Source organism: Botrimarina colliarenosi (assembly GCF_007859955.1).
GTDB lineage: Bacteria > Planctomycetota > Planctomycetia > Pirellulales > Lacipirellulaceae > Botrimarina > Botrimarina colliarenosi.
The window spans coordinates 1-57,671 of record NZ_SJPR01000001.1; the positions used below are offsets into that span (position 1 = coordinate 1).

At 66.2% G+C, this 57,671-nt stretch carries 47 protein-coding genes and 1 tRNA gene (1 of these 48 running past the window's edge); 18 read left to right on the forward strand and 30 right to left on the reverse strand.

Annotation, left to right across the window (positions count from 1 at the left end):
- Nucleotides 1-164: 164 nt before the first annotated feature.
- Both Pla108_RS00005 and Pla108_RS00010 read right to left on the reverse strand, forming a co-directional pair.
- On the reverse strand, nucleotides 165-740 hold the full coding sequence (locus tag Pla108_RS00005; RefSeq protein ID WP_146441220.1) for a hypothetical protein: 576 nt from the start codon (nucleotides 738-740) through the stop codon (nucleotides 165-167).
- 95 nt (nucleotides 741-835) lie between these two features.
- Nucleotides 836-909 (reverse strand) — tRNA-Pro (locus Pla108_RS00010).
- Between the two features lie 218 nt (nucleotides 910-1,127).
- Here Pla108_RS00010 and Pla108_RS00015 point away from each other — a divergent pair.
- Nucleotides 1,128-3,011: a sigma 54-interacting transcriptional regulator gene (locus Pla108_RS00015; RefSeq protein WP_261342513.1), complete on the forward strand. Its 1,884-nt coding sequence runs from the start codon at nucleotides 1,128-1,130 to the stop codon at nucleotides 3,009-3,011.
- 8 nt (nucleotides 3,012-3,019) lie between these two features.
- Here the strand turns inward: Pla108_RS00015 and Pla108_RS00020 are convergent, their stop codons facing one another.
- Nucleotides 3,020-4,213, reverse strand: a complete 1,194-nt coding sequence (locus Pla108_RS00020) for a dockerin type I repeat-containing protein (RefSeq protein ID WP_146441225.1) — start codon at nucleotides 4,211-4,213, stop codon at nucleotides 3,020-3,022.
- Between the two features lie 293 nt (nucleotides 4,214-4,506).
- Between Pla108_RS00020 and Pla108_RS00025 the strand changes: the two genes are divergently transcribed.
- Complete coding sequence (locus tag Pla108_RS00025; RefSeq protein ID WP_146441227.1) at nucleotides 4,507-5,793, forward strand: phenylacetate--CoA ligase family protein; 1,287 nt, start codon at nucleotides 4,507-4,509, stop codon at nucleotides 5,791-5,793.
- A 67-nt stretch (nucleotides 5,794-5,860) separates the two neighbouring features.
- Nucleotides 5,861-6,190, forward strand: coding sequence for a DUF971 domain-containing protein (locus Pla108_RS00030; RefSeq protein WP_146441229.1), 330 nt, complete (start codon nucleotides 5,861-5,863; stop codon nucleotides 6,188-6,190).
- A 7-nt stretch (nucleotides 6,191-6,197) separates the two neighbouring features.
- Here the strand turns inward: Pla108_RS00030 and Pla108_RS00035 are convergent, their stop codons facing one another.
- The 4 genes from Pla108_RS00035 to nadB form a co-directional block, all read right to left on the reverse strand.
- Complete coding sequence (locus tag Pla108_RS00035; RefSeq protein WP_146441232.1) at nucleotides 6,198-7,976, reverse strand: DUF4340 domain-containing protein; 1,779 nt, start codon at nucleotides 7,974-7,976, stop codon at nucleotides 6,198-6,200.
- A 111-nt stretch (nucleotides 7,977-8,087) separates the two neighbouring features.
- Nucleotides 8,088-10,910 carry a Gldg family protein gene (locus Pla108_RS00040; RefSeq protein WP_146441234.1) on the reverse strand — a complete coding sequence of 941 codons (2,823 nt, stop codon included), beginning with the start codon at nucleotides 10,908-10,910 and terminating at the stop codon, nucleotides 8,088-8,090.
- Nucleotides 10,911-11,131: 221 nt separating this feature from the next.
- A complete protein-coding gene (locus Pla108_RS00045; RefSeq protein ID WP_231934209.1) occupies nucleotides 11,132-11,896 on the reverse strand; it encodes an ABC transporter ATP-binding protein in 765 nt (254 codons plus the stop codon).
- A 274-nt stretch (nucleotides 11,897-12,170) separates the two neighbouring features.
- Nucleotides 12,171-13,868 (reverse strand): L-aspartate oxidase, encoded by a 1,698-nt coding sequence (gene nadB / locus Pla108_RS00050; RefSeq protein ID WP_146441237.1) that lies wholly within the window; start codon nucleotides 13,866-13,868, stop codon nucleotides 12,171-12,173.
- 423 nt (nucleotides 13,869-14,291) lie between these two features.
- Between nadB and Pla108_RS00055 the strand changes: the two genes are divergently transcribed.
- The gene (locus Pla108_RS00055) at nucleotides 14,292-15,107 is read left to right on the forward strand and encodes a hypothetical protein (protein ID WP_146441239.1); all 816 of its coding nucleotides are present in this window, start codon (nucleotides 14,292-14,294) and stop codon (nucleotides 15,105-15,107) included.
- Here Pla108_RS00055 and Pla108_RS00060 read toward each other — a convergent pair.
- Complete coding sequence (locus Pla108_RS00060) at nucleotides 15,066-18,614, reverse strand: hypothetical protein (protein WP_146441242.1); 3,549 nt, start codon at nucleotides 18,612-18,614, stop codon at nucleotides 15,066-15,068. The two genes, Pla108_RS00055 and Pla108_RS00060, sit on opposite strands and share 42 nt — an antisense overlap.
- Nucleotides 18,615-18,783: 169 nt before the next feature.
- Between Pla108_RS00060 and lpxK the strand changes: the two genes are divergently transcribed.
- Nucleotides 18,784-19,920, forward strand: a complete 1,137-nt coding sequence (gene lpxK, locus Pla108_RS00065) for a tetraacyldisaccharide 4'-kinase (RefSeq protein ID WP_146441244.1) — start codon at nucleotides 18,784-18,786, stop codon at nucleotides 19,918-19,920.
- On the opposite strand, the gene Pla108_RS00070 is transcribed toward lpxK, so the two are convergent.
- The 4 genes from Pla108_RS00070 to glgP form a co-directional block, all read right to left on the reverse strand.
- Complete coding sequence (locus Pla108_RS00070; protein WP_146441246.1) at nucleotides 19,917-20,210, reverse strand: BON domain-containing protein; 294 nt, start codon at nucleotides 20,208-20,210, stop codon at nucleotides 19,917-19,919. The genes lpxK and Pla108_RS00070 overlap by 4 nt on opposite strands.
- Nucleotides 20,211-20,513: 303 nt before the next feature.
- Entirely contained in the window at nucleotides 20,514-21,182 is a 669-nt protein-coding gene (gene cysC, locus Pla108_RS00075) for an adenylyl-sulfate kinase (RefSeq protein ID WP_146441249.1), read from the reverse strand.
- Between the two features lie 93 nt (nucleotides 21,183-21,275).
- On the reverse strand, nucleotides 21,276-22,367 hold the full coding sequence (locus tag Pla108_RS00080) for an acyl-CoA dehydrogenase family protein (protein WP_146441252.1): 1,092 nt from the start codon (nucleotides 22,365-22,367) through the stop codon (nucleotides 21,276-21,278).
- Between the two features lie 161 nt (nucleotides 22,368-22,528).
- Complete coding sequence (gene glgP / locus Pla108_RS00085; protein ID WP_146441254.1) at nucleotides 22,529-24,730, reverse strand: alpha-glucan family phosphorylase; 2,202 nt, start codon at nucleotides 24,728-24,730, stop codon at nucleotides 22,529-22,531.
- Between the two features lie 393 nt (nucleotides 24,731-25,123).
- Between glgP and Pla108_RS00090 the strand changes: the two genes are divergently transcribed.
- The 6 genes from Pla108_RS00090 to Pla108_RS00110 all read left to right on the forward strand — a co-directional run bounded on the left by Pla108_RS00090 (nucleotide 25,124) and on the right by Pla108_RS00110 (nucleotide 31,125).
- Nucleotides 25,124-26,062 carry an aminotransferase class IV gene (locus Pla108_RS00090; RefSeq protein ID WP_197526098.1) on the forward strand — a complete coding sequence of 313 codons (939 nt, stop codon included), beginning with the start codon at nucleotides 25,124-25,126 and terminating at the stop codon, nucleotides 26,060-26,062.
- 232 nt (nucleotides 26,063-26,294) lie between these two features.
- Nucleotides 26,295-27,167, forward strand: coding sequence for a methylenetetrahydrofolate reductase [NAD(P)H] (gene metF, locus Pla108_RS00095; protein WP_146441259.1), 873 nt, complete (start codon nucleotides 26,295-26,297; stop codon nucleotides 27,165-27,167).
- A gap of 247 nt (nucleotides 27,168-27,414) precedes the next feature.
- Nucleotides 27,415-28,929, forward strand: coding sequence for a serine/threonine-protein kinase (locus tag Pla108_RS00100; RefSeq protein ID WP_146441261.1), 1,515 nt, complete (start codon nucleotides 27,415-27,417; stop codon nucleotides 28,927-28,929).
- Nucleotides 28,930-29,052: 123 nt separating this feature from the next.
- Entirely contained in the window at nucleotides 29,053-29,181 is a 129-nt protein-coding gene (locus tag Pla108_RS21420) for a hypothetical protein (protein ID WP_261342502.1), read from the forward strand.
- A gap of 58 nt (nucleotides 29,182-29,239) precedes the next feature.
- Entirely contained in the window at nucleotides 29,240-29,518 is a 279-nt protein-coding gene (locus Pla108_RS00105) for a hypothetical protein (protein ID WP_197526099.1), read from the forward strand.
- A 320-nt stretch (nucleotides 29,519-29,838) separates the two neighbouring features.
- Nucleotides 29,839-31,125 carry a citrate synthase gene (locus tag Pla108_RS00110; RefSeq protein ID WP_146441266.1) on the forward strand — a complete coding sequence of 429 codons (1,287 nt, stop codon included), beginning with the start codon at nucleotides 29,839-29,841 and terminating at the stop codon, nucleotides 31,123-31,125.
- 130 nt (nucleotides 31,126-31,255) lie between these two features.
- On the opposite strand, the gene Pla108_RS00115 is transcribed toward Pla108_RS00110, so the two are convergent.
- Complete coding sequence (locus Pla108_RS00115) at nucleotides 31,256-31,831, reverse strand: c-type heme family protein (protein ID WP_146441268.1); 576 nt, start codon at nucleotides 31,829-31,831, stop codon at nucleotides 31,256-31,258.
- Between the two features lie 13 nt (nucleotides 31,832-31,844).
- Nucleotides 31,845-32,279 (reverse strand): RrF2 family transcriptional regulator, encoded by a 435-nt coding sequence (locus Pla108_RS00120; protein WP_146441271.1) that lies wholly within the window; start codon nucleotides 32,277-32,279, stop codon nucleotides 31,845-31,847.
- Nucleotides 32,280-32,414: 135 nt separating this feature from the next.
- Between Pla108_RS00120 and Pla108_RS00125 the strand changes: the two genes are divergently transcribed.
- The gene (locus Pla108_RS00125) at nucleotides 32,415-34,205 is read left to right on the forward strand and encodes a DUF885 domain-containing protein (protein ID WP_197526100.1); all 1,791 of its coding nucleotides are present in this window, start codon (nucleotides 32,415-32,417) and stop codon (nucleotides 34,203-34,205) included.
- Nucleotides 34,206-34,328: 123 nt separating this feature from the next.
- On the opposite strand, the gene Pla108_RS00130 is transcribed toward Pla108_RS00125, so the two are convergent.
- On the reverse strand, nucleotides 34,329-35,060 hold the full coding sequence (locus Pla108_RS00130) for a hypothetical protein (protein ID WP_146441273.1): 732 nt from the start codon (nucleotides 35,058-35,060) through the stop codon (nucleotides 34,329-34,331).
- Between the two features lie 134 nt (nucleotides 35,061-35,194).
- Between Pla108_RS00130 and Pla108_RS00135 the strand changes: the two genes are divergently transcribed.
- Entirely contained in the window at nucleotides 35,195-36,526 is a 1,332-nt protein-coding gene (locus Pla108_RS00135; RefSeq protein ID WP_146441275.1) for a glycosyltransferase, read from the forward strand.
- On the opposite strand, the gene Pla108_RS00140 is transcribed toward Pla108_RS00135, so the two are convergent.
- Entirely contained in the window at nucleotides 36,520-37,254 is a 735-nt protein-coding gene (locus Pla108_RS00140; protein ID WP_146441278.1) for a tetratricopeptide repeat protein, read from the reverse strand. The two genes, Pla108_RS00135 and Pla108_RS00140, sit on opposite strands and share 7 nt — an antisense overlap.
- 311 nt (nucleotides 37,255-37,565) lie before the next feature.
- On the opposite strand from Pla108_RS00140, the gene Pla108_RS21160 reads away from it, so the two are divergent.
- The gene (locus tag Pla108_RS21160) at nucleotides 37,566-38,153 is read left to right on the forward strand and encodes a hypothetical protein (RefSeq protein WP_231934210.1); all 588 of its coding nucleotides are present in this window, start codon (nucleotides 37,566-37,568) and stop codon (nucleotides 38,151-38,153) included.
- Between the two features lie 58 nt (nucleotides 38,154-38,211).
- On the opposite strand, the gene Pla108_RS00155 is transcribed toward Pla108_RS21160, so the two are convergent.
- The 14 genes from Pla108_RS00155 to Pla108_RS00220 all read right to left on the reverse strand — a co-directional run bounded on the left by Pla108_RS00155 (nucleotide 38,212) and on the right by Pla108_RS00220 (nucleotide 51,523).
- Nucleotides 38,212-38,469 carry a hypothetical protein gene (locus Pla108_RS00155; RefSeq protein WP_146441280.1) on the reverse strand — a complete coding sequence of 86 codons (258 nt, stop codon included), beginning with the start codon at nucleotides 38,467-38,469 and terminating at the stop codon, nucleotides 38,212-38,214.
- A gap of 59 nt (nucleotides 38,470-38,528) precedes the next feature.
- Nucleotides 38,529-39,233: an FHA domain-containing protein gene (locus Pla108_RS00160; RefSeq protein ID WP_146441283.1), complete on the reverse strand. Its 705-nt coding sequence runs from the start codon at nucleotides 39,231-39,233 to the stop codon at nucleotides 38,529-38,531.
- Nucleotides 39,234-39,628: 395 nt separating this feature from the next.
- Nucleotides 39,629-40,453 carry a lipoate--protein ligase family protein gene (locus Pla108_RS00165; RefSeq protein WP_146441285.1) on the reverse strand — a complete coding sequence of 275 codons (825 nt, stop codon included), beginning with the start codon at nucleotides 40,451-40,453 and terminating at the stop codon, nucleotides 39,629-39,631.
- Nucleotides 40,454-40,889: 436 nt separating this feature from the next.
- A complete protein-coding gene (gene gcvPB / locus Pla108_RS00170; RefSeq protein ID WP_146441287.1) occupies nucleotides 40,890-42,398 on the reverse strand; it encodes an aminomethyl-transferring glycine dehydrogenase subunit GcvPB in 1,509 nt (502 codons plus the stop codon).
- A 29-nt stretch (nucleotides 42,399-42,427) separates the two neighbouring features.
- Complete coding sequence (locus Pla108_RS00175; RefSeq protein ID WP_231934211.1) at nucleotides 42,428-43,033, reverse strand: DUF1877 family protein; 606 nt, start codon at nucleotides 43,031-43,033, stop codon at nucleotides 42,428-42,430.
- A gap of 159 nt (nucleotides 43,034-43,192) precedes the next feature.
- Entirely contained in the window at nucleotides 43,193-44,602 is a 1,410-nt protein-coding gene (gene gcvPA, locus Pla108_RS00180; protein WP_146441293.1) for an aminomethyl-transferring glycine dehydrogenase subunit GcvPA, read from the reverse strand.
- Nucleotides 44,603-44,688: 86 nt separating this feature from the next.
- Nucleotides 44,689-45,084, reverse strand: a complete 396-nt coding sequence (gene gcvH, locus Pla108_RS00185) for a glycine cleavage system protein GcvH (RefSeq protein WP_146441295.1) — start codon at nucleotides 45,082-45,084, stop codon at nucleotides 44,689-44,691.
- An 81-nt stretch (nucleotides 45,085-45,165) separates the two neighbouring features.
- Nucleotides 45,166-46,287 carry a glycine cleavage system aminomethyltransferase GcvT gene (gcvT, locus tag Pla108_RS00190; protein WP_146441298.1) on the reverse strand — a complete coding sequence of 374 codons (1,122 nt, stop codon included), beginning with the start codon at nucleotides 46,285-46,287 and terminating at the stop codon, nucleotides 45,166-45,168.
- Nucleotides 46,288-46,416: 129 nt separating this feature from the next.
- Complete coding sequence (rnr, locus tag Pla108_RS00195) at nucleotides 46,417-49,020, reverse strand: ribonuclease R (protein WP_231934212.1); 2,604 nt, start codon at nucleotides 49,018-49,020, stop codon at nucleotides 46,417-46,419.
- Between the two features lie 92 nt (nucleotides 49,021-49,112).
- Nucleotides 49,113-49,412: an outer membrane protein assembly factor BamE gene (locus Pla108_RS00200; protein WP_146441302.1), complete on the reverse strand. Its 300-nt coding sequence runs from the start codon at nucleotides 49,410-49,412 to the stop codon at nucleotides 49,113-49,115.
- A 59-nt stretch (nucleotides 49,413-49,471) separates the two neighbouring features.
- Nucleotides 49,472-49,663 carry a hypothetical protein gene (locus Pla108_RS00205; protein WP_146441304.1) on the reverse strand — a complete coding sequence of 64 codons (192 nt, stop codon included), beginning with the start codon at nucleotides 49,661-49,663 and terminating at the stop codon, nucleotides 49,472-49,474.
- Between the two features lie 47 nt (nucleotides 49,664-49,710).
- A complete protein-coding gene (locus Pla108_RS00210; RefSeq protein ID WP_146441306.1) occupies nucleotides 49,711-49,965 on the reverse strand; it encodes a hypothetical protein in 255 nt (84 codons plus the stop codon).
- Between the two features lie 188 nt (nucleotides 49,966-50,153).
- On the reverse strand, nucleotides 50,154-50,465 hold the full coding sequence (locus tag Pla108_RS00215) for a hypothetical protein (protein ID WP_231934214.1): 312 nt from the start codon (nucleotides 50,463-50,465) through the stop codon (nucleotides 50,154-50,156).
- A gap of 86 nt (nucleotides 50,466-50,551) precedes the next feature.
- Nucleotides 50,552-51,523 carry a 3'-5' exoribonuclease YhaM family protein gene (locus Pla108_RS00220; protein ID WP_146441311.1) on the reverse strand — a complete coding sequence of 324 codons (972 nt, stop codon included), beginning with the start codon at nucleotides 51,521-51,523 and terminating at the stop codon, nucleotides 50,552-50,554.
- 185 nt (nucleotides 51,524-51,708) lie between these two features.
- Here Pla108_RS00220 and proS point away from each other — a divergent pair, with 185 nt between their 5' ends.
- The 4 genes from proS to Pla108_RS00240 all read left to right on the forward strand — a co-directional run.
- Entirely contained in the window at nucleotides 51,709-53,211 is a 1,503-nt protein-coding gene (gene proS, locus Pla108_RS00225) for a proline--tRNA ligase (RefSeq protein ID WP_146441313.1), read from the forward strand.
- A 499-nt stretch (nucleotides 53,212-53,710) separates the two neighbouring features.
- A complete protein-coding gene (locus Pla108_RS00230) occupies nucleotides 53,711-54,952 on the forward strand; it encodes a DUF1573 domain-containing protein (RefSeq protein WP_146441316.1) in 1,242 nt (413 codons plus the stop codon).
- 153 nt (nucleotides 54,953-55,105) lie between these two features.
- Nucleotides 55,106-56,848, forward strand: a complete 1,743-nt coding sequence (locus Pla108_RS00235) for a multiheme c-type cytochrome (protein ID WP_146441318.1) — start codon at nucleotides 55,106-55,108, stop codon at nucleotides 56,846-56,848.
- Between the two features lie 374 nt (nucleotides 56,849-57,222).
- Nucleotides 57,223-57,671, forward strand: partial view of a hypothetical protein gene (locus Pla108_RS00240; RefSeq protein WP_146441320.1) — the 5' portion only. It continues 514 nt past the right edge of the window; 449 of the gene's 963 nt are visible here — the first part of the coding sequence; it begins with the start codon at nucleotides 57,223-57,225; the stop codon falls past the right edge of the window.

Genomic DNA, 57,671 nt, shown 5'->3' on the forward strand with positions numbered 1-57,671 from the left:
GGTAGAACGCGTGCCCCGGGCTCGCCGCCAGCTCGCCCGACGGCACGAACAGCTCCCCCTGCGACTCCCGCCGCCGCTTCCCCATCCCCATCGCGATCCCTCCGTCGCGTCAACCTAGACGCTCATAGACTAGCGCTATCTCGCCGCGATCGGGAGTGAGAAAATCAACGGGCTGCTAGGGGGCGGCAGCCAGTTAGGTAAAGAAAGTCCAGCAGCATGCCAAATGGTTCTTGAGCGTGCTGGCGGATTTGGGCCCACTGACTGGGCGTATAGAAGACATCCCGTCGCTTCCGTTTGGGCTTCACCATGCCGCTGATGGGGTTGGTCGAGAGATACTTTTGCTCCACTGCCCAATTGAGCATCCTCTGGACGATGGCCACCGCGTCATTCTGTGCCGTAGAGCCGATCCCGAGCCCTTCGTGCCAGTCGGCGACCTGCCTCGCTTCTAGGCGTGACGGGCGTAGCTGCCTACCGACCTTGGCGATAAAGAGTTTCAGGTAGTAGCGGTGGCGATTGTAGGTGGCCGGTTTTCGCTTCTTCTGGCACCAATCTAGATAGACCTGAGAGAGGTCGTAGAGCGTCGTCAGCTCGCTTTTGACCCGGCTGGGGTCCGCCATCAGAGCGTAGAACTTCTCGAACGCGGCCTCGCGGTCCTTGCCCAGAGAAATCTGGCGACCCGCGATGGAGCAGTACCAGCTGCTGGTCTGCTTACGGAGAAAGGGTTTGGATTCCCGTGACACGTTTTGGCTCCCATTCGTGCATTGATTCGTGCATCCGACGAATCAATGCTTGGAGCCGGCGGGGGAAAGTCCAGCGTTTCCCCGTGAAAAGATAGTCGGGCTGAGAGGATTTGAACCTCCGGCCTCTGCGTCCCGAACGCAGCGCTCTACCAAGCTGAGCTACAGCCCGCTAAGCCCCACAGCGTAGCAGGCCGCCCGGGGTCGGCCAAGGTGGTCTTTGGGGCCGTTTGGGGCGAATTATTGGACCCCTTTGCCGGAGCCTTGGGCCAGAATCCCGCCACCTCGTCCGGCGATGCGGCTGACGCTGGCGTCCCGGTCGGCTAGGCTGGAGGGCTACGGAACAATGAAGGGGCCTTCAATCGGACACCGCCGGCCTTGCACGCCTATTTGACCGTCCTGACCGGGCCCCGCACGGGGGCGCGATTTCCCTTGCCGCCCCGTGGTGAGACGCTGCTCGGCCGTGGGGGGGCGTGCCAGGTGGCGCTGCCTGACCCCATCTGCTCGCGGGTCCACGCCCGTATCGTGGCGGAAGGCGAGCACTGGGTTGTCGCCGACCGGGAGAGCCGCAACGGCACGTACGTCAACGGTCAGAAAGTCAGCGAGGCGGCGCTCGGCGATGGGCATGTGATCCGCATCGGGACCACCGAGTTGGAGTTCCACGAGTCGGAGGAGCCCCCCACCGCCGAGGATCAGACCTACGACGGATTCGCGCCTCCCTCGACCCAAACGATCGTCGATGAGCGTCCCGTTGGCAGCGGCGGCGTCGACGAGACGTCGCTCGACGGCCTGCCGAACGCCGAGCAGGTGAAGGAGCTGATGCTCCTCTACCAGCTCTGTATCAAACTGCTGGGGTCGAGCAGTTCCGACGAGTTGGTGCAGACCGCCCTCGACCTGCTCAAGGCGCGGACCGGGGCGTCGGTCGTTGGTTTTCTTTGGCCCAGCGACGAGGGCGAACTGCGTGCGAAGCAGACCTTGCCGTCCGACGCGGCGTCGCTGCTGGCGCTCAGTCCGTCGCTGTCCGAATTGGTGTTCCGTGCGGGCAACGCCGTCTGGGTCGCCAACCAAGAGGCGCCAAGCGTCGATCCGTCAGGCACGATAAAGATCGGCGCCTTTGCGGACGCGATCTGCGCCCCGCTGCTGCCGCGTCACGGCCGCGAACGACGCGACGAGGCGAAGCCGCTCGGTGCGCTGCACGCCTACCTCGAAGACGGCCGCTTCCGCCAATCCGATTTCGACTTCGTCATCTCCGTGGCGAACCTGCTCGCCGTGTCGCTCGCTAGGGCGATGGAATGGAACTCGCTGCGGCAGAACTTCGACCGTTTGGTCGCCGCCGCGCCGGGCTACGACGGGCTGATCGGCGAGAGCGAGCCGATGCTCGAGTTGAAATCGAAGATCGCCCGGGTCGCGACGGCGCGGGGGTCGGTGCTCATCCGCGGAGAGAGTGGCGCCGGCAAGGAGTTGGTCGCCCGCGCCATCCACCGCGCGAGCCCTCGCTCGGAACGACCGATGGTCTCGGTTAACTGCGCGGCGATCCCGGCCGAGTTGATGGAGAGTCAGCTCTTCGGGCACAAGACGGGGGCGTTCACCGGGGCCGACCGCGACCACATCGGCTACTTCCAGCAGGCCGACATGGGAACGCTGTTCCTCGACGAGGTAGGCGAGATGACACCGGCGGGGCAGGCGAAGCTGCTGCGCGTGCTCGAGGGGCACCCCTTCTTGCCAGTCGGGGCGACCGAGCCGATCACGGTCGACGTCCGGGTGCTCGCCGCCACGAACCAGGACCTGCAGAACTACGTCCGCGACGGGAAGTTCCGCGAGGACCTCTACTACCGGCTCAGTGTTTTTGAACTGCGGCTACCGGCGCTCCGCGAGCGGGGCAGCGACATCGCCCTGCTGGTCGATTTCTTCTTCGACCACTTCAAGAGCGAGCACGGCCGGCCGGGGCTACGGCTGAGCGCCGAGGCACGCGAGCGGCTGTTGGGGTACCACTGGCCCGGCAACGTGCGGCAACTCCGCAACGTGATCGACAGCGCCGTCGTGATGGCGGTCGGCCAGGAGATCGAGCCGGACGACCTCGCCCTCCGCGACGCGGGCGCCGCCGCTAAACCGTCGGAACGGATCGAGAGCCTCCGCATCGACGACTGGGAACGCAAACTCATCCTTGAGGCGCTCTCACGCACCAAGGGCGCGGTTCCCGAAGCGGCGAAGCTCTTGGGCATCGGCCGCGCGACCCTCTACCGCAAGGTCGAACAGTACGGCATCGACCGTTGAGGCCGCTCTCAACGGCGGCGCCGGCAGGCGGTTAGCACCGCGATCGTGGCCAGGAAAGTCGCCGAGGGTTCTGGCGCCGTCGTGGCCGCCGGGGATCGTTCTCCGTAGCGGTTGGCCCAGACCTGCCAGTCGGCGGTGGTGAGGGCGCCATCACCATTGCCATCCGAACGCAAGTCGCCGTTGGCGACGTGGTCTCGGAAGGCGGTGTAGTCGGCGGCGTTCACCACGCCGTCGGCGTTGTAGTCGCCGCTGAAGGTCTCGGGCTGTTGGAAGGTTCGGCCGAAGTTGCTCGACCAGGTGTCGTAGCCGGCCGTCATTTGGGCGGAGTCGGCGGCGCGAGCGGCGGACGACGTGGCGTCTCGCCAGACGGTGTAGTCGGCGGCATTGACGACGCCATCGTCATTGAGATCGCCGGCAAACTCGGCGGGCGCCAACTCGAACTCACACTGACTAAAACCGTTGATCTGGCAGACCGCCAACAGATCGGTTTGCGTGATCTCCCGCCGCTGGCCCCAGAACCGCCACTTCGACAGCATTGAATCGGGCAGATCGAGGTGCGTCGAATGAATCGGGATGTCGGTCCCCGCGAAAGGGGCGAGCGTCACGTCGATTTTGCCGTCGCTCGCTTCTTGATTGTAGAAATCCCAACTCGTGAGACCCAGGGCGTGACCAATCTCGTGCAGGGCCGTCGTGTAGAGATCGATGCTGCTCCGAGACGCCTCGGTGGTCCCGACATACTGTCGCGACACCTCGATCGGCCCCGCGCCCAGGTCGAGGAACGTGCGGTGGTCGTAGCGGAACTCCTCGTTCACGGTCGGCGTGGGGTCGACGAACATCTTCAGGTCATTCGCCAGGTTGCTGTTGAAGGCGACGCTGCCCGAAAGGGTCCTGGTCGGCCAGCCGCCGGCTGCGCCCGGGACGTGGTACGCCGCATTGCTCACTAGCGTTGTGTCGTACCATCCGAACGACAGCGTGAAATCGTGCTTGTCGGGGATCAACGCCTCCCACGCGTCGGCAGCGGCGCGGACGATCGATTCGAGGTCGCCCCCGCCGAGAACCGCGGTTGGCGCGGCGGTCGCCAGCCCAATCGAGGGAATTCTTTCCCCGTCGGAGGCGAAATTCGTGGTGATCGTCAGAGCGTGCGAAGCGCCCGCGGCCGCAAGGACCACCAGGGCGACCCCGCGTCGAATCCAATCTGTCACTAGTGGCCTTCTCTTCCCTGTGCCTGGCTGTCGTCTCGATGAGGGTTCGCCCGAATCAACCTTGGCGATTGCCAGCGCGCTGGCGAATCCGCAACGGGTTCCGGTCCACTGCGGTTAGCGTCCGGTTTACTGGAGATCGGGGTGGCTGGGAATGAGGATCGCCGAAGATTGCCGGTTACGCAAACTGCGGGGGCGTTATTTAGGCCTCTTTCCGGGACAATTTGGCCGGTGAGGGCGCGAAGCGGAAAAGGAGGAATTAGCCGGCAACCCGCCGATCGGGCTATGATTCGAGGATGCTCGCCAACGCTTCGTCGCCGTACGACCCCTCCTGGGGATGGGATCGTCCTACGCTAGAAACCTTCCAGATCGGACGGCTCAACGAGTTGCTGGCGGCGGTGACGCCGGCGAGCACGCTCTATCGGCGGAAGCTGGGTGCCGAGGCGCCACGCCTGACTTCTCTCGAAGAGCTCGACTCGCTGCCGATGACCAGCAAGGACGAGCTCGTCGCCGCCGCGTCGGCGGGCGAGTGGCTCACGCGGCCGGGGACCGAGTACGTTCGCTTCCACCAGACCAGCGGCACTCGGGGGGCGCCGATGGCGGTCCCCGACACGGCCGCCGACTGGCGGTGGTGGATGCAGGCGTGGCGGCACCCGCTCGATGCCGCGGGGATCGTGCCGGGCGACCGAGCGATGCTCGCGTTCTCGTTTGGCCCGTTTGTGGGCTTCTGGAGCGCGTTCGACGCCCTGGTCCAGCGAGGCGTGCAGGCGATCCCCGGTGGCGGGCTCAGTTCGCTAGGTCGACTCGACCTCATCGAGCGTGCGAACGCCAACCGGTTGTTTTGCACGCCGAGCTATGCGTTGCACCTCGCCGATGAGGGCGCGAAGCGGGGCGTCGACGTCGCCTCTTTGCCGATCGAGACGGTCGTCGTGGCCGGCGAGCCGGGCGGCAGCCTGCCGGCGACACGCGAACGGATCGCCGCGGCGTGGGGGGCACGGGTCGTCGATCACGCGGGCGCGACCGAGGTCGGTCCGTGGGGCTTTGGCGACGACCTTTGGAACGACCCGCCGGGACTGCGCGTCGTCGAGTCGGAGTTCTTGGCCGAGTTCGTGTCGGTCGAGACGGGCCGCCCCGCCGCGTTGGGCGAGCTGGCCCACTTAGTGCTCACCAACTTGGGCCGCTACGGCGCCCCGGTCCTTCGCTATCGCACGGGCGACCTCGTGCGGCCCGAGTGGCCCACCGACGGACCGTGCCGCTTTGTCCGGTTGCCCGGCGGCGTCCTCGGTCGGGCGGATGACATGCTCGTGGTCCGCGGCGTCAATGTCTTCCCGTCGTCGATCGAAGAAGTGCTGCGTCGCGTCGAAGGGATCGGCGAGTGGCGCCTCCTTGCCGAGCGACGCGGCGCGATGGACGAGCTCGTCGTCGAGGTCGAAGAGGCGACGGGCGATGTCGGTCGCGTCGCCGACGCGTTACAGACGGGCCTCGGCCTGCGGGTCGAGGTGCGAGCCCTTGTGGCGGGGAGTTTGCCGAGGACCGAGCACAAGTCGCGGCGCTTCGTCGATCGGCGTGATCCGAACGCCTAGGGCCGCCCCATCACACTCAGCGAACCGGGTTGCGTCAGCCCCCGGAGTGAACTACCAACGCGTCACCATGTCAGCACCGACCCCGACCGCGATCCACCGCCTCGCCGACGACCGTATCCAGATCGATTGGTCGGACGGGGTGCAGCACGTCTTCACCGCCCGGGGGTTGCGCGAAGCGTGCCCCTGCGCGACGTGCCGAGAGAAGCGTTCGGCGCCGCCGCCCAACCCGATGCAGCTGACGGTCTTGTCATCCGCGGAAGCCCGCCCCCTCACGATCGCCGGGATGCGGCCCGTGGGCGCCTACGCGTACAACATCGCTTTCAGCGACGGGCACGACTCGGGGCTGTTCACCATGGAACGGCTCCGCGAACTCGGTGCGGCCATAGCGGCGTCTTGAAGCGACGCTATTCGGCTTCGACGGCCGGCGTCGTGGCTTCTTCGACCGTGTCAGCCGCTTCGGCCTCAGGAGCGTCGGCTGCCCCGTCGCCGGTTGCCCCGTCGCCGGTTGCCCCCTCGTCGGCGCCCTCTTCCATCGGGGCGGCTTCGCTGGCGTCGGTCTCCGCCGCCGCCTCGTCATCGTCGGAGGCGTTCGAGAAGCCGGACAGGTTGGGCAGTCCCGGGATGCCAGCAGGAGCAGCGGTTGCCGGCTCGTCGTCGTCCCCCTCGGCAGGCTCCTTGGTCTTGATCAACTCTTCGCGGTCGATGGCGACCTTGTTGTAGACCTCGTCGGAGATGACGTAGTACCAATCGCCGAAGCGGTTGTTGAGCTCTTCGACGCGTTGCTTCGCCGCGGCGACTTTGTCGTCGTAGGCGTCCTGGTTGCGCTGATTGCGTTGGACGATCGCTTCTCGCTCTCGGGCGGCCGCTTCGGCCTTGGTTTCTTCGCCGTCGGCTTCTTCCGCGGAAGCTTCTTCCTCGGCGTCCTCTTCCGATGCGTCTTCGGTGACCTCTTCGGAAGGGACTTCCTCCAGTTCGGGCGTCTCGATCATGCCGTCGTTGAAGCGCGCCATGACAAAGAGGTAGCGATTGACGCCGGGATTGCCGGCTTCGTCATCGGCAGCTTCGTCGGCGGTCTTGACTGGCTGGTCGCCTTCGGACGACAGCTGCAGCTTGCCGAAGCGGAGGACGTACTCGACGCCATCCTTCTGGGTGACGATCACTTCGCCCTCGGAAGAGAGCACCTCGGTGTCGCCAGCTTCGGTCTTCGTAGGGGCGAAGCCGCGTTCCATGAGGCTCTGGATGCTGGAGCGGTCCTTGAAGAAGTCGTCTCCCGCCTTCAAGTCGCCCGAGAGGCCGGTTGGCTTCCGCTCGACGTCGACGATCGTGAGGTTGTCGACGGCGGTCTTGAGCTCGCGGAGGGTCTCCTCATTGAGCTCTTCGTCTTCGCCGAGCGTGAACTCGACATACTGTTCGGTATCACGGTCGTAGGTCTTCAGTTCGTGGGGCGACCACTTCGACTCTTGGTCGTCGTAATCGACCGTCAGGTCGGCGCGCGGGTCGAGGGCCAGGGCGGGGCGGAAACCCTGCATGACGAGCTCGGCCGAGTAGTCTTTCACTTCAACGCGGGCGATGTCGAAGGCGCTGATCTTCAACAGGTCGTCCTCGATCCAATCCTCGAACTTCGTCGAGAACTTCGACGGATCGATAGCGACGACGTAGACCACGTCCTGCGTCGGTTTGCGGACGAAGCGTTGATTCTCCGTGTCTTTGACTTCCTTGCCGACAATCACGTCGACCAGCGTTTCGCCCCCGCCCGACTCGAGCGTTACGCGGGCGCCGACGCCCGTCTGCCCGACCTCCAGCGAGGACGACGGCTCGACAACGCCAAACTCGGCGTGGTCGGCTGCCGACTGCGAAGCGATCGCCAGGATCTCGAGGTCCACCACACCGGTCGAAGCCTCGGCCATTTGCCGCTCGGCGTCGGCCGGGTAGCCCCCCTTGCTCGGGATGCTCCAGACGCCGTTCTCTTCGGCGACTTCAAACTCTCGGAGCGTGGCGGTCTCTTCGTCGAAGCGGACAATCCGCATCAACTTGGCTTCCTCGCTCTCAAAGGAGGCGAAGAGCGGCTGGCCGATCAGGTCATCGACTTGGTAGGTCACGTCGGTAGGACGCGACCAGCTCGCGGCCATCACCGAGCCGATGGCGGCGGCGAGGAACAGGAGCGTTTGGGTGCTTTCCTTCATGGTCGCTTCGACTTGTGGAAGGCTTTTCCGTGTGATGGGTTTGGTGAGCTAGGTTCTTCATCTCCCCTCAGGGGGGAGGGAGTCGTCTCTGCTTACGCGCTGATCGCGGGCTCAATTCTTGTCGTCTTTTTTCCGCATCGATGCGGCGACGTCGGCCCGGCGTTCGGCCGGGGTCTTGCCGCCGAAGCGGAGACGCGTCTTCGACACGCCCTCGCGCTCGCTCTCGCGGCGATGGAAGTAAACGAGGAAGGCCAGCATGATCGGCAGGATCGGCGGCAGGAGCACGGCGCAGAGCTTGTAGAAGTCTTGCACGCCGCGGACCTGAGCCGCGAGGTCGCGCTCCGTCTGCCGGATCTGCCGGTCACGCTCCGCTTCGAGCTTGGCGATGCGGACGTCACGGCTGCGGCCGAAGAGGATGCTCGCTTGCTCCATCCGTTGACGCTTTTCAACGGCGGACAAGTCGGGGTTCGACTCGATCTCGCTGATCTTCGCGGTGAACTCTTCTTGCACGCCGGCGATCTGCGCCTTGGCGTCGTTGATGAATTGCTCGCGTTGCTCGCCGGCGATCTCGCGGTACTCTTCGGTCTGGGCCTCGACCCCCTCGAGGATGCGGTGGCGTCGAGTCCGCTTGCGGACTTCGAGAAAACGCTCGTCGCCGGCAAGCGAGTCGAGCGTGTTCAGCACGAAAGCGACGTTCTGGAAGTTCCACTGCACGATCGCGTCTTCTTCTTCGCCCATCTCGCGGATGACGAAGAACGCGTCGCTAAGGCAGTCGATGTCAGAGATGACGACGGCGTTTAGCGTGACGTCTTCCTTCTTCTCGGCGGCGTCGGCCTCGTCCGTCTCGTCGTCGGCCTGCTTATCGAGCTCGTCGAGCGACAGCTGCTCGCGGTCGTCGGCCACGCCGCTGACACGGGCGGCCATGATGTAGCTGTCGCCGGTCGGCACCTGGCGGAGGCCGATCGCCTGCTGGGCCTGGCGGAGATCGCTCTGCGGGACGTAGCCGGTGAGAGCGCCGGTCACCGCTAGCGGCGTGAACTCGAGTTTCGAGCCGTCGCTCTGCTCGACGGAGCCGGGGTAGAAGAATAAGAGCTGCTGCAAGCCTGAGACGATATTGTCATCGGGATTGAAAGGCTGTGTGGCGCCCGGCTCACCGGCGTCAACAAATACCCAGAGGTCGTCGATCGCACCGGGTCCAGTGCCTGCACGTGGGTAGGGATTGAACTGCTGATAAACGACCTCGTCGCCGGGCACTTTAACGCCCAACAGCTTCCAGAGCTGGGTGATGTCCCCCTTGGGGGCGCCGGGCTGACCGCCGCCGAACATGCCCATCATGCCGCCCCCTTGCGGCGGGTTGGGCTCGGACGTGCCGACCACGTCTTGCCAGAGCCGCGGCGCGGGGTCTTCGAAGACCGCCGTCGGTTGGCCGCCACGGACACAGTCCACAAAGTTATCGAGCTCCGCCGGTCCGAGCGAAGAAGGCTGTACCGCCAGGAGGACGTCGAACTTCTCGGTGATCGGGCTGGCCGGATTGACCTCCACCACGTCGTACTGCTTCTCAAGCTCTTCGATGATCCGCGCCTTGGGGATCGGCCCTTGCATCGTGAAGCCGCCGTTGAGGTTGGCGGCCGTCTTCAACACCCCGAGCCGCTGACGCTTCTTCTGCGCGACGGTTGTGATCGAGCGGACCACCTCGTACTCGGCGGGGACGCCCTTGTCGATAAAGGGGATCACCACCTTGTCGAGCCCGCACGTGAACGCGGCGCCGAGGAAGATCTCTTGCTGGGTGCGCGCGCCCCGGTCCTTGGTGGCGACGCTGCGGGCCTCGATGCCGAACCGTTTCTCGGCGAGCGTGGCGTCTTCGCTGAAGTTTTCGATCTCGTGCTTCGTGACGCGGATCTTGCCGCCGGACAGCGAGCTCAGCTCGCTCAGCGTCGAGACGAGGTCACGCTTTTGAGCGGCGTACTCGGCCGGCACCTGGGGGCTGATGTAAGCGTCGACCTGGATCTGCGGGACGTCGTCGTCGGCCGCTAGGTCGCGGACCAGTTCGCGGGTCTTCTGCGACAGCGAGTTGAGACTCTCGCTCGTCATGTCGAGCCGGGCGTCGTTGTTCGAGAGGAAGACGTTGAGCGCCCCGACGACCACCAACAGGCAGATCGTCCTGAGAAGGTAGTGGCCCCCCTTCGATTCGCCGTCCTCGCGGCCCGCCCAGTGGCGCTTGCTGATGAGCACCATGCAGACGTAGAGCATCACCGCGGCGATGCTGAGGAAGTAGACAACGCTCGACAGGCTGACGACGCCCCGTTCGAAGTCGGCGAACTGCTCTGAGACGCTCCACTGACGGACCGTCTGGGCGAGGGCCTGGTTCTTGACGATCAGGTCGGCGGCCCCAAACAACGCCAGCGGGGCGTTGAGCAGGGCGCCGAGGATGAAGCCGACCGTTAGGTTGCTGGTGAAGAACGACGCGACCATGCCGACGGCCAGCATCGCCACGCCGACAAACCAGTACCCGAGGTACGAGCCGAGGAAGAGGCCCATGTCGGGGTAGCCGAGGCCCCAGCGGAACACGAGGAACACGCTGAAGAGCGAGAACAACAGCGCCACGGTGAAGATCGCGACGCCCGCCTTGAACTTGCCTATGACGACGTCAAAGTCGGTCGCCGGCATCGTGAGCAGCAGCTCGTCGGTCCCCTGGCGCCGTTCCTCGGCCCAGACGCTCATCGTGATGGCGGGGATGAACGCCAGCAGGATGAAGGGCATCCACCGCGACAGCTGGTCGAGGTTCGCCAGGTTGTTGCTAAAGAACTCCGGCGGCCAAAAGGCGGCGAGGCTCGTCAGCATCACGAAGACGCAGATGAAGACGTAACCCGTGGGGTTCGAGAAGTAGCTGACGAAGTCGCGACGGAAGATCGCGTGCAGGACGGTCCAGTTCATGGGGGATCGTTCTTGCCGATGCGTTAAGGAAGGGAGATGTGGGGAGGGGGGGAGATAAGGGGATGGCTATTCGAGGGACGCGGTCAATCGGTCGTCGTCAAAACATCCACTTCAAAGTTATGGTGGGGAATTCGGAGTCATGCTGGAGGGCATTCGCAGTCGCTTGCGATCCCCTTTTCTCCGATTCATCCCCCTCATCTCCCTTCAAAGCGTTTCTGTCCTCAAGCACTCTCCACCGCCCCGGTGAGTTCGTGGAACTTCGCGTCGAGCGCCGCGGGGTCGCTGCCGAGTTCGGCTGGTAGGCCGTCGAAGACGACGCGGCCTTCATTGATGAAGACGACGCGGTTACACATCGCCTCCACCTCTTGCAGGATGTGCGTGCTGAGGAGGACGGTCTTCGTTTCGCCCAGCTCGCGGATCAGCTTGCGGACTTCGCGGATCTGATTGGGGTCGAGGCCGGCGGTCGGCTCGTCGAGGATGAGCACGTCGGGCTCGTGGAGCAGCACCTGCGCCATGCCAACACGTTGGCGATAACCCTTCGAGAGCTTTCCGATTGGCTTGCCGATGACCGTTTCGAGCCGGCATTGGTCGATGACATCCTCCATGCGGTTCTTGAGGCGGCTGGCGGCCATGCCGCGCGCCTGGCCGAAGAACTTCAACAGCGTCCGCGGCGTCATGTCGGGGTAGAGCGGGCCGTTTTCAGGCAGGTATCCCAGCCGCTTCGAGGCCTCGATCCGGTCGGTCGACGTGTTGTAGCCGGCGATCTTCGCCACGCCTGACGACGGGGAGAGGTACCCCGTCAGGAGCTTCATCGTCGTGCTCTTGCCGGCGCCGTTGGGGCCCAGGAAGGCGGCGACCTCTCCTTGGCGGATGGCGAAGGTCACGTCGCGTGTGGCCGCGAAGTCGCCGTAGAACTTCGAGAGGCCTTCCGCTTCAATCATCGGCGCCGCTACGGGGGCGTCGCCAGCGGGCTGGGGCATGCTCATGGGGAGGTTCTTGACCGTTTCTAGTCGCGTCAGAAAGCGTGTAATAAGTTCCTAAGGCTAAACCGCTACGCCGTGCGCTGTCTATCCCGTGGCCGCGGTGTCGGCGGATTCATCACCTCTTGCGCCGCCTACGCTGGCGCGTCGGCGACAGTTCGCCCCGCGGACGGTTTTTCGCAAATTGTCACTAGCGGGCTGCGCTTTACGCAGGGATCCGGCTTTACGCAGGGACCCGCCGATGACATGCCCCACGACGCTCCCCTAAGCCGCGGGCACCCTAAGCCGCGGGCGCCGGTGGAGCGTCGAGCAGGGGGGTCAGCTCGATCTGTGGCCCGGTAGCGGCGCGGCGCACCGTGACCCGCCGCCGCCATTCGGCGTCCTTCGGCTGGGGGAAATCGTTTCGCAGGTGGACGCCGCGTGATTCCTCCCGCTTGGTCGCCGAGCGGATCATGAGTTCCGCGACTTGCAAGAGATTCTGTAGCTCCCAGCCGTCCGGCGTCGTGAGTTGCCGCGTCAGCACGTACCGCCGCCACGACTGAATGCTCTCGGCCGCCTCGGCCAGGCCATCCGCCTCACGCCACACGCCAGCCCGCAACCACATCAGGCTTTTCAGCGAGTTGCGGATATCGGCCAGGTCGAGACGCTCTTTGCTCTTCGGCGCCGCTTCATTGACAAGCGGGATTGCGCGGAACGTATCGGCCTCCTCCAAGGCGGCCGCGGCAGCGCCCTGGCCGGCCCGGTGGCCGTAGACGAGTCCCTCCAGCAAGCTGTTCGACGCCAATCGGTTGGCGCCGTGGAGGCCGCTCGAGGTCGCCTCGCCGGCGGCCCACAAGCGGGGCAGGGTGGTCGCCGCGTGTTCATCGACTCGGACGCCGCCAATCAAGTAATGCGCGCCGGGACGCACGGGGATCGGGTCGGTGGCGATATCGATGCCGAACTCCAGGCAGCTCTTCGCGATCCCGGGGAACCGCGCGCGGACGTGTTCGGCGTCGAGGTGTCGCAGGTCGAGAAAGACGCTCGGCCGCCGGGTCTTCTCCATCTGATGGACGATCGCCCGGCTGACGATGTCCCGCGGCGCCAGCTCGGCGCGCTCGTCGTACTCCGGCATGAAGCGATGGCCGTCGGCGTCGATGAGCCACGCCCCCTCGCCGCGCATCGCCTCGGTGATCAGGCTGCGGCTCGATCCGGCGATGTAGAGCACGGTCGGGTGGAACTGCATGAACTCCATGTCGGCCAACTCGGCGCCGGCCCGGTAGGCGATGGCGTGGCCGTCGCCGGTCGCCACGGCGGGGTTGGTCGTCTCGCGAAACACCTGTCCGGCGCCGCCGGTGGCGAGGATCGTCTGTTTGGCCCAGACGAACGTCTTGCCGTGCGTGGGGCTCCAGACCAGCGCGCCGCGGCACTCGGACTCGCCGGTCAATTCGGACGGGGTTGTCAGCAAGTCGATCGTGAAGGTGTTTTCCCACACCTGAGCGCGGAGCGTCTCGCGGGCGTGCACCCACATCGCCCGCATGATCTCGCGGCCGGTGGCGTCCCCCAGGGCGTGAGCGATGCGGTTGTGGCTGTGGCCCCCTTCGCGTCCGAGGAGGAGCTCGCCGTCGTCGCTGAGGTCGAACTGGGCGCCCCAAGCCATCAGCTCGCGGATGTGGGCCGGGGCCTCGCGCACGACCAGATCGACCACGTCCGGGTCGCAAAGGTTGGCGCCCGCCACCAGCGTGTCGCGGACGTGGTTCGCGAAGTTGTCCTCGGGGTCGAGGACCCCTGCGATCCCGCCTTGGGCGTAGGTGCTGTTCGATTCGCGGCGGTGGTCCTTGGTGACGATCAGGACACTGAGCCGCGGGTCGCACGCCATCGCAGCCCGCAGCCCGGCGATCCCTCCGCCAACGATCAGCACGTCGACAAAATGGTGCGGGATCCGTTTCGGATGAAACGGGGCCAGGTAGCGGGGATTAGCCGATTCGGCGGGGTCGGGCATTGGGAGAAGTATTTGATTGACGTCGCTGGGCAAGAAAACTGCAAATACAGCCCCAGAACCGATTCTATTGACCATTTGACCTCGCCAACTACAGTAAGCGGAGGTATTTCTGCCGTATTAGTCAAGCGAAGGTCGAGGATGTCGCGAGCTAGTGCACCGAGTTCATCTGCTTGGCTGGTGGGGGTAGTCTCCTTTCTCGTGCTTCACTGCATAAGCCCTGCCGCGGCGGACACTCTGCGGGTTTACCGGATCGGCAACAGTTTTACATGGGACAGCCATCCCCCTACGATCGACTCGTCTTCTCTTGAGACGCCCGTCAACGTCCACAGTGGCTATCACCTACGATGGGGGGTGACCCTTGGCTCGATTGCCGCAGTCTCAAGCGCCGATCTAGCATCGTCGGAAGGGGTTTGGAGCGACGCTTTGAGTAACGAGCAGTGGGACGTCGTAATCGCACAGCCTTTTCGTTCTGGTTCATCCAACTTAGCGTCCGACGTTACTGCGGTTCAGGCTTTTAGCGCAGCCCTCGACACGAACCCACTAAACTCGTCCACGCGTTGGGCGTTGTACCAATCGTGGCCATTTAAAAAGGCTACCTACACCGTCGATGACGAGTGGGATGCTTGGTTTGATCCCACCGATGGATTGACACGGCACCGGCAGGCTTACTACAAGGCGTTGCAAGGGGAGTTAGCCCAGGTCGGCGTTGCAGCGGATATTATCCCGAACGCCGACGTGCTTCATTACGTCATAGATAACCCCGATAAATTTGACGCCTTCAGCCAACTCGGCGATCTTTATCGCGATGATATACATATGTCGAAACTCGGCAGTTTCATTGTTGGCTCAACCCTCCTTACGTATTTGAATAACGCGGACTTAACGGGAATCAACGTAAGGGACTATGGGGCCGGGTTGGACCAGCATGAAAAAGACCAATTTCTAAGCGCAATTTGGCGGATCGTTGCGACGTCACAACGGCTAGGCGACTTGAATGGTGATGGTTTCGTCTCCTCCGCTGACCACCTTGCTTGGTCAGCGGCCTACGGAACAAAGGAAGCGGGCGTCGACGCCAATCTCGACGGCGTGGTCAACGCCGCCGACTACACGATCTGGCGCGACGCCGCCGCTCGGACGGCCTCGCTCTCGGTTCCGGAACCGACCGGGTTCTTGATCGGTCTGGCGCCGGTTGGCGGGCTATTTTTCCGCCGCGTCGCCCGCCGCGTTCACGCTGCGTAGGTACCACTCGACCGGGTCGCGGAGCCGGGGCGGCGTCTTGACGCGCGCCGCGTCGCGGAGGTCGCGAAGCGAGTCGTCCGGCGTCTCTTGCGCGGCGGTCGGGCCCGCGGGGTTGAGGCCGAGGCTCCGCAGCGCTCGGTCGAGCTCGGCTTCGCCCGTGGCGCCGCGGTCGGTCGCCTTCTGCTGTCGCGATTGCCAGCGGTTGACGAACCGGCGCAGGTCGTCCTCGGTCCAGCCCAGCTTGTCGAGCAGGCGGCGATCGACTTCCTTCTTACGCAGTTGCTCCTCGAGCCGCTGCAGCACCAACTCGGTCTGCTCCCGGGCGTAGTCGAGGTTCGCGGCGTCACCGCCCGACTCGGCGCCTTCGCCGGCGGCGTCCGACGTGGCGCCCCGATCGGTCAGCTCCATCGGCCCGCCAAGTTCGCCCGACCGGCCGCTGTCCTGCGGGCCTTCGCCCCGCCGGTCGGTGAGTTCGTTGGCGCCGTCGGCGCCCGGCTTGCCGGCTTCGTTGTCAGAGTTGCTGCGATCGGACGATTGGTCGCCGGCGCCTTCTTGTTGAGAACCTTCGCCCGATTGGTTCGATGTCTGACGGGGTTTGCGGTCTGATTGGCCCGGCTGTTGTCCGCCCGGCTTCTCGCCGGCGCCTTCCGTGTCGCGCGACGAAGAGCCCTCGCCCGGTTGGTCGCCCGGTTGGCCACCAGTGGGGGAGTCGGCCGCTTGTTCCCCGCCGGCGCGGCCGGTGGAGTCGCCCGCGCCGCGGTCGGCCGACTGGCCGGCGCCGCGGTCGGCGGCCTGGCTCTGCCCGGCGCTGCCGGACCCTTCGCGCGGCCCCGATTGTTGATCGCTCGATTCGCCGGGGGGCGTGTCGCCGCCCGATTCACTCGACTGCGAGTCGGACTGCTGGCCGCTGCGGTCTTGCTCGCCGGCGCCGGGACCGTCCTGCGACCGCTCGGGCTGCGGGCCGCCGGCCCCGTCGCGGGGCTGCGACTCGCCCTGGTCGGACCCCTCCTGGGCGTCGCCCTGTTGTCCGTCACGACTCTCCGACGCCTCCGCACTGCCCGCCGAGTCATTCGCGGGCTTTCCGTCCCGTTGGTCGGACGGTTGCCCTTCGGACCCGTCGGGCGTTCCCGAGTTGTCGTCGCCCGAGGGCATCTGCTCTTCGCCGGCGCCGTCGTTCGGTTCGCCGCCCGCCGGCGGCGTCTGTCCTTCCGTGGGCGACTGGTCTTCAGATGGCGACTGGGCTTCCTTGGGCGACTGGTCGTCGGAGGGAGAGTTGTTTTCGTTGGCGCCTTGGTTGTCGCTCGGGCCTTGCTGCTTCAGCCAATCGAGCATCCGGTCGAACGCCGAACCGTCGTCGCTGCCGTCGCGGGCGACCGGTTGCGGTTCGCCTCCGGCGCCGTCGTTCGGTTCGCCGCCCGCCGAGGGCTCGCCCCCTTCGCCGCCGCCCGATTGCGGTGTTTGTTGGGCGCCTTGGCCTTCTCCCTGTTGCGAGCCGCCGGCGCCGTCTGAGGACGACTCTTCCGCGTCCGACGAGCCATCGCCTTGGGCGCCGCCGCCCGATCCGTCGGACTCTTCCGATTGGTTGGCGTCCCCTTGCTTGCCGGGACCGGTCAGCCCGCCCGGAGGGGGTGCGCCGTCGTCGCCCGCCTCGCCTTCTTCTTGCTCGCCGCTCGGCTGCGCTTGCTGGCCGTTTGGCGCTTGCTGGCCGTTTGGCGGGGGTTGGTCGGCCGCGTTGGAAGGCGACTCGCCGGCGCCTTGCTGCGCGTCCGAACCGCCTCCGGCGTTCTCTCCGTTCTGCGGTTGGCCTTCGCCCGGCTGTTGCTGGTCGGGTTGCTCTTGATCGGGCTGGCCCGCTTGGGGTTGGCCTTCTCGGCCCCCTTGTTCGCCCGGTTGCTGGTTCGCCGCGTCGTTGGGGCCGACCACGCTGAGCACCTGCCGCTGGCTCACCGCGACGTTGGGCTGGGGCGTGCGGTTGTCGGTCGCCTCGAACCAGTAGTCGAGCGTGTCGCCGGGCCGCAGGCCGATCGCCTCGGGGACGATCTCCATTTCGCCAACGAATCGACCCCGACCCTCGCCGACCGGTAGGTCTCGTTCAACGACGCGGCGGCCGGTTGATTCGCCGATGAGCCGAACCTGCCGGAGCGCAAAATCGGGGTCCCGCGCCTCGGCGACGAGCCGCACCCGCTCGTTGACCGCCACGTCGAGACGCTTCGCCTCGGGCTCGACGATCGATGTCTCGGGCGGCAGGTCCGCGATCACCTCGATCTGGTACTGCGGTGGGTCGTGGTTCGCTTGGCCGTCAAGCGACGTGAACCGCAGGACATAGCTTGAAGGGGGAGCCGCCGTCCCACGCCGCGCGAGACTCAGCACGCCGGTCGCCAGGTCGCCGTCGGCTTTCATGCGGACATCGGGCCGGCCGTCGGCGCCGAGGTCGATCTGCGCCGAATCGATTGGCAGATTGGCTTTGGCGGTGAGCGTGACGCGCGTCCCTTCGATCGCCCGCAGATCGCCGACCCCCTCGACCTCGCGCGTCGCGTAGCCGGTGTAGGGGGGGTAGTCGTACCGGACCGAGACGGGGGCGATCGTCGGCGCCGTCAGCACCTCGACGCGGTAGGTCGGCGAGTGGGTGTCGCACGCCTCGAGGCGATAGGTGAGGGCGCCCTGCAGACCGAGGGCCGCCGACGCGCCGCTGCCGGGCGGGAGGGCGCCGCTAAAGACGCGACCTCCCGTCGACGCCCCCATCGGGACGCGCCGCGAGACGACGCGCTTGTCGTCCGTCGTGTAGACCAGTTCGACCAACTCGCCGTCCTTGAGCCCCGTGACGTTCGCCGAGACCTCGAGCCGGTCGCCCTGGGCAAGTGTCTGGTCGCCGGGCGTGACGTCGGTGATTCGGACGCGGCTCGGCGCGACGATCTGCGACCACGGCGCCAGCACGCGCCCGGCGGACGCGAAGAAGTCCTTCGGCGATGCGACGACGTAGGCGCCGACGACCGCAACGATCGCCAGCAGCAGTTTCGCCGCCCGCACCAGCGGCGTGTGATCGATCGGGGCGTCCCCCGTCTTGGCGAGCCGTTCGGCCGCCTGCTGTTCGAGGGCGTTCCGGACCGCGGCGGGCTCGGCGGCGCCGCGCAGTTGGAGGAGATTCAGCAAGCTGTTCTTTAGCTCGGGCGATTCGCGCTCGATCTCGCGCGCGGCGTAGAGCGGGTTGACGCTCCGCATCAGAGCGGGCCCCAAGCGGTTGAAGGCATACAGACCGGCGCCAGCGATCGCGACTCCGAACAGGGCGAACCGCTCCCAGCGGTCGAGGCCGCCGCTCACAAGCCAGTGGTCCGCCACCGCCGCCGCTAGCAACACAGCGAGCGTCCAGGCCAGCAGGACCACCAAGCCGGTCGCCAAGTCGGCGGACTTCACCGCGGTGCGCGTCTTGGCGATCCGCGCATCAACGAACGCGTCGTAGTCGACCGTGCGGTCGGACTTGGCGGGCGGCGGCGGAGCGAGAGTCGCCATGCGGCGTTTTTCAGCAGCGGGTCGAACGGCTGGTGGGGTCCCTCAAGTATACGCCCCTCCACGCCGCGGGCGGCAGTTGGCGTACGGCGATGGCTCGCCCCCAGCCCGCCATGACCGGTACGATAGCGCCCCCCGTCTTCCCGTCCGCACCTGATTGGCTGCCGAACCTGTGCGATCAAGCGATTTTTACGACCTAGTCAGCGGCCGAAGGCGTGGCGTCGGCGCGACGGCTCTGCGCGGGCTGCTAGCGGTCGCTGAGGGCCCGTACCGTGTCGGCGTCTGGTGGCGGAACCGCCGGTACGACACGACGCCGACGCTCGTGCAGCGCGTCGAGGTCCCCGTCGTCAGCGTCGGCAATGTCACACTCGGCGGTTCGGGCAAGACGCCGATGGTGAAGTGGGTCGCCCGTCGCTTACGCGCCGAGGGGGTTCGTGTCGCTCTCGTGAGTCGCGGCTATGGCTCCAACGACGGGGGGCCGAACGACGAGGCGCTCGAACTCGAGCAGTCCCTTCCCGACGTGCCCCACGTGCAAGACCCGGACCGCGTCGCCGCGGCGCGGATCGCGATCGACGAACTCGCCGCCCAGACGATCGTCATGGACGATGGGTTCCAGCACCGCCGGCTGGCGCGTGACCTCGACATTGTGCTGCTCGACGCCACCGAGCCGTTTGGCTACGGGCGGGTCTTCCCCCGCGGCGTGCTGCGCGAACCGGTTAAGTCACTGCGGCGCGCCGACGTAGTCTGCCTGACACGCTCTGACTTGGTCACCGACTCGCAGCGTGAAGCGGTGCGGCTGCGGGTGGCGGCTTTGGCGCCGGGCGCCTTGTGGTGCGAGTCGGTCACTCGGCCGACGCGGCTCGTGGGGGTTGCCGAGTCGGCGACCGACGATTCGCTCGAGGCCCCTGTAGAGACGCTGCGCGGCGCCCGTGTGGCCGCTTTCTGTGGGATCGGCAACCCGGCCGCGTTCCGCGCGACGCTGTTGGCGCTGGGGGCCGAAGTTGTGGCGTTCGTCGAGTTCGCCGATCACCACGCCTACATCCGGCCCGACGTCGAGCGGATCGAGCGAGAAGCTACCGCCGCCGCGGCCGACCTCGTCGTGTGCACGCACAAGGATTTGGTCAAGGTTGGCGTTGCGACCCTCGGCGCGTTGCCGTTATGGGCCGTTGCGATCGATGCGGTGGTGACGCACGGCGGCGAAGAACTGGCCAGCCGGCTCGCCGCGGTCGCCGCGGCGGCGCCCAGCGATGCCGATGAGGATGAAGACGAGGAGAACTCCAACGACCCTACCGAGACGCCTTCGTCTTAGTAGTTGGGGTTGGAGGAAGTTCGCGGCACCGAGACCTCGATTTCGTTGTCGATGACCTCGTCTTCAACAACGCCCAACACCACATGCTGAGCCAATTGCTTGGAATAGTAGGTCGAGCACTGCCCCGCCAAATGGATCACGCCACGATCGACGGCCACCGCCAAGTTGCGGATCCGGCGGCCAAGACGTGAAGTGATCCGTTCGTGAATGAGCCGTTCAAGTTCCCGCGTCGTCGACGACATGTGCGGGAAGGTTAGACGTCGACCGCTCGATACGGGTCGCAGCGACATGCGTCTCTCTTTGAGGGTTAGGCGGGAGCATCTCTAACCGCGTAATGCGGGGCGAGATCGGCTGTTTGCGGGAGGGGTGAACACTGGCCTTCCGTCGCCAGAATCCATGCAAACGACGCGCCCAAAGCGTCGTCCGCCAGCAGCGAAGGGCCGGTGGTGGCGGAACTCAGCGAGCGATCAACCGTTCAAGACGAATGGTCAATCGGTTGCCCTTCGCATTTAAAAATAGGGCCGATTGCCCGCTTCTGTCAAACCATTTCAAGAAGGTAGTGACCGATCGCTCCCCGGTGTATCGCAAGGAGATCACTCGGCGATCACCTTGAGCCTTTGGAGCTCACCTACCACCCGTTTCGCCAGCAAATCGACCGATTCATCACCACCCGGTAGAACGATCTCTGGGGCCAACGGCTCCTCATAGGGGTCGCTGATTCCTGTGAAGTGCTTGATCTCACCCGCTCGTGCTTTCTTATACAGCCCCTTCGGATCGCGTTGTTCACAGATCTCTAAAGGCGTATCGACAAACACCTCTAAGAAGTCCCCTTGGTCCGCGACACTTCCGCCGAGGGTCTGGCGGACCGCGTCGCGATCGCTGCGGTAGGGGCTCACAAACGCGGTTAACACAATGAGGCCCGCTTCGGCCATGAGCTTGGCGGCTTCGCCGACGCGGCGGATGTTCTCGACCCGGTCTTCGGGAGCGAAGCCCAGGCCGAAGCGTTCGCCAAACGCCGCCCCATAGCGCTCCGCCAGCAGTTGGGGCGTCGCGTTCAGGCCGTGGCGGACATTGTCGCCATCAAGCACGTAAGTACGGACCCCCGCAGCATGCAGCATCGCGTCGACGGCGTTCGCGACGGTGCTCTTGCCAGATCCCGATAGGCCCGTGAACCAGACGACCGCGCCGCGGTGGCCGGCGAGCTTCTCACGGTCGGCCCGCGCCACGGCGTGCTCGTGCCATACAACAATTGGATCGGACATAGGGGAGTGGGCAGTCAGCGTTAGGCAGTCGGCAGAGCATGCTGCGTTGGGGCAGCGAGCCGGGAAGCGTCAGCTCCCGGAGGAACCCGCACTCTACCCGACGAGGCCCGCCAGTTCACACAGCCCCGCCTGTTGCACCGGCTGGGGGCAGCTCCAGACCAGGAAGAACAGGGCCTCGCGGCAGAGCCGGCCGGCTGGCGCCTCGGCGAGGTAGCCGGCCCCCTTGGTGGCCGAGAGCGCGGCTTGGGCGGCTCGCAGCACCAGGCTGTTGGCCCGCTGGCGGAGCGACTCGCTGCTGCAAGTGGGCGAGCCGTTCGCCGCGGCCTGCAGATCAACCAGCAGGCGGGCGTGCTCGGCGGCGATCGCTTCGACGGGCGCCGCCAAGTCGGGCCGACGCGACGCCTCTTGGTGGAGCAGGGCAAGGCTCGCCGCCGCGGCGCCGAGCGCCAGAGTCGAGGTCTGGGGGCCGCCCGTTCCGGCGCCGACGCCATGCTTGAGAACGTCGGGAATCGGGCCGGCGACGACGTAGTCGTCGGATATCTCGGCGCCGTCGAAGCGGACCGGACCGGTCCGACTGGCCGTCAACGCGACCATTTCAAAAGCGGGCGGCGTCGTAACGGCCGCGAGGTCCGTCGGCGCCGCCAACAAGATTTCTTCGCCGGTCGGCTCGCCCTGGCCGTCCACCACCGCAGCGCCGACCACAACGTGCAGCGCCGCCTCGGCGCCGGTCACCCACGGCGCGGCGCCCTCGAGCCGCCAGCCGCCGTCGATCCGCGTTGCGGCGAGCATCGGCTTGGCGAGGTGCCGGCCGCTGGTCGTCAGGTGCGAGATGCCGACTGTCGCGAACGAATCGCCCGCCGCCAGGCCGGGGAGCAAGCGTTCCTTGAGCGCTTGGTTCGCGCCGCCGGCGATCCGCCGACAGGCGCCGGTCCGCTGCGTGATGATGAACGTCGTGGTGAGGCACGCCTCGCTGAGGGCCAGATAGCCGCGCGTGACGTCGGCGTCGTCCCAGCCCTGGCCGTGGTGCTCGGCGGGAAGAAACCACTCAAAAACGCCCGCCTCGCCGCAAAGCCGCATCGACTCGGCCGGCCAGGCGCTCGTCCGGTCGACCTCGGTAGCGCCGGCGCGCAGCGCATCGCACAGGTCGAGAAGTGCGGGCGAATCGGGCGAAGTGATACGGGCCATAGCGTCAGCTTATCACCGGCCCCCGCGCGACGCGACTTGCCGCCGTAGGAGGGGTCTTGAGCCGCGCACCAATGGATCTTGAGCCGCGCACGAAGTAAGCGGAGCCGTCTGGAGCGGCAATCCTCTCCGCTTACTTCAGTGCGCGGCTCAAACCCTTTGCGTCAGCGCATCCCCATCTCGCTCGACAGGCCGCCCGCCGCGGGCAGGTAGCAGAGCTTCACGTAGTCCTGCACCATCCGGTGGGCGCTAAACCGGGCGGCGAGCGTGGCGATCGAATTGACCATCCGCTCGATCCACTGGTGCGGCAGGCCATCGGCGTCGCGGTCGTAGAACAGCGGCACGACCTCGTCGCGGAGCACCTCGTAGAGGTGGTCGGCGTCGCGTTGGTCGGTGATCGCGGTGTCGACGTGCTGCGTGCCGTTGCCAATGGAGAAGCCGTTCTTGCCGTTGTAGGCCTCGCCCCACCAGCCATCGAGGATCGAGCAGTTGAGGCCGCCGTTGAGCACGACCTTCATGCCGCTGGTGCCCGACGCTTCGAGCGGACGCCGCGGGTTGTTGAGCCACACGTCGACGCCCTGGATCATGTGCCGGGCGACGTTCATGTCGTAGTCCTCGACAAACACGACGCGGCCGGCAAACCGCGGGTCGTTCCGCAGGTTGGCGATCTTCTTGATGAAGCCCTTGCCCGGTTCGTCGGCGGGGTGGGCCTTGCCGGCGAAGATGAACTGCACCGGGCGGTTGGTGTCGTTGATCAGCTCGGCGATGTCGTCCAGCCGCTTGAGGAACAGGTCGGCCCGCTTGTAGGTGGCGAACCGGCGGGCGAAGCCGATCGTCAGAGCGGCCGGGTCGAGCGCCAGCCGGGCGGCGTCGACATGGGCCTCGTCCTCGCTGCGGCGGCGGCACTGGCGGCTGAGGCGGCGCCGGACGAAGTCGAGGCACCGGCTCTTCAGCGCGTGGTGCGTCTCCCAGAGCTCGCCCGGATCGACTTGGTAAATCCCCTGCCAAGTCTCCGGGTCGTACATCTTGCTCTGCCAGTCGACCCCTAGGTAGCGGTCATACATCTGCCGCATCGGCAGGGCGAGCCAGGTCGGCACGTGGACGCCGTTGGTGATGTGGCCGATCGGCACCTCTTCTTCGACTCGCCACGGCCAGAGATTGGCCCACATGCGGCGTGAGACGACGCCGTGCAGCGAGCTCACGGCGTTGGCGCGGCGCGAGAGCTTCAGGCCGATGACGGTCATCGTGAAGGTCTCTTCGCCATTCTGCGGCTCGACGCGGCCCAGGCCCATCAGTTGGTCGTGCGAGATGCCGAGCTTGTCACGGGTGGGGCCGAGGTGCTCCTCGATCAGGCCCGCGTCGAAGCGGTCGTGGCCCGCCGGGACCGGCGTGTGCGTGGTGAAGACGGTCTGCTGGGCGACCTCACGGAGGGCGTCGTCGAACGACAGGCCGTCGTCTTGCATCCGCTCGTGGATGACTTCTAGCGGGGCGAAGGCGCTGTGGCCTTCGTTGAGATGGTAGGCGCCGGGCGTGATGCCCAGGGCGCGGAGCGCCTTGACGCCGCCGATGCCCAGCACCAGCTCCTGGCGGATACGGGTGCGGGTGTCGCCGCCGTAGAGGCGGCTGGTCAGCTCGCGGTCTTGCGGGCTGTTCCCCTCGACGTCGCAGTCGAGCAGGTAGAGCTTCACCCGGCCGACGCGGACAAGCCATACCTTGGCGTTCAGCGCGCCGTTGCGGGTTTCGATCGACACCATGATCGGCTTGCCGTCTTTGCCCACGGCGGGCTCCATCGGCTGGGTCGCGACCTTCGTGTTGACGTATTCCTCTTGCTGGTAGCCCTCGCTGTCGAGGTGCTGCTTGAAGTAGCCCTGGTCGTAGAACAGGCCCATCGCGATCAGCGGGATGCCGAGGCCGCTCGCCGACTTGATGTGGTCGCCCGACAGGATGCCGAGACCGCCCGAGTAGATCGGAACGGACTCGTGCATGCCGAACTCGGCGGAGAAGTAGGCGACCGGCTTGGAGCCGAGGACGCCCGCCTCGCGGGCGCCCCAGGTGTGGTCGGTCTTGGTGAGGTAGTCGTGCAGCCGGCGGTGAGCCTGATTGATCCGGGTGATCATCGCCATCTCGCTGGCCCGCTCGGCGACCTGCTCGGCGGTCATCTCCGCGAGCAGGGCGATCGGGTTGTGGTCGAGCTGGCGCCAGCGGACCGGGTCGAGGTCGCGGAACAGCTGACCGACTTCGGGCTTCCAGCTCCACCAGAGATTGCGGGCGATCGTCTGGAGCTTGCCGTAGAGGGCTTGCGGGGTGACTTCGGTCCAGTTCTCGCGGGCTAGGGCGGCGAGGGAGGGCTCTTGGACTTGGCTCATAATGTTCAGCTGCCTTCGGAACAGTGTGTTTCAGCCGTGGAGCGGTTCAGCTGCGAGATCGGCCGGGGTGGGAACCCGACACCGCAAGCGGTGCGGGCACGGACGCCAATCAAAGGGGGGACTGTGGTTCGGAGTATAGCGGAATGCCAATGGGCGAATGCCAGACCTAAATCCCTGATTCGACCAGACCTCAATCCCAATTCGATAAGTGCCGACAGCTCTTTGGGTCGCCTACCGCGACGGAGGGGTCGCGATAGAATGCGCAATCGGCTTTCGCAGGTCTTTCGTCCCACAGAATCTGCACGAGTCGCTGGGGCCCCCGACGCACCTTGCCAAGATTGCCAAGTCGATGCGGTCTGGGGCCGTGACGCGCCGTCTGTAGAGGATTTCCACATGCCAGCTGTCGCCGTTCAACCCACCGCCAATATCGACGGCGTGCTATCGCCGCTCGACGACGCCCGGATCCCGGTTCTCGACCGAGGCTTCCTCTACGGCGATTCGGTCTACGAGGTCTTCCGCACCTACGACGGCGTGCCCCTGTTCTGGCGCGAGCACTTCGAGCGGATGGAGAACTCGGCTCGGCTGATCCACATGCCGATCGCTCAGAGCCGCGAAGAGTTGATGGCAGAAATCCGTCGGGCGGTCGCCGCGGCCGGCGGCCGGCCGAGCGAGGACGGTACGGGCGAGGTCTATGTCCGCTGGCACCTCTCGCGCGGCGTCGGACCGGTCGATCTCTATCCCGATCCGAACTTGCGAACCAGTTTCATGATCTTCGTGAAGCCCGTGCCGAAGTGGAAGCAAGCGCATTGCGAGGTCGGCATGCGGCTGGCCGTCACCGACGTGCGACGCAACGCGGCGGACGCCCTCAGCCCCAATATCAAGAGCGGCAACTACCTGAACAACATCCTCGGTCTCGCCGAGGCGGTCGAGCGGGGCGCGGACGACTGCCTCATGCTGAACCACGAGGGCTACGCCACCGAGGCGAGCAACAGCAACATTTTCTTCGTCACCGACGGCAAGGTGCAGACGCCGGCCGACTCGGCGGGCAACCTCCGCGGCATCACGGGGGCGGCGTTGCGGAAGATCGGCGCCGCCGCCGGCTGGCCAATCCATGAAGAACTCCTCACCGTCGACGACCTGTCCCAAGTCGACGAGGCCTTCGTCACCAGCGCCACCCGCGAGGTGATGCCGGTGGCGGCGATACGGCTTCCCAGCGGCCAATGGCGTGAGCTTCCTCCCGGCGGCGGGCCGCTGACCCGCCAGATCGCCCAGGCTTACAAGGACTATGTCGCCGAGTACGTTGTCGCCGAAGCCAATGCCCGGTTGTGGTGAGCGGGGGGCTGTCGGCTGTCGGCTGTCGGCGGTCGGCTTATACTGTGCTGGCTCGGATGCGGTTAGTGTCTCGGCATAATGCTGTGGGAGGGGTCTCCAGACCCCGATTACGGTAGCCATTCCGAAACGGCGCGGTGCGCGCAATCGGGGTCTGGAGACCCCTCCCACAGATGTAATCGTCCTTCTTGAATACAAGCCGATAGCCGACAGCCGAGAGCTGACAACCAACTCTATGCGCCTCCCCGATATCTACGCCGCGAACAAGTTCGCCCTCTCGTTCGAGCTCTTCCCGCCCAAGACCGAGGCGGGCGTTGAAGCCTTGTTTGGGCACGCCCAGACGCTTGTGGGCTTCAAACCGGCTTATATTACCTGCACTTATGGAGCGGGCGGTTCCACCCAGGACCGCACCCTTGAGATCGCCGCGCGGGTGCGTAAGGAGTTCGGCCTGCCAGTCGCCACCCACCTAACGTGCGTCGGGCGCACCGCGGACCAGATCCGCGACTATCTGCGGCGGGCCGCGGAGGCCGACGTGACAAACGTCGTCGCCCTCCGGGGCGACCCGCCGGCCGGGGAGACCGAGTTCCGCTTCACCGAGGGGGGCTTCCACTACGCCAACGAGCTGGTGGCGATGATCCACGAGGACTTCCCCGCGATGGGCGTCGCCGTCGGAGGCTATCCGGAGGTGCACCAAGAGGCGCCCAGCCCCGAGGCGGACCTCGACGCGCTGAAACGCAAGGTCGACGCCGGCGCGCACGCCATCATCACGCAGCTGTTCTACGACAACGAGGACTTCTTCCGCTTCCGCGACCGCTGCAATGCGGCTGGCATCGACGTACCGCTCATCCCGGGCCTGCTCCCCGTGACGAACGTATCGCAGGTCAAGCGGATCGCCTCGCTGTGCGGCGCCGGGCTGCCGGTGGCGTTCCTCTCGCAACTCGAGGCGTGCGGCGACGACGCCGCGGCGCAGTTCGACGTTGGCGTCGAGCAAGCGACCGTCCAGACGCAAGGCCTCGTCGACGCGGGGGTCCCCGGCATCCATTACTACGTGCTGAACAAATCCGAGGCGGCGAGCCGCGTGTTGAAAGCCGTGAGGCTTGGGGGGTGAGGACTGCGTCGAGCGGATTGGCGAATAGTCATCGGGCGATGGCGAAGCCGTCGCCCCCGTCCCCCTCCTTTGCAGGGAGGGGCTCGGGGAGGGTGACAACGCCCAGGACAGAAAAGCACACCTGTGAGGAACGCCTCGACCCTCCCCTAACCCCTCCCTAAAAAGGGAGGGGGACGAAGGCGGCCGCTTCGCTGTCGAGATCGATCTTCTGCTTCAAGCCTAACCCCCTACCGAAGCACGCCTCCCGTTGGACGACCTCACTGGCTGCCGCCTGAACGACTACCAACTGCTCCGGCAGCTGGGGCGGGGGGCGATGGCGGCGGTCTATCTGGCGGAGCAGCAATCGCTCGCGCGTCGTGTCGCGGTCAAGGTGCTCGCCGCCGAACTCTGCCGCGACCGGGCCTACGTCGATCGTTTCCAGCACGAGGCCCGCTCGGCCGCGTCGTTGACCCACCCCGGGATTGTGCAGATCTACGAGGTCGGCGCCGCCGAGATCGACGGCGTCCGCCGCCATTACATCGCCCAAGAATACGTCGCGGGCGGCAGCCTCGGGCGTCAGATCCAGCGGAGCGGCGTCCTTGAGCCGGTCCGGGTGCTCGAGGTCCTCTGGCAAGTCGGGTCGGCCCTCGCCGCCGCCGCGGAGCAGGGCCTCGTCCATCGCGACATCAAGCCCGACAACCTGATGCTCGATCGGCTGGGCGCCGTGAAGGTGGCTGATTTTGGGCTCGCCCGCCTCCTCGAAGCCAACACCCCTCGGATGACGCAGGTCGGCGTCGCGATGGGGACGCCGCTCTACATGAGCCCCGAGCAGATCGAGGGACGCGAGGTCGACTCCCGCAGCGACCTCTACTCGCTCGGCGTGACGGCTTACCAACTCCTGACCGGCGACCCACCGTTCACCGGCGACACACCGCTGTCGGTCGCGGTACAGCACCTCAACAGCGCGCCCGATCCGGTCGCCAAACGCCGCCCCAACACGCCCGCGGCGTTGGCGGCGGTCATCGACCGACTCATCCGCAAATCGCCGAGTGACCGCTACGACTCGCCCAGCGCCCTGCTACAGGCGGTGTCCGAAGCCGCGCGGTCGGGGCAGTCCGAGGGGTGGGTGACCGCCTCGGGAGGACTCGGCGCGACGCTGACCGGCGCGTCATCGATCGGCGGCTGGTCACCACGGACCGGGGACGACGTCGAAGCCCTCCAGCGGCTCGCCGCGGCGATGCACGCCGACTCGGGAAAGCAGGCGGCCTCGCGCGGCCGCCTGCGACGCATCGCGGCCGCCTCGCTGATCGGGCTGTTGGTTGGCGCTGTCGTTGGCGGCGCTACCGCTCCTCGGGCGGTGCTGCGGTCGAGTGCGATCCGTGTCGAACGCTTCGAGACGGTTCAGCAGCAGCTCTTCCACGCCAAGATGGCCGAGACTCCCGACGCCTGGCAGGCGGTCCTGAGGTACCACCCCGAAGCCGACGCGTTGTACCACCGCCTTGCCCAGCGAAGTCTCGCCCTCTGTCTGCTGCGACGCGACGACGCCGCGGGCGCCGCCCGGGTGCTGGAGTCGCTGCCCGACGACGCCAACTCAAACGGCGGACACGATCTGGCAGTCGCCGCGGCCCGGGTCGTCGCCTACGACCGACTAGGTCAGGACGACAAAGCCCGCACGGCGGGCGCGACACTCTCGGGGGCGTCGCGGCAGGAACTCGACGAGCTGGCCCGGGTTGTCCCGGAGCTAGCCGCTCAGAGCACCGAAGTCTTACAGCGGCTCCAGTAGCGTGCCGGACCGTGGATGCACGAATAGTGCACACATGAACCCTATTTGTGCTGGGTTTTGGCCGCGCGATGTGATAGCTTCACGCCAGGTAAGTGATTTTATGTTCACTATCTGGAGTTGGCCATGCGAAAGATCAGCGGCGGCGGATTGGTGGCGCTCGGGGACGCCGATTGGGACTTTTTTCTCCCCGATGACGACGAGACCTACCCCGAGCCGGGCGACTTCTGGATCGAACGGGACGACGAGGACTGACGCGCGAAACAGCCGCGTACTTTTCTTCCTGTCCCCTTTCCTGCGGAGGAGCCTTATGTTGGCGTTGGAGCAAGTTCTTGAGGTGCGGCGGCTGCTCGACGAGGGTCAGCTGTCGCGACGGGCCATCGCGGCCGCCACGGGCGTCAGCCGTGGGTCGGTCGGTGCGATCGCCAAGGGCGAGCGGGGTCTCTTCGGCGCTCCGCCCGTGGAGCCCGAGGTTTTCCGCTCGGCGGCGGCCCAGCGGTGCCCGGGTTGTGGCGGCATGGTCTTCTTGCCATGCGTGCTCTGCGAGGCGGTGGCGCACCGCCAGGCGGTCGAGGGGGCGCGGGCCGCCTAGGGCGGTCCTGCAACCGGCGCCGACGGCCTAATCGGCAAGGCCGACCCGGACCGGCCGCGCGTTGCGGGCCGAATGCCGCCGCCGGGCGCGACAACGTCCGACATGCTTGGGCAGCCTTGCCACTTGGCTACGATCGAGGGCCCGGTTCCGAGTTGCGTCGGAACGGGGCCCTCCTTTTCTGCGCGGCGTGGTAGGTTTTCGGCAGGGGCCGCCGATTGGCAGCCTCTGGGGTGGCCGTTAGACTGCGGTTCGCCCGGTTTGCCCGGTGTTTGAGAATGCCTTGTCCCGCGTCCCGTTCCCACTTTCGGAGAGAGTAGTTGATGGCCGACGCCGCCAAGCTAACGATTGGCGAGAAGACCCTCGAGTTGCCGCTTATTGTCGGCACAGAGAATGAGGTCGGGCTCGACATCTCGAAGCTCCGCGCCCAGACCGGCGCGATCACCGTCGACGAGGGCTTCGTCAACACCGGTTCGACCGAGAGCGCAATCACGTTCCTCAACGGCGAGGAAGGGATCCTGCGCTACCGCGGGTACGCCATCGAGACGCTTGCCGAGAACTGCGACTTCGTCGAGGTCTGCTACTTGCTGCTGCACGGCGAGCTGCCCGACGCGGCGCAGATCGACGCCTTCCGGACCGACCTCCGCCAGCACTCGATGCTGCACGAGGACATGCGGAAGTTCTTCGACGGCTTCCAACACGACGCCCACCCGATGGCGATCCTCAGCAGCGTGATCCACGCGCTGAGCACGTTCTACGCCGACTCGCTCGACGTGAACAACCCGGACCACGTCCACCGCTGCAGCATGCGGCTGTTGGCCAAGGCGCCGACGATCGCCGCCTACGCTCACAAGAAGTCGATCGGCCAGCCGTACGTCTACCCGGACAACGAGTTGGGCTACTGCGAGAACTTCTTGCAGATGATGTTCAGCGTGCCCGCGGAGAAGTACGAGATCAGCAAGGTGGCCGCCAAGGCGCTGAACCTGCTGCTGATTGTCCACGCCGACCACGAGCAGAACTGCAGCACCAGCACGGTGCGGATGGTCGGCTCGAGCGACGCGAACCTGTTCGCCTCGATCTCGGCCGGCGTCGCCGCGCTGTCGGGCCCGCTGCACGGCGGGGCCAACGAGGCGTGCGTCGCGATGCTCGACCAGATCCGCGACGACGGCGCCGACGTCGAAAAGTACGTCGACATGGCCAAGGACAAGTCGAACGGCTTCCGTCTGATGGGCTTCGGCCACCGCGTCTACAAGAGCTTCGACCCGCGGGCGCAGATCATCAAGCAGGTCTGCCACGACCTGATCGAAGAGGGCCATATCAACGACCCGATCTTCGAGATCGCCAAGAAGCTCGAACAGGTCGCCCTCACCGACGAGTACTTCGTCGAGCGGAAGCTCTACCCGAACGTCGACTTCTACTCGGGCGTCATCTACCGGGCGCTCGGCATCCCGGTCGAGATGTTCACCGTCCTCTTCGCGATCGGCCGCATGCCGGGCTGGATCGCTCACTGGCAAGAGATGCGGGACAGCCCCGGCAAGCGGATCTACCGCCCGCGGCAGATCTACACCGGCCCGACCGAGCGCGATTTTGTGGCGTTGAAGGACCGGTAGCTTCACTCGCGGGTTCGCTCAAGAGCGTCTAGTTCTCCGCCGGCGTTCGGAACCGTCTCAAAGCACAACGCTCTGGCCGCGCGCCACGCGGCCAGAGCGTCTTTTGTTTGAACCCAGCGTTGCGTCGCCGTTACTCGATCAGCGACTTGTAGCCGAGCACGCCGATCGCGGCGCCGGGCGCGGCGTCTTCGTAATGGGGATGGCACATCACGCACTTGGGCAGCACGACGGGGATCGCGGTGGCGGCGCGGAGATAGCGCTTGCCGTCTTCGGTGAAGACTTCGTCGTAGTAGGCCTCGCCTTTCTTGATGACATCGACCGCGCGTTGCTCGAAGCCGGGCAGGGGGGAGTTTTCGTCGTTGTAAGGTTCGCCGGTCGCGTCGATCAGACGCACCTCGTGCCAGCCGTTGTCCTTGGCCGCCTCGAACAATTTCTTGAAGGCCACCCCAGCCGGCATGTCGGTGTCTTCGGTGACGTAGTTCTCGGTGATCAGAACGATCCCATGCTTGTAGATCCCGTCGATCATCCGCACCTGCTTGCGGGTGCGCTGGAGCGCCTCGTCGACCGGTGTCCCCGTCGTTGGCGCCTTGTCGGGGATGGCTTCCGCACCGCTTGAATGATCGGCCAGCAACGGCGCCAGGGCGAACACGGACGCGGCGCACCACAGGGGGACGAAGCGTGCGAACGGAAGGGGCGTGAATCGCATGGGGGGTCTCCGGTCAGGTGTCGAAAGGAAGATTTCTGAGGCCGCCCTGCTGCCGTCGGGTGCAGAGGTCGGCGATGGTGAACTCGGACAACGCGTCGTAGAATGCCCGCTCGGCGCGGATCAAGGCTCGGCGAAGTCGGCATCCGGGTTCGAGGGGGCACACCTCGGGGTTCTCAACGCACTCCAGCAGGCCGTTCCGCCCTTCGAAGCGTTCGACAACCTCGCGGAGGGCGATCTGTTCAGCGGGCAGCGCCAGCGAGACGCCGCCCCCCCGGCCGGGAGTCGTCCTCACGTAGCCGTGCTTCGCCAGCAACTGGATCACCTTCACGAGGTGGTCCTTCGAGATGACGAATTTCGTAGCGATGTCTTCCGAACGGGCCGTCTGCCCCGTGTACCCGAGGTACATGAGGGTCCGCAGGGCGTAGTCGGTTTGAATTCGCAGTTTCATGATGGTGAATGTGGAGTCAAATTTACCTGTTAGTCGCCGCGGCGCGTGAAACTGGCGCCAGAATGCCACTTTGAACACCCCCCCCACGCAGCGACGCCGGCAAACCACACCACCTGATTACCCCGGAGAGACCGAATGCTTTGCAACACTGCCCGCGTTCTTGTCGCGTTCCTCACGATGCTTCTCGCAGCGCCTTCGGTGGCCGCAACGCCCGACGCTTCTCCGAGCGCGTCGCTCGAAGCAATTCTCGACGAGGTCTGGCAGTGGCGTCTCCACGAGTGGCCGCAGTTCGCCACGCGGTGCGGCGACAGCCGTTACAACGACCGCTTGGCGAGCGTCTCGCTAGCCGACGCCGACCGGGCGGCCGCCAGCGACGCCAAGTTCCGCCAGCGCCTGCGGGCGATCGACCGCAACGCGCTCACCAAAAACGAGCGGCTGGAACGTGACCTGCTCGAGCGTGACCTAGCCGACTCGCTCGCCGAGTACGCCGCGGGACAACACCTGGCGCCGATCAACAACCGTAGCGGCTTCCACGTCGAGTTCCCGGAACTGCCCGACGATTCGCCGCTCGAAACGGTCAAGGATTACGAGAACTACCTGGCGCGGCTGCGGGCCTTCGGGGACTACGCCGATGGCCATATCGAGTTGATGCGGGCCGGCGTCCAGAAGGGGCTGACCCTGCCGTCGGTGATCCTCGAAGGCTACGAGTCGTCGATCGACTCTCACGTCGTTGAGGACCCGACGAAGAGCCTGCTCTACAAGCCGTTCAAGGAGTTCCCGGTTGGCGTGCCCGAGTCGGAGTACGAGCGACTGCGGACCGACGCGCGCGAGGCGATCCTCTCGTCGGTCGTGGCGGGCTACCGGCGGTTCGGCGAGTTCATGGCGGACGAGTACGTCCCCAACTGCCGGTCGACGATCGGCGCGTCGGCGCTGCCGGGGGGGCGAGACTACTACCGGCACTGCGTCCGCAAATTCACGACGCTCGATACGACGCCCGAGGAAGTGCACCGTGTCGGGTTGGCGGAGGTCGAGCGGATCCGTGGCGAGATGGACGCCCTTATCACGAAGATCGGCTTCGAGACCGACGAGGAGGACCGCTTCGCCGCCTTCGTCGAGCACCTGCGGACGGCGCCGGAGTTCTACGCAAAGACCGACAAGGAGCTGATGGCGACGACGGCGGCGATCCTCAAGCGGATGGATGGGGAGTTGCCGTCGCTGTTCGGCCGTCTGCCGCGGATGCCCTACGGTCTGAAGCCGATCCCCGCCTACATCGCCCCGAAGACGACGTTCGCGTACTACAAGTCGCCGGCCGGCGACGGCAAGGTGGCGGGCTTCTTCTTCCTGAACACGTACGACCTCTCGGCGCGGCCGATGTACATGCTCGAAGCGCTCGCGCTGCACGAAGCGGTTCCGGGGCATCACCTGCAGATCGCGCTACAGCAAGAGCTGGAAGGGCTCTCGCCGCTCCGCAAGTACGGCGGCTTCACCGCTTTTGTTGAGGGATGGGCGCTCTACGCCGAGCGGCTCGGCGTCGAGGCCGGTTTCTACGAGGACCCGTATAGCGACTTCGGTCGGCTGACGATGGAGGTGTGGCGCGCCGCGCGGTTGGTCGTCGACACCGGGATGCACTTCAAGGGTTGGAGCCGTCAGCAGGCGATCGACTACATGGCCGCCAACTCGGCGATGTCGATGCACGAGATCCGGTCCGAGATCGACCGCTATATCGGCTGGCCCGGACAGGCCCTCGCCTACAAGACGGGTGAGCTAAAGATCCGCGAGCTGCGCGGCGTGGCGGAAGAACGGCTCGGCGAGCGGTTTGACCTCCGGGCGTTTCACGATGCGGTGCTCGAGAACGGCGCCTTGCCGCTGGTGACGCTCGAAGAGCTCGTCGGCGAATGGATCGACGACCAAGCGGCGGGTGGCTGACTCCGTGCGTCCGACCCTCGGCGAGCCGTCGGCGTTAGCCGCGGGTGAATCAAGAGTGACGCCACCCGCGGCTAGCGCCGACGGCTCACTTTGATTCGCCTTTGGCGATTGGGCGCTAGCGGATCAGATCACGATCGAGACCACCGTCAGCACGCAGTACCCCAAGAGCGCCAGCCACCAGGCGAGCAGCAGCGGACGCGGGATGTTGATTTCGGCGGCCTGGAGCGCGAAGCCGGTGATCGCCAACGCGCCCATCGCGGCGGCCGCCTTGCCGGCCGAGCCGGCGAACGACATGAGGGTGAGCATCACCGCCGCCGCGGCAGTGGCGATCATCAGGTCCATCAAGGTGAAGCGGAAGAACGACGCCAACAGCTCGGCCGGACTCGGCGGCGGCTGAGCTGGCTCGGGTTCGAAATCGTCGTCGGCGTCTCCCCGGGCGCGGCGGAGTTCGGCCTCGCGGCGGGCGATCAGCTCGGCGCGGCGACGGCCCTCTTGGTAATTGAGCCAAGCGTGGGCCGAACCGAGGCCGATCAGGGAGAGGCAGATGAACCCGGCGAAGGTCGTTCCGTTGAAAATCCCCAACCCGCCGACGCCGAGAATGATGGCGACCACCGTCGTCGCGATCAGCACGGAACGGACGCTGAATCGGGCGCGGAACTTCTCGAAGGCGGCGTCGAAATCGCCCCGGTTCTCGAGCTCGCGGTAGATGGCGTCGACATCGATCGCCCGTTCGGCGCGGGCTAGGTCTTCGCGGGCGCGGCGCACCTGGTGGGCGGTGACTTCTTCGTCGGCGGGCTCGACCTCGTACTCGAAGTCGTCGTCCTCTTCCGGCGGCGCGTTGGGTGTAGGGGGCATCCCGTCATTCTCCGCAGGAAGCGCCGGACCGACAAGCGAAGCTCCGGAGGGGCCGTCCCCGGGGAGGGGGGGGAACCTGAAAGTTTCCGCCCGATCGGCGACGATCGCGATTCCCGCTCGCGCGGACCCAGTGGTTGTCTCCTTTGTCGAGCCTCGGCGTCATTGTCGTCGGGGCGGTTCCCTTGGCCGCTATGCACTTTCTACTGACCGCCCTGGGGAGCTACGGCGACGTCTTTCCGATGATCGGCCTCGGGGCGTCGCTGCAAGCCCGCGGCCACGCGGTCACGCTGGCGACCAATCCCTATTTCGCGGACGAGGCGGCCGCGGCGAACCTCACGATGGTCGAGGTGGGGACCGCCGAAGACTATGTCCGCATGACGCGCAACCGCTCGCTGTGGGGCCGTACGTCGGGTCTCGAGGTGGTGTTCCGGGAAGCGGCGATCGGGCTGCTCGAACCGCTGTACAAGCTGGTGACGGAGCGGGCCCAACCCGGAGAAACGCTCGTCATCGCCCACGGGCTTGACCTGGCTAGCCGCGTTGCGGCGGAGTCGCGAGGCGTCTCGGTCACGTCGCTCGTCTACGCCCCGATGGCGTTGTGGAGCAACTTGGCGCCCCCGCGGTTGCCGGCCGGCTTCGCCTCGCCCCGGGCGCCGCTCTGGCTCCACCGCTTGCAGTTCTTGGTGGGTGACTGGTTCTACGTCCGGCGCGTCATCACGCCGCCGCTGGAGGCCTTCCGGGCGTCGCATGGGTTACCGCCGCTGGAACAAGGTTTTTTCGACTGGTACTACGGGGTGGCCCCGCCGCTCTGCTTGTTCCCCGATTGGTTTGTCTCGCCCTCCGGAGCGACGCCGGCCGATTGGCCGCGCGGGACCGTGACGACCGGCTTCCCGCTCGGGGACAGCGCCGGGGGGCGTGACGAGCTTGCGCTGGCCGAGCCGCTCGAGGCGTTCCTCGACGCGGGAACGCCGCCGATCGTTTTCACGCCGGGCTCGGCGATGCGTTACGGCGAGCGCTTCTTCGCCGCGGCGATCGACGCCTGCGGGCGGCTTGGCCGCCGCGGCGTGCTGCTGACGAAGTACCCCGAGCAGCTGCCGGCGGCGTTGCCCGACACGGTGATCGCCCCGGGGTTCACCCCTTTGGGAAGGCTGCTGCCGCGCTCGGCGGGGTTCGTCCACCACGGCGGCATCGGCAGCTCGGCCCGCGGCTTGGCGGCGGGCGTGCCGCAGCTGATTCAGCCGATGGCGTTCGACCAATTCGACAACGCCTGGCGGCTGCGTCGGCTTGGGGTCGCGGACGAGCTGCGGGCGGAGCGGTTCTCCGGCGAGCGCGCCGCCAAGAAGCTGGGGCGGCTGCTCGAATCGTCCGCAGTGGCCGAGGCGACTAGGACTTGGAAAGAGCGGTGCGACGCACCGGCGGCGCTGGCTGCCGCCTGCGACGAACTCGAACGCCGATTTGCGACTCAGTAACGCACCGGCCCCGGCGCTTGCCACTGGTTCGAAAGCCGTGTGCCGGAGGCGCCGGTCGCGAGGCTCGCGCTGGCGCCCGCCGCTGACTGCAGCGTCGCCACGCGGGCGGCGACCTGCGGCTGGAAGCGGTTCACGGCCAGCGAACGCTGGTAATTCTGTAGCGCTTGCATCTGGTCGCCCGCCTCGTCACGCAATCGGCCCAGGGCGGCCAGGGCGCGGGCGTCGTTGGGGCTGATCGTCAGCGCCTGAACGAGCTGTTGCTCGGCTTCTTGCGAACGCTCGCTCTCTTCGAGCAGTCGGGCGAGCTCGACACGGGGGTTCGGGTTGGTCGGGCTGGCGACCGCCCAGTTGTTCAGCAGCCGGTACGAGGCGTCGCGGCGGCCAGTCTCGTTCAGCAGCACGGCGAGGCCGCGGTAGCATTCGACGTGGTCGGGCGACCGCTCCAACGCCTGGTTGTAGAGCGTCTCGGCCTGCTTCATATCGTCGGGGCGGTTGAACCGCACGCCCGACTGGTGCATCGCGGCGGCCAGGTTGTAGTAGCCGTCCCCGAGGTCGGGTCGCTTGGAGATCGCTTCCTGGAACTTGCCGGCCGCTTGCTGGTAGGCGCCCTGCTTGTAGAGGGCGACCCCTTCGGCATTGAGCGTCTGGTGCTGCACGGAGTTGCAGCCCGCGGCCGCCAGCGCAAGGCCAGCGAGCAGGAGCGACAGTGGTCGGGAAGGGAGCTGCATATGCCGAGCCTCTCGGGCGACGCGGCGGTTGGTAAGGATTATGCCGGTAGGCGGGGGGGACCGTAGCACCGGGAGGCCCCCACCGCAACACGAACCGCCGCCCGGGCGCGGAGCGAGTGCTACGAGTAGGCAGGCCGTCAATATCGCCCGATCAGGTTTGACTACGCAGACCGGAAATCTTGCCCAGTCGTTGCTCTTTGCCAGGTCGGCGCGTCGATGCTTGCATCTATCACCGCTGACCGCCGGCGTTGATCGGACCCCCGCCCCGAAAGCCGCCCCCCGCCTGCCAACGACCGAGCCGAGGAAACCCCGTGGCCCAGACCAAGACTTCCGCTAAGACGAAGGCCAAGACGGCCGCCAAGACGACCCGCGCCAAGGCGTCCGCCAAGCCCGCCGCTAAGAAGCCCGCTAAGGCGGCGGCCAAGCCTGCTGCGAAGAAGCCCGCCGCCAAGGCGAAGGCCGGCAAGAAGGCGGGCGAGGAAGAGGTGACCCTCGATCGCCGCGGAGCCGCCGAACGCCGCGACGAGGCCACCGCCAAGGCCGCTGCTACTGCCGAGATCGAGGTCGCGCAGGCGGCGAAGCCCCAGCTCGAGCGCCGTGAGAAGGTCAACCGTCGTCGGCAAATCGATCCGACCACCTGCGAACGCGACTACAGCGACTCGGAAGTCGAGTTCATGAACGCCCTGGACGCCTACAAGCGGAAGAGCGGCCGGATGTTCCCGACCTGTAGCGAGGTCCTCGAGGTCATCCGCGAGATGGGCTACGTGCAGCTCTCGGCGGCCGAGTTAACCGCCGTGCGGAACGGCCGTGGCGAAACCGAAGAGGTGTCGATCGAAGACGCCGCCGAAACCGAGGCCCACGAAGCGCTGGCCGAGTCCGAAGCGCTGCACGCCGAATGACGAGCGGGGCCGAATGACGAGCGGGGGAAGTTCTCTGTCGAGCGGGGCGGTCGGCCGATCAGCCGGCCGCCTCGCCGATCAGGTCGCGGAGCTCGGCGGGCGACGCGTCTCGGATCCGCTTGCCACGCTCTTCCAGACGTTCGGTGACCTTGATCATGGTCTCCTGCATCCGCGAGTGGGTCTCGTCCGACCCGCCGGCGAGGAGGAAGTCCTTGCCGCGGGTGAGCCGCTTGTGGCCGTCGGTTGCGTCGAGGCCGACGCCGAGGACGCCCGACACCTTGGCGGGCTTCTGCTTGCGGGATTTGTTGGATTTCATCGGCGGGGGCCTCACCTCTCGGTGCGGGCTGAGCGGCCACGAGTTTAGCGGCGACGGGCTTAGCGGCGACGGGCCATGTCGCGGAGGATTTGGGTGGCCGCTTCGCGGCTGTCTTTTGCCTGCGGCTTGTGAGGATTGAACGGCAGCTTGCCGGGCTCTCCCTTTTTTTTCTTCTTTTTGTCGTCGTCTTCGCCATCTTCCCCCTCGGCGAGGGCGGCGGCGTCTTCGGCCGACAACTCTTTGGTCTGGGCTTCGGCGATCGCTTTAACGGCGGCGTCGCGGGCGATCCGGGTTTCGTCGGTCCGCATCGTGAGCGTCTCGCCAACGCCCGGCGCGGCGCCGGTGGCGGCGTCGCCAATCAGCCAGTCGCTGATGTCGTCTTCCAGGTGCTCCTGGCCCCCGCCCCCTTTCGCCGCGGTACGGGCGACGGCGTCACCAACGCTCTGCACCTTCGGCTGCTTCGTTTGCTTGAGCTCGCCCTCGGCTTCATAGCGGAACTCGAGCGGGCCGATCCGCAGGGTGTCGCCGTTCGACAAGGCGTGGACACCTTCGATCTTGGCGTCGTTGACATAAGTGCCGTTGCGACTGCCGAGGTCGCGGACCGTGACGCCCGCCTCGGTGACGAGCAGCTCGCAATGGTTGCGGCTGATCGCTTCGCTGCCAGCCCGCAGCGTGCAGTCCTTTCCCCGGCCGATCACGAAGCGATTTTTCTTGATCGGGACCGCGGCGCCTTTCTTGGCTCCAGCTAGCACCACCAACTTCATGTCGTGTTCCTGTGGTCGAACGCGTTCGGGCCGTTGAGCGAAGAGGAGGGCCTTGCGGCGGCCCAACGGCTCGTTCGGAGGTTCTGGTGAGCCAACGCCCCAGGGGCGCGGGCCCGGTTGCCATCGGGTTACCTCTTCTCTTGTCGGTCACGCGGTTCCGAACGCGTGACTCGGCTTGTTGGAGACCGGTGCGGTCTCGCTCTCTAACTTTTTACGCAGCGACAGCGGAAACCGCCGGCATTTTGACGGCGATTGCGGCAGAACCTACCGCCAAGGAGCCCGCCTCGAGAGGGGGCACTGGACAAGAAGTTTCCACCCAATACCAGCATAGCAGGTAGTCCGCCCCTTTGATCAAGACGGGGATACGGCGATTTTATCTCGGTTTAACGGTCTCTTCATCGCCGCTGGACCCACCCCTCGGCGCCATGCTTTTCGGCGGCGATTTGGCGGGCGGCGTCGATTTCGGCCGGTCCCAGCTCGCCCGGCTCGGTCCGTAAAGCCAGTAGGTCGGCGAGGTTGCGCCCGAGCGCCGCGGCGAATGAGGCGGCGTCGGCGTCGAGCACGCCCAGGTCGGCCAACCCGGGAAGCTCGGGGGCGGCCGCCGACTGGGCCAACAGCACCCCGCCGTGTTGCAGCAAGGCGCCCCGGCGTTTCCGTTGCGCACTGCCGCACACTTTGTATCGGCCCCGTACGGCTGTCGCCGACATAGCCCGCGGGCGGGGGTCGCTTGGAAAGGGTCGTTCCTCCACTAGCAAATCGCCATCGGCCCGCCGCTGGAAGCAGAGGAACGGCTCCGCGGCCACCTTCTCTTTGGCGGGGTCACACAGCGACAGCCGCCCCGCGTCACCCCCCAGCTCGGCGACCGCGGCGATCACCGCCCGGTGGGCCTGGCAGTACAACGCCCGGGTGTCGAGCCCCGCCAGCGCGCGGGGTGGCAGCGTCAGCGAGTAGGTCAGCTCGTGGTCGTGAACCAGCGCCCCGCCGCCGCTGGAGCGGCGCACGCAGGGAAGCCCCACGCTTGCCTCGTGGGCGGCGCGATCGGCGTAACGCTGGAAGTAACCGAGCGAGAGCGTCGGCGCCCACTGATAGAGCCGCAGCGTCGCCCCGCCCCCTTCCGCGGCGGCGTCGAGCAGGGCCTCATCGACGGCCATGTTCCAGGCGCCGTCGGCGGGGCCGTCGACGATGAGGCGGCATTCGAGGGGGAATAGTTTAGGTGTCACGCAGAGACGCGGAGACGCAGAGGAAATCAGAAAACGGAAGACTCACGCAAAGGCGCGAGGTCGCAATGGTGGGAAACAGAGTCAATCGACGCGTTCTAAGCCGTCATGGTTCAGCATTAGCCAATGAAACTCTTCAGGATGGGAGCTATCCATCGACCAAACAATCTCACCAGACCAGGGATAGGCCTGCTCTTCGATGAACTCTAATTTCATCACTGTGAGGACACGACTGGTTTCAACCAGCCATCGATACAACGCTGCCGTGTCGTCATGGAGACATCCCTCGTACGATGGAAATCGCGAAATACGAACTCGATCCCCGAGTTCTAGCTTCTTCCAAAGCTCAGGATCCTCCCCCATTTGCTTTGCGCCTTAGCGCCTTTGCGTGAGTCTTTAAGTCTTCTACTGTCTCCGCGTCTCTGCGCGAAACCATTCATCAGCTGCAGTGGCAGAGCATCGGGTTCCGCGCCGCGTAGACCTCGTCGGGCCGGCTGATCGCCGTCGTGTGGGGCGCCTCGTGGAGCAGTTCGGCGGGCTCTTCGGTGATGCGGAAGAGCGTCTCGGCGAAGGCGTCGAGCGTCTCTTTGCTCTCGGTCTCGGTCGGCTCGCACATCAGCGCTTCCGGCACGGTCTGCGGGAAGTAGACCGTCGGGGCGTGGTAGCCGTAGTCGAGCAGCCGCTTGGCGATGTCCATCGCGGTGACGCCGCGCTCGGTCTTGAGCTTCCTCGCTGAGGCGACGAACTCGTGCATGCAGCGGTCCCCCTGTGGCACCGGCAGGATGTGCTTCACACGGCTGAGCAGGTAGTTGGCGTTGAGCACCGCTTGCTCGCTGACCCGCCGCAGGCCGTCGGGGCCGTGCGAGCGGATGTAGCAGTAAGCGCGGACCAGGACGCCGACATTGCCGAAGAACGAACGGACGCGGCCGATCGACTTGGAAGAAGAATAGTCCAGGTAGTATTGTGGATTGCGGATTGTGGATTGCGGATTCTCTTTAGCTGAATGCTGATGGCTGACAGCTGACCGCTTAGCGACGACAGGCGCTGGCAAATACGGCCGCAGCTTCTCCACGACGCAGATCGGTCCCGCCCCGGGGCCGCCGCCGCCGTGCGGGCCGCTGAAGGTCTTGTGCGGGTTGTAGTGCTGCATGTCGGCGCCGAAATCTCCCGGCCGGCTGATCCCGAGGATCGCGTTCATGTTCGCGCCGTCGAGGTACATCAGGCCGCCGCGGGCGTGGACCTCGTCGCCGATCTCACCGATCTGGGGCTCGAAGATGCCAACCGTATTCGGGTTGGTGATCATGAAGACGGCGATGTTGTCGTCGAGCTTCTTGCGGAAGTCTTCCATATCGACGGCGCCGGAGACGAGCGTCTTGACGGTCACGGTCTCGAAGCCCGCCATAACGGCGCTGGCCGGGTTGGTGCCGTGCGCGCTGTCGGGGACCAGCACCTTGGTGCGGTGCGTCTGGCCCTGGTCCTTGAAGTAGGCGGCCGCCACCCAAAGCGCCGTCAGCTCGCCGTGCGCGCCGGCTGCCGGCTGCAGGCTGCACGCGGGCAGGCCGGAGATCTCGCAGAGGTACTCCTGCATCTCGTGGAGGATGTGGAGCATCCCCTGGATCGATGACTCGGGCTGGTAGGGGTGCAGGTCGGCGATCCCCGGCAGGGCGGCGGCGCGTTCGTTCCGCTTCGGGTTGTGCTTCATCGTGCACGACCCCAGCGGGTAGAAGTGGGTATCGACCGACATGTTCTGCGTCGACAGATTCGTGAAGTGCCGCACGACCTGCGGTTCAGCCAATTCCGGCAACGCCGGCGGCGCGGGGGCGAGCGCGGCGGCGGGGAGCAGCCCGTCGATCGGGCGCTCGGGGACGTCGCAGGGCGGCAGCCGCAGCGCGCGACGGCCTTGCTTGGAGAGATCGAACAGCAGTTGGGTTTCGTGCTGGTTTTGCATGGAGGGCAAACAGCGAAAGTTGGCGTTAGTTAACTGAGTTGGATCACGACACCGAGCGATTCGGCCCGGGTCCGAGCGATAAACTGGCGGAGCGGATCGTAGAAGCCTTTGACATACTCGATCTCATTGGGGTCGCCCCAAGCGTCGGGAAAGACCTGGGCCGCCGTCATCGCCCCGGCGTTGAAACGCGCCCTGAGGTCCGACCACGACATCCGCTGCAGGAGGTCGTCGAACCGGGCGACCTCGGCTGGCGGAACGGCGCGGTCATCGCCATAGCCGTGGTCGCTCCCCTCGATCGCTTCGCCGGCGGAGAGGAGAAACCCTTCCGGCGGCGGGATCTCCCACTCGTCCCCCTCCGACCGGCTGAGCGGTTGGGTCAACAGCCACTGCAGCGCGTGCCACGACTTGTCGAGGTCGAGCTTGTCGCCGTCGCGGACGAGCTCCGGCGGCGCCTCGGGAAGCTCCATCGGCGGCGTGTAGCCCCCCAACATCCGCGCCAGCCACTTCACCCAGCCGGGCTGCTTGGGAGGCGTGTAGTCGGGACGCATCCAGAAGACGACCGCCAGCTCGGGCCGCTCCACCAACAGGTCGAGCGTCGCCGCGGGCGCCTGCTTGAGGGTCATGATCATGCTCATGGCGGGCACACCGACGAACAGGGGCACGGTTCTGGGGGGGATTCTGATCAGCGACGATTCAAAACGGAGAGCGCGGAGCCCAGGTTAGAGCAATCGACGGGGGACCGTCCAACCAGCAGCGCCTCCGCCGAATTCCTGCACGTTCCTCCGGCTGCGAAATCAGCCCACTTCCGCCGGCTCCCGAGGGGACCGCTGGGGCGAGGCCGCGGCGTCGTCGGTGAGAATCGCCACCATGCGGTCGAGCTCCGCGCGGGTTCGCTTCTCCGTCACGGCGACGAGCAGGCAGTCGGCCAGGTCGGGGTAGAGCGGGCCGAGGGGGACCCCGACCAGATAGCCGGCGGCGAGGCCGTCGGCCACGAGCTCGTCGACGCGGCCTTCGCGGTCGCGGACGACGAATTCCTTGAACGTCGGCGCCTCGAACGCCAGTTCGAACCGGTCGGTCGCGGCGAGCCGTTCGGCCAGGTAGCGGCTCTTCTGCAAGCAGAGGTTGGCGGTCTCCTTGATGCCTTCGGGCCCGAGCAGCGACAGATAGACCGTCGCCCGCAAGGCGAAGAGGCCCTGGTTGCTGCAGACGTTGCTGGTGGCCTTGTCGCGGCGGATGTGCTGCTCGCGCGTCTGCAGGGTGAGCACGAAGCAGCGCTTGCCACGGCGGTCGGTCGTCTGGCCGACGATGCGGCCCGGGACGCGGCGAACCAGCGATGCGCGGCAAGCCAAGACGCCCAGGAACGGCCCGCCGTACTGCATCGGTGAGCCGAGCGATTGGCCCTCGCAGACGGCGATGTCGGCCCCCTCACCCGCGGCAACCCAGTCGCCGGGACGCTTGAGCACGCCCAGGCCGATCGGGTCGAACACGGCGATCATCAACGCGCCGGCGTCGTGCGCGATGCGGGTCGCTTCGTCGGCGTCCTCGATACAGCCGAAGAAGTTCGGTTGTTGCAGCAGCACACAGGCGGTCTGGTCGTCAACCGCGGCGCGCAACTCGTCGAGACTCACGACGCCGTCCGGCGCGGGGACGGTGACCACTTCGCCCGGCAGGCAGGAGACGTAGGTCTCGATCGTCTGCCGGTACTCGGGGTGGAGGCTCGCCGGGACAACGACGCGGGTGCGGCCCTTGCCGGCGGCGAGCGCCATGAGCACGGCCTCGGCGGCGGCGCTGGCGCCGTCGTAAAGGCTGCAGTTCGACACGTCGAGACCCGTCAGCCGCGTGATGAGCGTCTGGTACTCGAACATCGCCTGCAGGTTTCCCTGCGCGACTTCGGCCTGGTACGGGGTGTAGCTGGTGTAGAACTCGCCGCGGCTGGCGATCGTATCGACGACGCTGGGGATGAAGTGGTCGTAGACCCCGCCGCCCAGGAACGAGACCGCCCCGGACGCGGCGCCGACATTCATCGCGGCGAGCTCGCGCGTGTGGCGATCGAGTTCCATCTCCCCCATCGCCGGCGGCAGGTCGAGCGCCCGGTCGAGGCGGAAGTCGGCCGGCACCTGCGACAGCAATTCCTCGATCGACGCGGCGCCGATCGCCTCGAGCATCGCGGCGACGTCTTCTTCGGTGTTGTAGGTGAACGGCATTTCGAAGGGGGAAGTAGGAAGTGGGAAGTGGGAGGAAGCAACGCGAAAGGGAATTCCCACTTCCCACTTCGCACTTCCAACTTTGCTCACGCTTCTTCGGCGCACATCTTCTCGTAGGCCGCGTGGTCCATCAGCGTGGCGAGGCCGGCGTCGTCGAGGATCTTCACCTTGGCGATCCAGCCCTGGCCGTAGGGGTCGTCGCTGAGCCATTCGAGGTTGTCCGCGAGCGGGTCGTTGACCTCTACCACCTCGCCGGCGATCGGGCAGTAGATATCGCTAACCGCCTTGACGGACTCGACTTCACAAAAGGACTCCGCAGCCGTGACCGGGCGCCCCGTCCGCGGCAGCTCGATGAACACGAGGTCCGTCAGCGCTTCGACGGCGTGCTTGCTGATGCCGATTGTGGCGATTTTGGCGCCGCTGGTCTCCTCGACAGAGACCCACTCGTGCGTCTTGGCGTAAAGCAGCTGTTCGGGATTCATAGGAGAAGGGTTCAGGCTTGAGTTGTTAGTCACAAGAAAGACGTGCGAGCCTCGGCGTCCCCGCCAGCGGCCACGTGTAAGCTATGCCCGCTTATAAAACGGCAACGGAACCACCACGGCGGGCGTCTCGGCGCCGCGGACATCGATCGCGAGCCGGGTCCCGTCACGAGCCAACTCGGGTTCGACATACGCCATCGCGATCGGGTAGCCGAGCGTCGGCGAGGGGCCGCCGCTGGTGACGACGCCGCACGGCCTGCCATCTACGAGGACCCGGTACTCTTCGCGCGGCGGGCGTTTGCCCTCGACCTGCAGGCCGACCCGCCGGGCCAGCGAACCGTCGTCCTTGGCGAGGAGCAACGCCTCGCGGCCAACAAAGTCGCGAGGGCCGCCGTCGACGCCTTCGAAGTCGACCGCAAAACCGAGCCCCGCGTGCAACGGGTTGAGCGCCTCGGTGAGCTCGTGGCCGTAAAGCGGCATGCCCGCCTCGAGACGCAACGTGTCGCGGGCCGCGAGGCCGCACGCCGTGGCGCCGCCGTCGATGAGCGTTTGCCAAAGCGTCTCGGCCTGTTCGGCGTTGGCGATCAGCTCGAAGCCGTCCTCGCCGGTGTAGCCGGTGCGGCTGACGACGCAGGGGGCCCCGGCGACGTTCGCCTCGCCCGCCCGGTAGTAGCGGATCGACTTCACGTCGGCGTCGGCGAGCGAAGCGACCAGCTCAACCGCCTCGGGACCCTGTACGGCGATCATCGCCGTCGCCTCGGTGCGGTCAATCAGATCGGCGCCCTTCATGGCGTGTGCGGCGAACCATTCGAGCAGCTTGCCGCGATTCGACGCGTTGACGACGAGGTCGAAACGCTCGTCGGTCACCCGCGTGAAGAGGATGTCGTCGAGGACGCCGCCCGACTCGTTGCAGACCAGCGAGTAGCGGACACGGCCGTCGGGCGTGCCGGCGGCGCGGCGGGTGGCGAGGCCGTCGAGCCACGCCTCGGCGGCGGGGCCTTGGACGGTGAGCCGGCCCATGTGCGACACGTCGAACAAGCCGACACGCTGCCGCGTGGCGTTGTGCTCATCGACGATCGAGCCCCCCTTACCCGAGTCATAGTGTACGGGCATCGCCCAGCCGGCGAAGTCGACCAGCCGGCCGCCGTGGGCCGCGTGCCAGTCGGCGAGCGGCGTTCGCAAAAGGTCTGCGGAGGGGGACGACATCCGGGCGTCGTGCGGTGGGAGGGAGGGTTGGCCGCCTGCCAAACCGACCAGCTTATCGGAGCAAGGCGGTCTTAGAAGGGGTTGCGGTACGCGCGAACGCGTTTTCGTCGGCTTGGGGGGCCGGATTTGTCAGCTCTTCTTGCCGCCGCCACCGCGATTTTGGCCGGGCCCGCGGGGTGTCTTCTTCTTTCCCTTGGCCGGCTTCGGCTTGGCCCGCCCGCCGTCACCGCTGGCGGACGCTTTGCCTCCCTCGGTGGTTTTGCCCTGTCCGGCGGAGCGTTCGCGCGCCTGGCGGTTTTTTCCCTGCGAGGGGCGTCGCTTCTTTTCGGCGGGGAGGGGCCGACCCTTGCGCCCGCCGCCGCCGCGGCTGCCCTTGTCGGGCTTGGCGTGGGCCGGACGGAGCCCGGGGCCCGAGGCGCGGCCCAGGTAGCGGAAGTCGAGCTCGCGCGAATCGACGTCGACATTCGCGACCACGACGCGCACCGCGTCGCCGAGGCGGAAAGCGTTCCCCGCGCGGCGGCCGACGATCGAGTGGCTCGCCCGGTCGAAGTTGTAGTAGTCGTCGCCGAGGGCCGTGATGTGGATGAAGCCTTCGGCCGGCATGTCGCGTCCCATAATGAAGACGCCAAACTTCTCGACGCCGGTGATGACGCCGTCCATCTCCAGGCCGATCTTGTCGCTCAGGTAGTTGAGCAGCTTGACCTTCTTCAGCTCACGCTCGGCCCCGGCGGCGCGGCCTTCGCGGTCGCTGCAGTGGTCGCCCTGCTGGACGAGCGTCGCCATCTCGTTGACCGGCTTCGGGCCGGCGCCCGCTTGGTGCTGGTTGAGCGCTTCGAGCAGCCGATGGATCGTCAGGTCGGGGTAACGTCGGATCGGCGAGGTGAAGTGGCAGTAGCAGTCGGCCGCCAGGGCGTAGTGGCCCTCGTCCTCGGGGCTGTAGACCGCCTTCTGCATCGAGCGGAGCGTCGCGAAGTTCACCGCGTGCTGCCGCGGGTCGCCCTTCACGCTGTTGAGCACTTCTTGCAGCTCGAAACGGTCCTGCAGGTTATCGACCGGCATGCCGAGCGAGCGGATGAACTCGGTCAGCGCCCGCGACTTGCGCGGGTCGGGCGAGCCGTGTACCCGGCGTAGGAACAGCAGGCCGGCGTCGGCCAGCTTGTGGGCCACGGCGATGTTCGCCGCGAGCATGAACTCCTCGATGACCTGATGGCTCTCGGTGTTCTGCTCGACGTGGGCGCCTGAGACGCGGCCCTCCTTGTCGAGGTCGATCTTCACCTCGGGCATGCTGAGCTCGAGCGCGCCGCGCTCGAACCGGCGTTTCCGCAGGATCATCGCCAGCTCGAACATCTGCCCCAGCAGTTGATCGACTTCCGGCGAGAGGCCTTCGGGGAGGCTGCCCGGTTGGCCGGCGAGTGGGCTGTCGGGGCCGACGAGCTTCTTCGCCACGAGGTAGCCGTCCACCTCCTCGTAAGTAAATCGCCGGCGGCTCTTGATCGCACTCTTGAAGACCTCGCAGTGGACGGCGGCGCCGTCGGCCGTCATCTCGAGCACCGCCGTCATCGCGTAGCGGATGTGGTCGGGCTGCAGGCTCGCCAGGTTGTTGCTGATGATCTCCGGCAGCATCGGGACGACTTCGTCCGGCAGGTAAACGCTCGTCGCGCGGTCGTAAGCCTCGCGGTCGAGCGGCGACTTTGGCTGGACGAAGTGCGACACGTCGGCGATGTGGACGCCGAGCTCCCAGTGGCCGTTGCTGAGCTTCTTGAGCGAGATCGCGTCGTCGAAGTCGCGCGCCGTCAGCGGGTCGATCGTCACGATCACCTCGCCGGTCAGGTCACGGCGGCCGGCCGGGATCGACTCGTCGAACAGCGCGGCCTGCTTGCGGGAGTCCTCGAGCACTTCTTCGGGGAAATCGCCCGGCAGGTCGTACTCGTACTTGATCGACAGGGTGTCGACGCCCGGCGCGCCGCGGTCGCCCAGCACGCGGGTGATGACCGCCTCGCCGTTACGCACTTGCGAGGGGAAGCGGACCATGTCGATGACGACCTTGTCCCCCTCCTTGGCGCCCTTGGCGCCGGGGTCGCCGACGTAGATTGGGTCGCCAAAGACCTTGCCGTCGATCTCGACCATCGCCATGCCGTCGGTCTCGACATAGGTGCCGACAAACGTGCTGGTTGCGCGCTCGACGATGTCGACCACCTTGCCGGTCGCCTTGCCGCGGGGGCCGGGACGGCTGGAGAGCGAGAGCCGCACGATGTCGCCGTTGGCGGCGTCGCCCGATTGCTTCTCGGGGACAAAAATGTCGAGGTCGCGCTCGGCCGAGGGGGGCGTCCCCTGCGGCCGGACGAAGGCGTCGCCCGAGCTGATCCGCCGCAGGGTGCCGACGACGTACTTGCTGTCGCCCCGCCGCTTCTTTGGCTTCTCGTCGCCGGCCTCCGGCTGAGCGCCGTTCGCCTCAGCCGATGGTCCATCGCTCGACGGCGTCTCGCTCGGCGGCGTCTCGCTCGGCATAGCGAGGCCGACCCGCGACGGGTGGCCGGCTTCGACGGGCAGGACGAGGTGGTTGGGGCCGAATTCAAGCTCCCCCTCGCGGATCATCTTCTTGATGAGCTTCTTCGCGTCGGCGGCCTTATCCCCCTCCAGCCCGAGCCGCTCGGCAATGACCTTCGGCTTCACCGCCCGGTAGGCGGCGTTGCTGGTGTAAGAGAGGATCGCGGCGCGGAGTTCGTCTTGCATCAATACGTGCTTGGGGTAGGGGGCGGCCCCGTGGCGGCGCCGCACGTGCCTACTATACCCAATCGGCGCAATCTCTGTGCGAGGGGCAGCGGCTAGGGGAAACCGGAGAAAGCGCTCTCGTCGTTCACCCATATCACGCGCCCGTCCAAGTCGAATTGGACGGTCACGAAGCCGGCGTTGAGGAACCGGTAGTAATTCCACGACTCACCAAGGCGGCTCTGAGCAGCAGGGTATATTTCGCCGGGAGAACCCAGTCTCGCCCGAACCTCGGCGGGGCTCATTCCCTCGCTGATCTGACAAAGCAGCCGGTAGGGGACGACGGGTCCCATGGCCTGCCGCCCCAGAAATCCCCCCAACCCAAGGAAAAGGCACACCGCCGAGACGATCAGCATCAAGTTGCGAAGCTTCACGTCATGGTTACCGTGATAGGTGAGCTTTGTGGCTACTCGTCTCAGAGTTCGACAGTCTTGAGAACTCTCTCGACGCTTGCGGTCTGAGGATCGTAGCCGTAGTGAACCCGTCGCAAGTGCTCCAAGACCGCGACACGTTCCTGCGGTGTCTTCGACCACCAGTACTCGCGGTCGAAATCGCCCTTTACAATTCTGTCCAGCTGGGAGGCGTCGATATCCAACTGCATCGCCATAGAACGTACCGAATAGGGACGTGGTCACGCAGACGTGGGTGGTCGCCTCACCCGGTCCCGTTAGCCGAGTCCTTGGCCTCTTCTTGCGGCAGCGGCTCGATCACGTTGACGTTGATCACCGAGTACCAATTCAGCCCCACGCGGTCCTTCTTCTCGTCATAAACGGCGACGGTGAGGGCCTCGTCGCCGACGACAATCATCTCGGGATGCCGCACATCGACCGACATGCCGTTGGACATGTGGAGTCGAAACGGCTGAAAAGGCCGGGCCATCTGCCGATCGCGGATGTCGTCGGGGGCCATGAGGGACTCGCAGCTTGCGGATGACGGGGACCCGTTAATTGTACACCATTTCGGTCGAGAACGCCTCCGCGTGGGGGACGACGCGGCCCGTGTAATATCAACCTGCAATCCGCAATCCGAACTCCGCAATCCCCACCTACTCCCCCTTCACGCCCTTCCACAGCTTGCGATCGCCTTGGTTTGGCCGCCTAATCGTCGGTGTCGCGACGCAGGCGATTGGGGAAGAGGAGGAAGATGATCCAAAAAGAGAACGGGAAGAAAAAGCCGAGTACAACCGTCAACACGCGGCTAACTCCAGAGGTAAAACGCTCGTTGCCGAGCGCGATAATTGCCAGAACGCGAAAAGTGAATGCCGCCAACAAGAAAGCAACAAAGACGCCAACCTCGATCGGGTGAGACTCGCCCGGTGGGCTCCTATCAATTCCCTGCGATACGATGATTATGACAAACGGCAGGATTGCGGCGGCCACGCCTATCCAATAGAGCTTCCAACTAGCCATCATTGCGGTGCAACTTCCTAAACGGAGTGAGCGTCGAATTGGGTGACTGGGCCTCTTTGGCCTCGATAGGTTGAAGCGTAAACAGCTCACTCCCCCTTCACGCCCTTCCACAGCTTGCGATCGATATTCGGGAAGTACTGTGTCCAGCGGCTGTCGCTGTTGGGGCACTCCTTGATCAGCCCGGCGAAGCTGGCGAGCTTGGCGTCCATGTCGTCGAGCGCCGCCAGGACGACCGCCTCGAGCGTCATCGGCACCTTGGGGCTGCCGAACTCGTAGCGGCCGTGGTGGCTGAGCACCATGTGCTTGAGCTCCATCAGCAGCACCGGCGGGAAGGCGATCTGGCTGCGCTGCTCCGCCTCGCGCGCCTTGGCGTCGAGGACGCAGACCGCCTGCACGATGTGGCCGAGCATCTGGCCCTCGTCGGTGTAGGCGAGGTCGCGCTCGTACTCGAGCTCGTCGACCTTGCCCGAGTCGTGCAGGAACGTGCCGACCAGCAGCTTCTCGAGATCGACCGCCGGGTACTTCGGCGCCACCACCTGCACGAGGTCGAGCATGTTGACGACATGGTCGAGCAGGCCTCCCTTGTAGGCGTGGTGGTTCTTGATGCCGGCCGGGGCGCGGCAGAACTTGTCCATGAAGACGTCGTCGCCGAGGTAGGCCTCGACCAGGGCGGCCAACGCCTTCTGCTTGACGCCGCGGAGGGTCTTAGTGAGCCGCTCACGGAGCTCCTGCACCTCGGCGGTCTGCAGGGTCATGAAGTCGGACTCGTCGACTTCGCCCGCTTCGGCCTTCTTAATGCTCTGAGCGATCAGCTGCATCGACCCCTGGAACAGCTGGGCCATCCCCTCGATGTAGAGGTAGTCGCCGTTCTCAAACGACGAGTACTCCCGCTCGCTGGCGTTCCACATCCGGCACGGCATCGACCCCGACCGGTCGGACAGGTCGATTTGCAGGAAGAGGTTCCCCTGCCGGTTGGGACGCAGCTGCTTGTTGCTGGCCAGGAAGACCTGGTCGACCTGCTGGTTGTGCTGCAGCTGCGAGACGAAGAGGCGGGACATCGGATTGCGGATTGGGGAATTCGGGTTGCGGATTGGCTTGACGGATGAGCCTACCAGATAGGGCGCCCCGGTACGCGGGGGCACGGCATTCCCGGCGAGGACGACTGTCAACTAGAATGCCGGCCCCCGTAGAATGCCGGGCCGTACCGATACTCCCACACCCCACTTCCGACTTCCCCCTTCGAATGGCCAAAACCGCCGTCTCTCCCACCCGGGCCGAGAACTACCCCGAGTGGTACCAGCAGGTCGTCAAGGCGGCTGACCTCGCCGAGAACTCCGACGTGCGCGGCTGCATGGTCATCAAACCGTGGGGCTACGCAATCTGGGAGGGGATCCAACGCGGGCTTGACACCCGCTTCAAGGAGACCGGGCACGAGAACGCTTACTTCCCGCTCTTCATCCCGATGAGCTTCCTCGAAAAGGAGGCCGAGCACGTTGAGGGGTTCGCCAAGGAGTGCGCGGTCGTCACGCACCACCGGCTGGAGCCTGACGGCAAGGGGGGCCTGCAGCCCGCGCCGAGCGCCAAGCTCGAAGAGCCGCTGATCGTCCGCCCCACGAGCGAGACCATCATCGGCGCGACCTTCGCCCGTTGGGTGCAGAGCTACCGCGACCTGCCCATTCTTATCAACCAGTGGGCCAACGTCGTCCGCTGGGAGCTCCGGACGCGGATGTTCCTCCGCACGACCGAGTTCCTCTGGCAAGAGGGGCATACCGTCCACGCCACGAGTGACGAGGCGGTGGAAGAGACCCGCAAGATGCTCGACGTCTACGCCGAGTTCGCCGAGAACGTCATGGCGATGCCGGTCATCAAGGGCGAGAAGACGGCCGGCGAGCGATTCCCCGGCGCCGTGGCGACTTACTCGATCGAGGCGATGATGCAGGACCGCAAGGCGCTGCAGGCCGGCACAAGCCACTTCCTCGGCCAAAACTTCGCCAAGGCGCAAGAGATCAAGTTCCAGAGCCAAGCCGGCGAGCTCGAGTTCGCCTGGACCACCAGCTGGGGGGTCAGCACACGGCTGGTCGGCGGCCTGATCATGTCGCACGCCGACGACGACGGCCTCGTCTGCCCGCCGCGGCTCGCCCCGGCGCACGTCGTGATTCTGCCAATCTACAAGAGCGACGAAGAGCGCGCGACGGTCCTCGCCTACTGCGAATCGCTGAAGGCCGAGCTTGCGACGCAATCCTACGAGGGCGAGGCGATCCGCGTGAAGCTCGACGACCGCGACATCCGTGGCGGCGACAAGAAGTGGCAGTGGGTCAAGCGTGGCGTGCCGATCCGTGTCGAGATCGGGCCACGCGACGTGGCGGGCGGCGGCGCCTTTGTCGGCACGCGGATCGGCGAGAAGCCCCAGGGGATGGACCGGGCGAAGCTCGTCGCCGAAGCGCCGGCCATGCTGGCACAGCTGCAGCAGCAGATGTTCGACCGCGCCAAGCAGGCCCGTGACGACGCCTCGGTGGTGATCGACTCGCTGGCCGAGTTCGAGGCGTTCTTCGCCGACGGCCAGCCGGGCGGACTCGTCTACGCCCACTTCACCGACGGCCCCGACATGGAGGCCAAGTGCAAGGAGCTGAAAGTCACGCCGCGCTGCATCCCGCTCGAGCCGCTGCTGGGGGATGATGGCCCCGGCAAGTGTCTCTTCACAGGCGCCAAGAGCGAGCGACGGGCCGTGTTTGCCAGGGCCTATTAAGCGGTCTCGCCGCGGAGACGCGACGCGCGCCGAGGTTCTTAGGGCGTTGTCAAAGCTGAGTTCTAGGATGAGCCGATTGGGCGCTAGCCCCGGTTGAATAACCAAGAACCGTGGCTAGCGCCAAAACGGCTAATGGCGCCAACCCCCATTCTCTAGCTTTTACAAGGCACTAAATCGTGCTGACATTCTCGCGGCGGCTCTGCCGCCAAATCTCCCTCCCCTTGATGGGGAGGGTCGGGGAGGGGTGAGGAACCCGTGTACCCGGCGCGCCGCCCTCCCCCCACTTATCCGGGGAAGTGGCCTCCCCACGAGGGGGGAGGGCGATTTAGCGATCCCGTCGCTAATGGTCCGTCGCCAGAGGCCAAAGGTCCGTCGCCAGAGGAATGTCAACACGACTTAGCCGCCGACCTGCCGTTGTCCCGTGTCTCCGCGGTGATCCTTTTCCGCTTATACTTGGGGACGCCGTCGCTGCCGCCGAGACCTGCTTAGGAAATTCGCGATGAAGCTCTTGCCGATCGCCCTTGTGTCGCTTGCCTGCGGGGCCGGGTTGGGAGTCGCCTTGGCTTATGTCGAGGTGGGGCCGACCGAGACCGCCTTTGCCCCCGCGCCACGCGAAGGGGAAACGTTCCTTCCGCAAGGCGCGGGATCGGTTGGCCCGACGGCGCTGAAAGCCGAGGGGCCTGTCGCGACGGTCGACGCCGCGATCTACGACTTCGGCACGATGCAGCGTGGCGTCACGGAGACCCACGAGTTTATCTTCACCAACGAAGGGACGTCCCCTTTGACGTTGGAAGTGGGGCGGACCAGCTGCAAGTGCACGCTCGGCGCCGTTGCTAACCGGCCGCTCAAGCCGGGCGAGTCGACGCCGGTCAAGCTCGAGTGGGTCGCCAAGTCGCTGCCGGGCGAGTTCCGGCAGGTCGCCAGTGTCCTGACCAACGACCCCCGCCGGCCGACCATCGAATTGACGGTCGAAGGCGTTATCACCGAGACGGCGGGCCTCTCGCCCGAGGAGTTCTTGCTCGGGAGGATCGCCGCCGACGAAGTAGCGACCGCCACGGTCTATCTCGCCAGCTACGACGAGGAGGCGACCGAACCGGTGCGGGTGGAAGCGATGATGCCGTCGTCGGCGGCCATGGCCGACCATTACCGCTTCGACGTGGAGCCGGTTGAAGGCGACGACCTGCCGCTCGAGCGCGCCAGCAAGGGCGTCAAGATCACGGTCACCGCCGGCCCGGGTCTGCCGATCGGCCACATCACGGAGTGGGTGACCGTGAAGACCAACCTGCAAGACGGCAAGCCGAGCGGCGCAGCGGGCGACGGCTCGACGCTGCAGGTCCCGCTGCTGGCGGTCGTCGAGGGAGACATCTCGCTGCACGGCGCCCATTGGTCCAAGGAACGGAGCGTCCTGAACCTCGGCACCGTGTCGAGCCGCGAAGGGAAGGAGTCGAAGCTGAGGCTCTCGTTCAAGGGGGACCACGCCGATGCGACCCGGGCGGAGGTCGCCTCGGTCGATCCCGAATGGCTTGAGGTTGATTTGGCCGAGCCGATCAAGATCCGCGACGGCGTCGTTCACCAGCCGATGACGGTCCGGATCCCGCCCGGCCGCCAACCGCAGATCCGCAGCGGCGCCGGCGCCGAAGCGGGGGGCGTGGGCGACGGGGACGCCCTTATCCGCCTGAAAACGAACCACCCCACCTCGTCCGAACTGGACGTGAAGGTCCGATTTGTGATAGCGCAGTAGGCGCCTCGCGGGCCGCTTTCGCCGGACCCCTGGGGAAGAGGTTACCTATCGAACCGCCTCCCATAGGGGGGCGACCGGACGAGCCGCGCCGAAGTCGTTCGCATTCGACCGTCGCGGTTCGGTTTCTGACACGCCGATTTACGACACCAAGCCGTGCCCTTCTCAAAAACACTGCTCTCGATCTCCGCGGTCCTTTTCGCCGGCGTCATGGTGATGCTCGCGACCGCCGGGGCGCCGCCGCTCGCCGAGCAACCGGGCGGTGACACCCCGCCGCCATACCTGGTGGCGGAGGACGCCTTGCCACAGGTCGCCAAGCGCTACGGCCTCGACGAGGAGGCGCTGGCCCGACTCCGCCGCGCGCACCACCACCTAGTCGAGCACCAGTCGCAGCCGAAGCCCGACCCGGTCAAGGCAAACGGCGAAGTCTTCACCCAGGCGAACGGCGACCCCTGGCCCAAACCCGACGCCGCGATCGTCTTCACCGGCGAGCAGATCGGCTACCTCGAGCCGTGCGGTTGCGCGGGGCTCGAGAACCAGAAGGGGGGGCTCAAACGGCGCCACACGATGGTCCGCACCCTGCGCGACCTGTGGGGCTGGCCAGTCGCCCTGTTCGACGCGGGTGAACAGGTCCGCTACTTCGGCCCGCAGGCCGACATCAAGCACCGCCGCACGATCGAGGCCCTTATCGAGATTGGCTACGACGCCGTCGGCTTTGGCGTGAAAGACCTGCGGACCGAGCTGCTTGGCATGGCGATCAACCTCGACGAAGCGACCAACCCGCTGACGTCGGCCAACGTCGGCGTGCTCGACTTCGACAGCGGCTTCACCAAGCGGTGGCGTGTCGTCGAACTCAAGGGAGCCGCGTCGTCTCCGACGGCTGCGCCGGTGCGGATCGGCGTGACCCAGGTCCTCTCCAAGTCGTCACTCGCCGAGGTCTCGCCCAGCGACGACCTGATGACGACGCCCGCCGAGGAAGCGCTCGCCGAGCTGCTGCCGCAGATCGAAGCCGACCGCTGCGACCAGAACGTGCTGATGGTTTACGGCGACCGGGCCGAAGCCGAAGCGCTCGCCCGCCAGTTCGACGTCTTCGACTGGGTGGTCGCCGCCCGCGGCGCCGACGAGCCGCCGAACCTGCCCCGCAAGATCGAGGGGACGACCCGCGGCGGCGGATCAATGATGGTCGAGGTTGGCCATAAGGGGATGTACGCCGTCGTCGTCGGTCTCTACCGCAACGCCGGCACGGACGCCAATCCGGGCGAAGGCTGGGAAGCGCGTTACCAAAAAACGCCACTCGACCACCGTTGGGCCGATTCGCCCGAGATGGCCGAGCGCCTCGCCAGCTACCAGGCCGAGCTCGAACAGCTTGGGTGGAAAGGGCTCGGGCTGCGCGAGGCGATCCACCCGACCAATCGGGAGTTCGCCGGCTCCGACGCCTGCAAGGACTGCCACACCGCGGCGTGGGAGGTCTTCGAGAAGACGCCCCACTACCACACGACCGAGACGCTCGTCGCGCTGCAGCCCGCGCGGCACTTCGACCCCGAGTGCATCGCCTGCCACGCGGTCGGCTGGGACCCACAGAGGTACTACCCCTACAAGACCGGTTGGACGAGCTATTCACAAACGCCCGACAAGTACAGCCAGGGATGTGAGAACTGCCACGGCCCCGCGGCGCGCCACGTGGCGGTCGAGATGGGCGACCTCGAAGTCGATGAGGCCGAGGAGCAAGCGCTCCGCGCGGCGCTCCATCTTGAGATCGTCGAGAACGAAGGGAACCTCAAGGGGCAGGAGCTTGGCAAGGTGGTCAACAACTGTCTCGGCTGCCACGATCTCGACAACTCACCCGACTTCGACTTCCAGAAGTACTGGCCCGAGGTGGCGCACAAGGGATTGGATTAAATCGTAGGGGCCGCTGTGCGGACCGTCGTCGGCGGTTAAAAAGCCTCGTCGCGGCGCGGCGGCAACGGACGGCTCGCTATTAGGTCTGTAGGAGGCGTCTCCGGCGCCGATTACGGCTTCCATGCCATGATGGCGTGGTGCGCGTTATCGGCGTCGGAGACGCCTTCTGCAAAACAATTGGGTGACATTAACTTGTCGCTCCGGCCTAGAGGGAAACATCTAGGTCGCGTGTGAATTGCCGGCGATTTGGCGGGGTTTTCCTTGACGGCCGGAGCGATCGACCTGATAACCGCCTAGCGCCATATCGGCGCGGGCCTCATCTGCTTAACCCTGCTTGTTTTTCATCAGGGGCATTCTCCCTCGGAGTCGGTCTAATGAATCTGAAAACTAGTTCTCTCACCACCCTCTCGGCGGCGGTGGGCCTCTTGGCGGCGGTAGGGACGTCGTCGCCGCTTCTCGCGGCGCCGTTGCTGCAGTTTGTTGACAACATGAACGGCAGCGTCACGCTGCAAGTGACACCCGACGCGGGGCTGCTGCCCGGCTCGCTCGGCGCCGAAACGGCGCTTTCGGTCCAAGGCGTGGGCGTCAACTTCACCGGCGTCTCGATCGCCGACACGACGGTGTGGGACACGGCGAACCCCGGCGCCAACCCGTTCACAGGTGGCGAAACCAACGGTCTCTACACCAACCTCGCGGCGAATGAGATTTTCGCCGCCTACGGTTCGGCGGTGCTGAACTCTCCCGCCGCGACCAACTTTCTGACGATCAACTACACCGGCGCCGGGACCATCCTCGCCAGCGGGCTTGTCGCCCAGCAGGGGAC

Coding starts and splice junctions, on each gene's coding strand:
- Pla108_RS00120 (WP_146441271.1), bottom strand. CDS start 32,279: ATGAAACTGCGAATTCAAACCGACTACGCCCTGCGGACCCTCATGTAC.
- Pla108_RS00130 (WP_146441273.1), bottom strand. CDS start 35,060: ATGCCCCCTACACCCAACGCGCCGCCGGAAGAGGACGACGACTTCGAG.
- Pla108_RS00210 (WP_146441306.1), bottom strand. CDS start 49,965: ATGGCCCCCGACGACATCCGCGATCGGCAGATGGCCCGGCCTTTTCAG.
- glgP (WP_146441254.1), bottom strand. CDS start 24,730: ATGAGCCAAGTCCAAGAGCCCTCCCTCGCCGCCCTAGCCCGCGAGAAC.
- rnr (WP_231934212.1), bottom strand. CDS start 49,020: ATGCAAGACGAACTCCGCGCCGCGATCCTCTCTTACACCAGCAACGCC.
- gcvT (WP_146441298.1), bottom strand. CDS start 46,287: ATGTCGTCCCCCTCCGCAGACCTTTTGCGAACGCCGCTCGCCGACTGG.
- nadB (WP_146441237.1), bottom strand. CDS start 13,868: ATGCCCGACCCCGCCGAATCGGCTAATCCCCGCTACCTGGCCCCGTTT.
- gcvPA (WP_146441293.1), bottom strand. CDS start 44,602: ATGCCGTTCACCTACAACACCGAAGAAGACGTCGCCGCGATGCTCGAG.
- Pla108_RS00070 (WP_146441246.1), bottom strand. CDS start 20,210: ATGTCGCTGCGACCCGTATCGAGCGGTCGACGTCTAACCTTCCCGCAC.
- Pla108_RS00200 (WP_146441302.1), bottom strand. CDS start 49,412: ATGCTGATCGTCTCGGCGGTGTGCCTTTTCCTTGGGTTGGGGGGATTT.
- Pla108_RS21420 (WP_261342502.1), top strand. CDS start 29,053: ATGCGAAAGATCAGCGGCGGCGGATTGGTGGCGCTCGGGGACGCCGAT.
- gcvH (WP_146441295.1), bottom strand. CDS start 45,084: ATGAATCCCGAACAGCTGCTTTACGCCAAGACGCACGAGTGGGTCTCT.
- Pla108_RS00175 (WP_231934211.1), bottom strand. CDS start 43,033: ATGAGCATGATCATGACCCTCAAGCAGGCGCCCGCGGCGACGCTCGAC.
- proS (WP_146441313.1), top strand. CDS start 51,709: ATGGCCAAAACCGCCGTCTCTCCCACCCGGGCCGAGAACTACCCCGAG.
- cysC (WP_146441249.1), bottom strand. CDS start 21,182: ATGTCCGATCCAATTGTTGTATGGCACGAGCACGCCGTGGCGCGGGCC.
- Pla108_RS00035 (WP_146441232.1), bottom strand. CDS start 7,976: ATGAAGGAAAGCACCCAAACGCTCCTGTTCCTCGCCGCCGCCATCGGC.
- Pla108_RS00060 (WP_146441242.1), bottom strand. CDS start 18,614: ATGGCGACTCTCGCTCCGCCGCCGCCCGCCAAGTCCGACCGCACGGTC.
- Pla108_RS00080 (WP_146441252.1), bottom strand. CDS start 22,367: ATGGCCCGTATCACTTCGCCCGATTCGCCCGCACTTCTCGACCTGTGC.
- Pla108_RS00155 (WP_146441280.1), bottom strand. CDS start 38,469: ATGAAATCCAACAAATCCCGCAAGCAGAAGCCCGCCAAGGTGTCGGGC.
- Pla108_RS00125 (WP_197526100.1), top strand. CDS start 32,415: ATGCTTTGCAACACTGCCCGCGTTCTTGTCGCGTTCCTCACGATGCTT.
- Pla108_RS00215 (WP_231934214.1), bottom strand. CDS start 50,465: ATGGCTAGTTGGAAGCTCTATTGGATAGGCGTGGCCGCCGCAATCCTG.
- Pla108_RS00140 (WP_146441278.1), bottom strand. CDS start 37,254: ATGCAGCTCCCTTCCCGACCACTGTCGCTCCTGCTCGCTGGCCTTGCG.
- metF (WP_146441259.1), top strand. CDS start 26,295: ATGCGCCTCCCCGATATCTACGCCGCGAACAAGTTCGCCCTCTCGTTC.
- Pla108_RS00030 (WP_146441229.1), top strand. CDS start 5,861: ATGTCAGCACCGACCCCGACCGCGATCCACCGCCTCGCCGACGACCGT.
- Pla108_RS00205 (WP_146441304.1), bottom strand. CDS start 49,663: ATGGCGATGCAGTTGGATATCGACGCCTCCCAGCTGGACAGAATTGTA.
- Pla108_RS00045 (WP_231934209.1), bottom strand. CDS start 11,896: ATGAGCATGCCCCAGCCCGCTGGCGACGCCCCCGTAGCGGCGCCGATG.
- Pla108_RS00025 (WP_146441227.1), top strand. CDS start 4,507: ATGCTCGCCAACGCTTCGTCGCCGTACGACCCCTCCTGGGGATGGGAT.
- Pla108_RS00230 (WP_146441316.1), top strand. CDS start 53,711: ATGAAGCTCTTGCCGATCGCCCTTGTGTCGCTTGCCTGCGGGGCCGGG.
- Pla108_RS00040 (WP_146441234.1), bottom strand. CDS start 10,910: ATGAACTGGACCGTCCTGCACGCGATCTTCCGTCGCGACTTCGTCAGC.
- Pla108_RS00160 (WP_146441283.1), bottom strand. CDS start 39,233: ATGAAGTTGGTGGTGCTAGCTGGAGCCAAGAAAGGCGCCGCGGTCCCG.
- Pla108_RS00110 (WP_146441266.1), top strand. CDS start 29,839: ATGGCCGACGCCGCCAAGCTAACGATTGGCGAGAAGACCCTCGAGTTG.
- Pla108_RS00090 (WP_197526098.1), top strand. CDS start 25,124: ATGCCAGCTGTCGCCGTTCAACCCACCGCCAATATCGACGGCGTGCTA.
- Pla108_RS00115 (WP_146441268.1), bottom strand. CDS start 31,831: ATGCGATTCACGCCCCTTCCGTTCGCACGCTTCGTCCCCCTGTGGTGC.
- Pla108_RS00220 (WP_146441311.1), bottom strand. CDS start 51,523: ATGTCCCGCCTCTTCGTCTCGCAGCTGCAGCACAACCAGCAGGTCGAC.
- gcvPB (WP_146441287.1), bottom strand. CDS start 42,398: ATGCAAAACCAGCACGAAACCCAACTGCTGTTCGATCTCTCCAAGCAA.